Source organism: Enterococcus sp. RTP21361st1_A6_RTP21361_211029, assembly GCF_040910045.1.
GTDB classification, from domain to species: Bacteria; Bacillota; Bacilli; order Lactobacillales; family Enterococcaceae; genus Enterococcus_D; species Enterococcus_D gallinarum.
Window position 1 is genome coordinate 1 of record NZ_JBDGBK010000021.1, and the last position, 45,419, is coordinate 45,419.

Genomic DNA, 45,419 nt, shown 5'->3' on the forward strand with positions numbered 1-45,419 from the left:
TGATTTTTCCACACTGTCTAAGGCTATGGAAGAGGGTACTTTTTAACCCTCTTTCCACACTATTTTCCGATTACCCTTTTTAGATTTGACGAGAGAGTCTTCCTTGGGTGTCTGATACAAACTCATTAATTTATAATAAAATTAGAAATGAGATAGTTGAATAATAGATATACTTGATAAATTTTTCTAAATGAAACTACTTTGGTGGACTTTATACATCTTCTTACAGTTCAAAGTTTTATAGTTAATGTTTACTTTGATTAAAACAGATTATAATATGATTAGAATAAGACGTCTTAGAACAGAGATCACAGGGAGTTTCTTTCTATCCTCTTTTTAGCTAAAGTGTTAAAAAATAGTTTCAATAGAACGTGTTCAAAAAAGCTAAATCTTGAAAGCAGATTTATGAGTGATAAATAAATCTTTGGATATATTTCTTTTGTAATCGTTTACACTCGAGGGCGTTAGGGGTATATTTTAGATGTTGATATGACGTCATAACGACTTGCTAATTCATTATAGAAAGGGGATTTATCATGAAAAATGAAAGGTTAGCCCAGCAGATTCTAGAGTATCTAGGCGGAACAGAAAATATTGAGTCAATTACTCACTGTGCAACAAGATTACGCCCAAGTCTGAAGAAACGTGAGTTAGTTCAAAGTGAAAAAATAGAATTATTGGATGGTGTGACAGGAGTAGTCAATAAAGATTCCGGGTATCAAATAATTATTGGAACGAATGTAGGGGAAGTTTATGAAGACTTCTTAAAAGTATTGAATAGAGAAAATAATGAGACGACCAATGAAAAAAATTCTAAAGTCCAGACAAAAAAGAGCTTAATAAATGAGTTTGTTCAACTCGTAGTGAGTATTTTCTCGCCTTTATTACCTTTATTAGCCGGATCGGGTCTTCTTCGAGGATTTACAATTCTTGCAAATGAGGTCGGAATTTTATCTACGGATAGCTCGACAAATTTGATGTTGACACTTGCTGCAACATCTGTCTTCTACTTCTTACCGTTACTAGTTTCGGTAACTGCAGCAAACCGATTTAAAACGAGTCCTTATATTGCCATTGCAGTCGCTGGTGCATTGATTATGCCAGACTTTATTAATTTGATCCAAGGGGACGGGGGCAATACGATTTCTTTCTTTGGTTTACCAGTTCCAGTCTTTAACTACACTTCGCAGATTCTGCCCGCAATTTTTACAACATGGGTACAATCGAAAATGGAACATTTCATGAAAAAAACAATTCCGAATAGTTTGCATATGATTTTGATACCAACCGTTCTTTTGTTTGTGTTAGTGCCTGTAACTGCCAGTATTTTTGGTCCCTTAGGTAACTATATTAGTATTGGTATTGCTGGATTTGTAAATTATTTAGCAAGAATCAATCAGATTATTACAGGGGCAATTACAGGTGGCATTTGGAATATTTTGATCATGTTTGGTGTTCATTGGGCACCAAATACCATGGTTATTATTCCGGAAATCGCTAGCACAGGTCACTCACCATTCATTGCGTATGGCGCAACTGCAAACTTTGGGATGGCAGGAGCAGCATTTGCAGTTTTCTTACGATCAAAAAATACCAAATTAAGGAACTTTTCTTTGACTGCAATTACTTCTGTCTTTTTGTCTGGAATTGTAGAGCCTGCTATTTACGGTCTAGGAGTAAAATTTAAAACACCGTTGATTGCTGGCTGTCTTGGTGCTGCAATGGGTGGAGCTTTTATGGGTGCATTTAATGTTATTGGTAACGCCTTTGTATTTGGAGGATTAACCACCATTCCAGCTTTTGCGGGTCCTACACTTTGGGCGTACATTGTGGGTTTGGTGATTGCATTTTTTGGTGGAATGATCCTAACAATCATTTTAGGTATAAAAGACCCAGAAGCTGAAATGAAATAAAGAATAAGAGAATGGAGATAGTTTATATGAGTTTACAAATAAAAATTCAAGGTACATTGGGGGCAGCAGCTATTGCAGATGCTATGGGAGCTGCAACAGAAAATCTTACTTTTGATCAAATTAGAACAAAGTTCAATGGCAAAGTTTCTACCTTTTTAAAACCAGAGGAAGGTGCTTTTGCATTAGGGAATGAAGCTGGACAAGTCACAGATGATTTTTCGCAAATTTATACGTTGTGTCACAGTATTATAGAAAATAGAGGAGTAATTGATTCTGAAACAGTGAAGACAGCCATCTTGAAATGGTCAGAAAATACATGGTACTTCGATCGATTTGCAGGTCCAACTACGCGAAGTGCGATTGCAATGTATAAAAATCCTGATCAAAAAATGGCGCCTTTACCGGGAGCTATGGCTGTAGACTATGCTTCAAAAGCTACGAACGGAGCTGCAATGAAAATCGCACCTGCAGGGATATTAAACCCAGGAGATATTGAAAAAGCTATTCAAGAAGCGTTGATTATAACGCAAGTAACTCATGATAATGCACTGGCTATTTCTGGAGCAGCTGCAGTTGCGGCAGCAGTGTCAGCCTCTTTGTGTGACCATGCAACTGTGGACCAATTAGTAGCAATAGGGATTTATGGCGCTTGTCGGGGAGAAGAATTAGGCAAAGTTTATTCCCGAGAAGTTGGCGGTCCCAGCGTTGTTGAACGCATGAAACTAGCGTATACTATAGTTAATGAATCTGGTACCCATGAAGAAAAACTACAGCGACTAGCTCAAATCATCGGTAGTGGGCTCCATATCTCAGAAGCAGTTCCGTGTGCGTTTGGAATTATCGCCCTAAACAAACAAGATCCTTTTAATGCGATCATAGATGCAGTGAATGTAGGATACGACACTGATACGATTGCGACAATTGTAGGATCCATGGTTGGGGCATTGATTGATCCAGATGATGAACGTTTTACGCCACTGTTTCGTGATGTTCAATCAGCGAATAGCTACGATTTAACTAGTTTGGCTGAATCTTTAGCAAATGTGGTGAATGAAAATGATAAGTCCAAAGGTAAAATATCTCTCGATTTATGAAGAGCTGAAAAAAGAAATCAATGAAGGAAAATATCCAGTTGGGCAACCTTTTTTGACTGAACCGGAACTTCAAGAAAAATACGGAGTAAGCCGTATTACAGTTCGTCATGCCTTGCAACTTTTAGTAGATGAAGGTTTTATCAAAAGAATTCATGGTGTAGGTACAATTGTACTCAGTACGAAAGAATTACTGCAATTACAAACCCTTCTAAGTTTTTCGGAAGAAAATAAACTGCAGTCCAATCATTCAGAGTTAATTTCTTTAAATACATCTTTGGAAGCAAATGAGGTGTTGTGTAGTAAGTTAGATTTGCCAAAAGGAGCGGAGGTCAGCAAACACGAACGCCTTCGCTACGTGGATGATCAATGTATTGGATTTCAACGAGTATATTGTCCATCATACATTGATCTAAAAGAAAAAGATCTTGCTGACAAACATGCATCACTTTATCAAATTATGCGTAGTCAAGGTTTTATAGTAACAACAGCACAAGAAACCATTGAGTCAGTTGTGTCTGATGAAGAACTCTCCAACTTATTAAAAATTGAAATGAATACACCACTTTTATATGTCGAGCGTCTGACTAAAGACCACAAAAATCGCTTAGTTGAATATGCTGAAATTTATTATCGTGGGGACCGCTATCGCTATCATGTTCAACTGAAAGTACCATAGAGAGAATACAAAGTTGTACTGATCATTACGAAGTCTAAAATGCATTTAGGGCGGATAGAATGTTTCTATTCGTCTCTTATTTTGTGAAAATGAATTTTCCGATCAACAAACTGAAAAAAAGTATTTGACTTTTTTTCAGTTTGCGTATAAAGTAATAAACAACTTAATGAAACAGACATCGAAAAGAAGAGTAGCAAGGTTTCTTCGTTTTAAGAGAGTCTCTGGCTGGTGAGAAGAGACAACAAGGACTTGTGAACCACATCTTGGAGTCGTTTTTCTGAATCGAGTAGGAAAGACCGGGAGTGCCCGTTATAGCAGCAGTCATTGTTTGATGACTTTCTGAGATCAGTTGCTGTGAAGCACTGATAAACAAAGGTGGAACCGCGTTGATAACGTCCTTTAGCTGTAATGGCTAAAGGACTTTTTTTATTTAATGGCGGTATCAGCAAATCCATCAACTGACTGCATGAGGTTTTTTCTGTGAAGGAAAAACAAATTGAGGTGGAACCACGTATTAAACGTCCTCTGGCATTAGGCCGGAGGGCGTTTTTTGTTGGGCGCCTTTCATTTTAATGATTTTAATCAAGTGGAAACACGGCAAGATGGTGCTTGGTGATTGTAAATCAAGCAAGCAGTCATTGCCGCAAAATCAAGGAGGCAAAAAGAAATGATCGATTATTTAGTAAGTGTGATGCCGCAACTGCTTTCTGGGGCAGGGATCACAATCAAATTGTTTGGATTAACGTTAATAGGATCGATTCCATTAGGGATCATCTTGGCTTTTATTCTTGCTAGTCGACTACGGATCTTGAAAGCAATCGTGCAAGTGTATGTCTGGCTGATGCGAGGAACGCCTTTACTGTTACAACTGATCTTTGTGTTTTATGGTCTGCCGATCCTGAACATTGTCTTTGATCGGTTTGAAGCAGCACTGATTGCCTTTATTATCAATTATGCCGCTTATTATGCCGAGATTTTTCGGGGAGGGATCCAATCAATCCCTGCAGGGCAATACGAAGCAGCAAAAGTTCTGCGCCTAGCACCTTTACAGACGATTCGCAAGATTATCATTCCGCAAGTAGTCAAGATCACGCTTCCTTCAGTAGGGAACGAAGTGATCAATTTAGTAAAAGATACTTCGCTTGTCTATATTTTAGGTTTGTCAGATGTTATGCGTATCGGTAAAATCGCAATGGAACGAGACAGCACGTTGGTACCATTACTGGGCGTTGCGCTGATTTACTTAATGATGACTGGTATTTTTACACTGATTTTGAAACAGTTAGAAACAAAACTCGATTATTACCGTTAGGAGGCGTAGGAACATGTTAGAACTGAGACAAGTATCAAAAGCATTTGGCGACAAGCAGGTTATCGATCGCTTAGACCTGACAATTGAAGAAGGCAGCATCCTAGCGGTAGTCGGACCTTCTGGCGGTGGAAAAACAACCCTGCTGCGTACCCTGGCTGGATTGGAGACCATCGATTCAGGAACTTTTTTACTAGATGGACAACCTTTTGATCCCACGGATACGAAAAAACAAGAACAAGTAGTCGGTGTCGTTTTTCAAGACTTTCAGCTATTTCCGCATTTGTCGGTATTCGATAACATCACACTGGCACCAAAAATGGTATTGAAACATGACAAAGCTAGCTATACCGAAAAAGCTGTTGCTTTGGCTAAACAGTTGGGATTATCTGAACTTTTAACGCAATATCCTTACCAACTTTCAGGAGGGCAACGCCAACGGGTAGCGATTGCGCGGGCGATGGCGATGGATCCGAAAGTATTGGCGTATGATGAACCTACGAGTGCATTAGATCCAGGTCTGCGCCAGCAAGTCGAAAAACTGATCTTAGATTTGAAAAAAGAGGGCGTTACTCAGATCGTGGTTACCCATGATTTGGTTTTTGCAAAAAATATTGCCGATCAATTATTAGAAGTTGAAGGGAACTAAGGAGGAAGAAAAATGAAAAAAATTGGATTAACGTTGTTAGCCGGAGCCAGCTTATTACTTTTTGCTGCATGTGGCAACAGTAGCGAGAAAGCAGAAAGTGCTGCAGACAAAGAGGAAGTCATCGTTGGGTTGGACGATACCTTTGTACCGATGGGCTTTCAAGATGACCAAGGGGACATCGTTGGTTTCGATGTTGACCTAGCAAAAGCCGTTTTTGATTTAACAGGAACCAAAGTCAAATTCCAAGCAATCGACTGGTCGATGAAAGAAACAGAATTAGATAATGGTACAATCGATATGATTTGGAATGGCTACACAAAAACAGAAGCCCGGGAAAAGAAAGTATTATTCAGCGATACTTATATGGAAAACAAGCAGGTTCTAGTAACTGCCAAAGACAGCAACATCACTTCATTTGATGCAATGAAAGACAAAGTTCTAGGGGCACAAGAAGGATCCTCTGGCTATGATACCTTCAACAATCAACCAGAAGTATTGAAAGACATTGTCGCCGATAATGAAGCAACTTTATATGCTAGTTTCAACGAAGCGTTTATCGATTTGGAAAATGGTCGGATCGATGGTCTTTTGATCGATCGGGTCTACGCGGAGTACTATTTGACTCAGACGAAAAAAGCGGACGATTACAATGTTATTGAAAGTCCCTTCAAAGCCGAAAATTTTGCAGTAGGAGTACGAAAAGACGATCAAGCATTGGCGGATAAAATCAATGAGGGATTAAAGAAACTGCAAGAAAATGGCACATTTGCTGAGATTTCCGAAAAATGGTTTGGAGAAGATGTTTCTCCTGAATAAATGAAAAACGATTGACGGCGACATAAGCCACAACAAAAACGATCACAGTAGCTACCTGGCATGAAGCGATTGATGAACAGGTGCAAGGTAGCTTAACTGTAGTCTTACTAAAGAGATTTTTAAGAAGCATTTCTTGTCTTTTCTCCTTTAGATCGTCTTTGTTTGATGGATTTATGGAGCGGTCTTTTTTTCATTAGTGGGATCTTTTATTTCTAGTAGTAAACTTTCTGACAGGAAAACTTTTGTTCGCCTTCTTTTTTCGTTATAATAGGTAGAGACGAAAAGAGGGATAAGAATGGCGCAAAAAAAACGCGCGAAGAAACGCAAAACAAAAAAACAACAAAAACAACAAGAGAAACTGATTCTAGTCGGCATCGGCTTGCTTTTCATCTTGTTTTCGATCTTTGGTTTTTTCCACTTAGGCTTTTTAGGAACGCTGATCGCTAACGGCTTTCGTATCATTGGAGGCAATACGTATCAAGTGCTTTGTCTCGCATTGGCCGTTTACGGGGGATGGTTGGCAATCAAGACCACAGAAGCTCGTTTTACGAGTTTACGTCGAGTGGTTGGCTGTGTGCTGATCTATTTGGGGATCTTAGTGATCCTGCATGCGCATTTATTCAATAATGTCATGAATGAATCGCCGAATGTCTTGCAGACGACTTGGTCGACATTGCTGGATGATATTCGCCGCAGTCAAGTTTCACAAAATGTGGGAGGAGGCATGGTCGGCGCATTCTTCTATCGCGGAACCTATTTCCTTGTATCCCAGATCGGCAGTTACATTTTAGCTGTCTTGATGATCATGATCGGGGGCTTTTTGTTCAGTAAGATGAGCAGTCACGAGTTGTTGGAGCATCTGCAGCACGCTGGTGAAAAGGTTCAGCAATGGTTGGAAGGATCACCTGAAAAACAAGCAGCCCGCGAAGAACGAAAAGCGCAAAAAGCTGCTGAAAAAGCAGCGAAAAAAGAAGCAGAGCGTTCTGCTGTTTTGGCTGAGATCAAAGAAAAGAATCAAGTCCGTCCCTTCACGGAAGAAGAGCGAGCAGCCCAATCAGAACCAGATTTGTCGGAAATCGAACCAGAGCAGTTAAGTTTTGTGCCAATCGATCATTTTCAAGAATTGCCCAAAACACCGCCAGCTGCATCATCCTCTCCGGCTTTGGCACAGGAGAAAAAAGAAAGCGTTGAAGAAATGGAAGATGATGGCGAAGTATTGGAATTTGAAATTTCCGAAGAAGCAGAAAATCGCGACTATGAGTTGCCGTCCGCTGAATTGTTGGACTCGATCCCTGCAACCGATCAAAGCAGCGAGTACAAAAAAATCGAACAAAACATTGGTGTTTTAGAAAAGACTTTCCAAAGCTTTGGCGTCGATGCCAAGGTGGTAAAAGCTAGTTTAGGACCAGCAGTAACTAAATTTGAAGTACAGCCAGCAGTCGGAGTCAAAGTCAGCAAAATCGTTGGCTTAACAGATGACATCGCACTGGCACTAGCTGCTAAAGATGTACGGATGGAAGCACCGATTCCTGGGAAATCACTGATTGGGATCGAGGTGCCTAACAGTGCTGTCAGCATGGTTTCCTTCCGAGAGGTGATTGAAGCACAGCCGGATCATCCCGATAAGTTGTTAGAAGTCCCTTTGGGTAGAGATATTTCTGGCCGTGTCCAAACGGCCGATCTAACGAAAATGCCTCACTTACTGATTGCAGGATCTACTGGTAGTGGGAAATCCGTTGCAATCAACGGTATCATCACAAGTATTTTGATGCGGGCAAAACCCCACGAAGTCAAATTGATGATGATCGATCCGAAAATGGTTGAATTGAATGTCTATAATGGCATTCCTCATCTATTGACTCCGGTAGTGACGAACCCTCGGAAAGCAGCGCAAGCGTTGCAAAAAGTGGTTAAAGAGATGGAAGAACGGTATGAGAAGTTCGCTGCGACAGGAGTTAGAAATATCACAGGATACAATGAACTAGTGATCAATAAAAATTTAGAAGATGGTGAAAACCGACCAATCTTGCCATTCATCGTTGTCATTGTTGATGAATTGGCTGACTTGATGATGGTCGCAAGTAATGAAGTAGAAGATGCGATCATTCGTCTAGCTCAAATGGCGCGGGCTGCAGGGATCCATATGATCTTGGCGACACAACGTCCTAGTGTGGATGTCATCACAGGAATCATCAAAGCCAACGTACCTTCAAGAATGGCGTTCGCCGTTTCCAGCGGGGTCGATTCCCGGACAATCATTGACAGCAACGGCGCGGAAAAACTTCTTGGACGAGGCGATATGTTGTACTTGCCTATGGGTGAGAATAAACCAATCCGGGTGCAAGGAGCCTTTATCTCAGACCACGAAGTAGAACGGGTCGTGTCGTTTGTTACCGAGCAGCAGGGAGCGAATTACGAAGAGAAAATGATGGTTACCGAAGAAGATACGGCAAGTACCAGCAGTGGTCAACCACAGGATGAACTATTTGATGATGCCAAAGCATTGGTGATCGAAATGCAGACGGCAAGTGTCTCTTTATTACAACGCCGCTTTCGGATTGGCTACAATCGGGCAGCCCGTCTTGTTGACGAATTGGAAGACCAAGGGGTCGTAGGTCCTTCAGAAGGCAGTAAGCCTCGGAAGGTGCTGATCGAAGCAGCAGCCGAAGAAGTGCCGGGTTTTGATGAGTAACGTGCAAGTCCTCTTTTTGAGAGAGAATCAATGACTGGAAAGGCGAGGAAAGAAATGAAGCGTAAACATATTTTATATCGTGATGTGGCAGATAAAATCAAAGAAGACATCATGTCCGGACACTATCCTGTTGGTTCTTTTCTACCGACAGAAACCGAATTAGAAGCAGCCTTCAATGTGAGTAAAATCACGGTACGCAAAGCAATCGAGCTATTAGCAGCAGATGAATATGTCGAAAAGCGCAGTGGACGCGGGACCACGGTTTTAAGTAATCGACCTTATAACAAGTTGTCTAAAGGGACAACTTTCAGCCAGTTATTAGAAAAAACCGGCAAAGAATATACCAAGAAAAATCTTGATTTTAACCTAGTCGAGCTCGCAGAAGATCATCCAGCTTCTGCTTTGATGGGCAGAGAAGTCATGCGTTTGCGGCGCATGTACTATTTTGACCATCAACCATTTATTTATTATGAATATCATTTGCCCAAATTGTTAAAAGGCCTTGCCATGGAAGAATTGGAAGAAAAATCACTGTACCGTATTTTAGATGAACATCGGATGGTGATCGATACCTTTGAAGATTCATTTGCAGGACTGACGTTGAATGAGGAACAACAAAAATTTCTGATCACACCAGAGATTTCCGCTTTAAAGCGCGTCCGTCGCTCTTATGATCTGCATGGAGAAGTGGTAGAATATACAGAGGGCATCTATAATACAGCATTGCATCCTTATGTGATCGAGTTTGAAGCCTAATCTCTTGATTAGGCTTTTTTTACAAGAAACAGCGAACATAGGATCATAAATGTTAGAAGGAGTGAGTGTTATGAAAACCATCGCCTTTATCGGGGCCGGAAATATGGCAAAAGCAATTATCAAAGGATTGATCCAATCGGAACTATATCAACCAAAGGAAATTTTAGTCTACAATCATCGGTATGAACCGACACTTAAACAGTTGGAACAAGATTTAGGGATCACCCCTACATTAGAACTTTCTGAAGCCGCAGCTGCTTCCATTTTGATTTTAGCTGTCAAACCGTTTGTGTTTCCTAAATTATTGGAGGATCTAAAAGCGCAATTAAATGAACAACAGTTAGTTGTATCGATCGCAGCAGGCGTTACGATTGCGCAGATGGAAGAAGTTTTGGGTCAGCGCAAGATCGTTCGAGTGATGCCGAATACTCCGGCACTAGTCGGAGAAGGGATGACGTCTATCAGTAACAATCCGCATGTGACCGTAGAGGAAGTTGCAGAAATCCAAAAATTATTTGAAAGCATGGGAAAAGCAGCTCAAGTGCCTGAATCCATGATCGATGCTGTGATTGGGGTCAGCGGTTCTTCCCCAGCATATACCTATCTGTTCATTGAAGCATTGGCCGATGGCGCAGTCGCCGAAGGAATGACCCGCCAAATGGCCTATGAATTTGCTGCTCAGGCAGTTTTAGGCGCTGCGAAGATGGTGCTGGAGACCAAAGAACATCCTGGTGTATTGAAAGACAATGTCAGTTCTCCTGGTGGTACGACCATTCAAGCCGTAAAAACACTGGAAGAAAATGGCTTTCGTGCTGCGGTGATGAAGGCTGTTCATGCAGCTGCCGAAAAGAATCGTCAAATGTCTTGATTAAAATACTTATATTGAAACTGCTTGAGTATGAAGGAGAGAAGGAGTAAAGAGTCTATGAAAGAATTATTGATTTTTGATTTGGACGGATTGCTGCTAGATACGGAAAGAGTCTATCATGAAGGCTGGTTGGCACTTTTTGAAAAGTACCATCTACCGATCACATCAGCAGATATCGTTGCTTGGCGTGGGCAAAGTTGGCAACAGACAGCAACCTTACTAGCGAAAAAAGTTGGTGGTCTTCAACGTGTGGAGGAACTTCGGCAAGAACGAGAAGGGTACATTGAAGACCAATTGCTCAATGGAAACTTGCAGCCAAAACCATTTGCTCGTGAGACATTGGCTCTGGCACGAGAAAAAGGGTTAAAGACAGCATTAGCCACTTCTTCGATGGCTTTTCGAGGTGAAAAACTACTGGATCATTTTGAATTGCAGAATGCATTTGATTTCAAGACATTTGGTGACGATGTCCCAGCACACAAACCAGATCCGGCTCCCTATTTGCTGACATTGAAAAAAGCAGCACGAACCTCTGAATCAGCTTTAGTTATGGAAGACTCATTGCCAGGAGCTACCGCGGCAACTCGGGCAGGAATTCAAGTGGTGTTGATACCGGATCAAAGTTTCACTCACCATTTTTCAGCTGATGAAAAAGCAGGTTTGAACCTTTATGCCGAAACGACTTCTCTTGAGTACGTTTATCAACTATTGGCCACTGAGCAGTTGACAAACTAGAACAGGCACCATTGATCGTATCAAGGGAAACGGTCAATGGTGCTTTTTTTATGATTGCTTTTAGCAAACAAATTGTTCGTCTGCCAAAAGCAGTCGTGTTAAAGTTAAAGAAAAGATTAACAATAAGGGAAATTACGCGAAAAGTAAAGGGGTTTCATTTTGACAAATGGTACTTTTTGTCAAAAGGCTGATATCAAGGGAATCATTCCCATTGGCGGCGTACAAAAAACGTGGTAAATTATCCTTCGACGAAGAAAAGTGGGGGAAAGAAAATGAACAAAATCAAAAACGTGTTTTATTTATACAAATTAGACTGGAAACGAATTTTTAGTAATCCGATTTCCGCTTTTTTGATCATTGCTTTGATGATTTTGCCCTCGCTTTATGCGTGGTTCAATATCAAAGCATTATGGGATCCATATGGAAACACTAGTGAACTGCCCATTGCGGTTTACAGCGCGGATAAAGGCGCAGAATTCCAAGGGAAAGAGCTATCGATTGGGAATGAAGTGATCGACTCTTTACATGAAAATAAACAGTTAGGTTGGCATTTTCTAGATTCTAAAAAAGAATTAGTGGAAGGGGTCAAATCAGGTAAATATTACGCGGGAATTTACTTGCCTGCTGATTTTTCAAAAGATCTGGTCAGTTTTACCAGCGGTACGATCGTTAAACCGAAAATTGAATACTACAGTAACCAAAAAATCAATGCTATCGCACCTAAGATTACTGACAAGGGAGCAAGCAGTCTCCAAGAACAGATCTCAAAGAACTTTATTGAAACTGCTAGTTCTACATTAGTCAAAGTGTTCAACGAAATCGGGTATGATATTGATTCAAATCTAGTTAGTATCAATAAAGTCAAAAATATGATTTTAGAGACCGATGGCAATCTTGACACCATTGATAGTTACACGAAGCAAATTGTTGATTTGCATGACAAGTTCCCGGAAATCAAAGACAAAATCGCCAAAGCCGAAGAATTTACGGATTATATTCCTCAGGTCGATGAAATGGGGGATAAACTGATCGCATTGAATGACAAGCTGCCAGAATTAAAAAAACAAGCTAGTGTCATTCTGACATTGCAGAAAAAGATCCCTGAGATCCAAAATGCCGGCAAGCAATTAAAAATGATCGATGATGATTTTGATTCTATTGCTAGTACAATGACAGATGGTATTGATACAGCTAAACAAGGACTGCAAATCATTGATCAAGTACAAACCGCATTGCCAGAAATCCAACAATTAGGGGACCAAGCAACAGACTTTGCCTCAGCGACGAAAGAAGGTGCCCAACAGTTACAAGATGCGCTACCAAGTATTTCTAATAGTGTTCAAGTAACGATTGATTCCATCAGTCAAGTCGCTACCACGACAGTTAGCTTAACGAATACAATCAAACAAGCAATTGCTGACAATCAATTGACCGACCAAGAACGGGAAAACATCCAAAAGGTCATCAGTGATTTCCAACAAAATATTCAACGGCAACAAGCAGCGCTGGATGGCTTGATTACTTTCTTAACGAATCTTCAAAACTCAGGCAACACATCCGATTTATCAGGGATCATTAATCAATTGACGAATGCAAAAAGTCTCTTGGGGGATCTTTCTTCGCGGCTAGATCATTTAAGCGAATTGGTCAAAAATGGGAATACAGAGGCTATTACCGACTATTTAACTGAAGTCAACACTGCTGCACAAAATGTTACGGATCTTTTAAAAGGCATTAATGTGACGAATATTACCGATACCATCGACAATGTTTTGTCTAAATTGATCACCACCATCACCACAGCTCAAGATGTATTGAAAAAAGCGCAAGCCATTGACTTCAAGTCTTTATTGGCATCAACCAAAAATGTGGTCAGCAATGCTATCAGTATCTTAGAAAAGTATCAAAAAGAATTACCTGCTATTAAGCAAGAGTTGCATGATGCCAATACGATGCTCAATGGTCACATGGATGAGATCGTCGCAGCCATCAACAAAGGGGCCGATCTTTACAACAATGAACTGCCAATCGTTGAAGATAAGTTAGGGATTGCGGCTGGTTTCTTACAAAATGACTGGCCAACCATCAAAGCTGAAATCACTTCGACCATGAACATGGTTGATGAGAAACTGCCAGATGTAGAAAAAGCATTGAATGCGGCAGTTGATTTGATCAATAATGATTGGCCAAATATCAAAACAGGCATTCATAAGGCAGCCAATGCGATTCGCAAAGGTGAAAGTGAAGTTGATCTAGGCGAGATCATCAAGTTGTTGAAGCTTGATGCAACTAAAGAAGCGGATTTCTTCAAACAACCAGTTGAATTGCAAACAAATGACATCTATCCGATTGCCAACAATGGTTCTGCCAGCACTCCATTCTATACAGCGTTGTGTTTATGGGTCGGGGCGTTATTGTTGTCAAGTGTGGCTACAACAGAGTATCATTTAGAGAAGAAAGATAAAGAACGCTTTACGCAACGAGAAACATTCGTTGCTCGAATGCTGACTTTCCTAACTATGGCCATTGCGCAAAGCTTGATCGTTACACTAGGAAATATGTTCTTATTAGGAGTAGATGTTCATAATCCGGTATACAGCGTCTTGTTCGCATTACTCGTTGGACTAGCATTTATGATGATCGTCTACGTCTTAGCCGGACTGTTTGGCAATGTCGGGAAAGGGATCGCGATCATTATCCTTGTTCTATCGATTTCTGGTGGGGGCGGAAATTATCCGATCCAAGTCTCTGGTAAATTTTTCCAATTTATTAATCCGCTGTTACCATTCACCCATGCAGTCAATCTGTTAAGGGAATCAGCCGGCGGGATCTATTGGCCAAATGCCATTCCTCAGTTGATTATTTTGTCACTGTTGTTTATTGTATTTGGCATCATAGGAACATGGGCTTATCCTTATCTAACAGATGTAACTAAGAAACTAAATAATGTCTCGAAAAAGAGTCATTTTTTCCATTAAAAAATCAAGAGCAGATAGGGCACGATGTTCTATCTGCTTTTCTTGAATCTTCTTGCGAATTCTGATAAAAAGAAGAGGGAGTTTGTTCAAATTTTTCATGCCATTTTCATTGACTTTTGTCGGTTTCAGGAGTAGCATACAGTCTTGTTAATTCAGTAATTATCAAAGAAATTTTGTATGTGCAATTATGATCTTTTTCATGAAAAAAGGAGTGTAAGAAAGTGGAATATTTGAAACGTTTGTTGGTCGGACGTCCATTGAAATCCGCGGAGAATGATGAACAAAAATTGACAAGGAAAGCCGCGTTGGCTTTGTTATCTTCGGATGCATTGTCATCGATTGCTTATGGGACCGAACAAATCGTTGTTGTCTTAGTTGCTTTGTCAGCTGCTGCTATCTGGTATTCACTACCGATCGCCGCATTCGTTATTATCTTGTTGATTTCATTGACCTTATCCTATCGTCAAATCATTCATGCGTACCCTCATGGTGGTGGGGCGTATGTCGTTAGTAGTGAGAATTTGGGCAAGAATGCAGGTTTGATTGCTGGCGGCTCTTTATTGATCGACTACATGCTGACTGTTGCCGTTTCGGTATCGGCTGGGGCAGAAGCGATTACTTCTGCCGTACCCGCTCTATATGGGCATCAGGTGGGTATCTCGATCACTATTGTTTTACTGATCATGATGATGAACTTACGGGGGCTACGAGAATCTGCGAGTTTCTTGATGGTTCCTGTATACACCTTTATCGCTGTGATCACGATCTTGATTCTTGTAGGATTATTTAATATTATCACTGGGGTACAGCCATTAAATGCCACAGCCTTACCAGGTGCTGTTGTGCCAGGGGTTTCTGTCGCATTGATCTTACGCGCTTTTTCTTCTGGTTCTTCTTCATTGACAGGGGTAGAAGCAATCAGTAATGCCGTGCCGTTTTTCAAAAAGCCGCGAGCAAAAAATGCAGCTGCAACATTGACGATCATGGCTGCGATCCTAGGTTTCTTCTTTGTGGGGATTACATTCATCAACTATTGGTATGGAATCGTTCCAGAAGCAGAAGTAACGGTCCTTTCGCAAATCGGAGCTGCGATCTTCGGTCACGGATTCATGTATTACGTTCTGCAGTTCGCAACGGCTTTGATTTTAGCAGTTGCAGCGAATACTGGATTCTCCGCATTCCCAGTGTTAGCCTATAACTTAGCGAAAGATAAGTATATGCCTCATATGTATCAAGATCGGGGAGACCGCTTGGGTTATTCTAATGGGATCATTACGCTGGCAGCAGGTTCGATCGTTCTATTGTTCATTTTCCAAGGATCGACGGAACGGTTGATTCCACTTTATTCGATTGGCGTGTTCATTCCCTTTGCGCTCTCACAAACAGGAATGGTAGTTCGATGGAAGAAAGCTGGTAAAGGATGGTTCTTGAAATCATTGGCCAACATCGTCGGAGCGTTGATTTCTTTTGCGATCATTGCGATCTTGTTTGTTTTTCGTCTAGGTGACATCTGGCCATTCTTTATCATCATGCCAATCCTACTGTTTGTCTTTTATAAGATCCATGATCATTATAAGAAAGTCGCTGAGCAGCTACGTTTGGAAAAAGAAGTGGCACTCCACAAATATGATGGCAATACCGTTATTGTATTAGTAGGAAATGTGACCCGTGTAAATATCGGGGCTTTGAATTATGCACAATCCATCGGAGATTATGTAGTTGCAATGCACGTATCTTTAGATGAAGATGTCAAGAAGGAAAAAGAAATCGAACAAGAGTTCAAACAAAATTTCCCGGATGTCCGTTTTTCTGTAGTGCATTCTTCTTATCGTTCAATTGAAAATCCAATCATTCGTTATGTAGATCTAGTCAGCAAAAACGCAACGAAACACAATTATACGACGACAGTTATCATTCCACAGTTCGTGCCACGTCGTCGCTGGCAAAATATTTTACACAACCAAACAAGTCTGCGTCTAAGATTCCGTTTATCATGGCGTGAAAACATTGTCGTAGGAACTTACAGTTATCATTTGAAGAAATAGATTAAGTTTTATAATCAAAAAAGACTATCTAACTCTAATATCGAGCGAGATGGTCTTTTTTGTCTTATTTTCAGCGAAGGAATCTTTTACCGCACATCAAAAATGATGAGAGAGTGTGCCTGTGATTCCTAAAAACGTTTAGCTGTAAAACATTTTGATTTTGATGTCTTGATCGTAATTTCCAAACCCTTTGCCAAACAATGTACAACCGCCCATATTTTCAGCCTCTTCTTTTACCTCGACTCTTAAATGCCAAGTATCTTCATAAGCAGGAATATCCTTGATCGTGACGTCTGATAAAGGTTCTCCTTCCATATAAGTCCCATGATCCATGATTCGAATCGTCTTCAATAACCCATATTGATTTAAGTTATCAGGATACCAATCTGGCGTATACTTGCCGCGAATATCGGCGAAGTCACCGGGACTTGTCCAAGTTCCAAGCTCGATGCCATTTAAGCTAAAGGTAATGTCAGACGGCCAATTATTATTAGAAAAAGGGAATTCAGAAGAAATCTCCATGGAAATCTCCATCATCTCTAGTTTCTCATCTAGAGAAAGAAAATTAGGTGACTGGTACTCAACAAACCCTTTCGTAAACCAGAGGATGCGAGCATCCATTCGATTGGGGTCCATAAAAAATTTAGGTTCATCTACTGGACCGATAAAACCAGCAAGCGTGGCTAATCCACAAGTGGGTTCAACCGAATAATTTGTATAATGACCAATTGGAATTGACGTTTCTCTCGTATCGAATGCATTAAAGATTTTTTCTGGAAAATTGATATCGATATGATCGACTCTCAGACTAGATATCTTTCGCTGACCGACACGTTCTGTCTTGATAATTTTTGCTTCTTCTAGTTTTTTGATATGCATCGTGACGATAGCACTGCTTAATCCTAATTCTTGTGCGATTTCTTTCACATTCATTTTGTTTCTTGCAAGTAGTTGAATGATTTTGATCCGTACATTACTAGCTAACGCCTCATAGACGGGCAATGCTTCTTGATTGATTTCTAATTGCATCATTTCACCCCCATTATAGTTATAAATGATTTACTTGAATGTTAACATATTTGTTAATTTGTGTAAATAGGATTATTTATAGTAGTTTTTATTAATATAAATATTAATTAATAGGTATATTATTTAGTTTTATTTAATTAAAATATTGTTGACAGCGATTACAAATAAAGTTATTATTTAGTTGTAAATTGAAAGTGTTTGCAAACGCTGCTTTTATCATTTGTTTTAAATGAATTATTTTAAATGAGGAGGAAGAACAGTAAAAACAGTTTGTAGCAAAATCACATAGGTATTATTTCCTCAAAAATCTTTGTAGAAAGTGACACTTATCATACTTATCTATAGAGGAAGTTTTTGACGCACTTCATAAATCGATTACAAATAATTTAGAGGTTAAATCTGAAAGGATGAAAAAAATGAAAATCAAAAAGTTGCTTTTTTCTGGCGCATTATTGGGTTTGAGCGGTTTGATCTTAGGAGCATGTGGAAATAGTGGTGGTAATGCGAACAATGACAACGGAAAAAAGGAAATCACTTTTATGTTCCGTGGCGGTGAAGATGAAAAGAAAGCCTATGAAACAGCTATTAAACAATTTGAAGAAGCAAATGACGTAAGCGTTAAAATAATTGCAACAGATGCCGATCAGTATGCTACAAAACTGCAAGCCGCAATTTCAGGTGGTAATATGCCTGATGTTTTTTATGTAGAACAAGGGAATTTAATGGCTTATGTAGATAACGGTGTTTTACTTGATATAACCGATCAAATCGAAAATTCCGACTTTGATTTGTCAAATATTTGGGAATATGGAGTGAATAGTTACCGCTACGATGGTGAGAAGGTAGGTGAAGGTGCACTTTACGGACTACCTAAAGATGTCGGTCCATTTGCTTTGGGATACAACAAGGATATGTTCAAAGAGGCTGGAATTGACTTACCCGACACAGACACTCCGTATACATGGGATGATTTTGTCAATGTTTCGAAACAGCTGACAAAAGATAAAGATGGCGATGGAAAAATGGATCAATGGGCAACTGGCTTTAATGTCAATTGGAGTCTTCAAGCATTTGTATGGAGCAATGGTGGAGATTGGATCAATGAAGACAAAGATACAGTGACTGTGGATACACCAGAATTTGCGGAAGCATTACAATGGTTTGCCGACTTACAAAACGTTCATGAACTAACACCGTCGATCTCTGATGCACAAACCTTGGATACGTATCAACGCTGGATGAATGGCGAAATTGCATTCTTCCCTGTCGGTCCATGGGATATGAGCACCTATGCAGGATTAGATTTCGAATATGATTTGATCCCATGGCCAGCGGGATCAACTGGTAAATCAGCAACATACGTCGGTTCTTTGGGGATTGGTGTAGCGAGTAAGACAGATTATCCAGATGAAGCAGTGAAGCTTGTAGAATACTTAAGTGCTTCAGAAGATGGTCAACAACAATTGGTGGATGCACAGATTCAAATTCCTAACTTGATCGATATGGCAGAAGAATGGGCATCAGATACCGAAAGTGTCCCTACAAATAAGCAAGAATTCTTGGATATTGTTCAAGACTATGGTCGAGCTATGCCAGCAGCAACTACTTATAATGCTGAGTGGTACGATGAGTTTTTCATCAATATTCAACCGGTACTAGATGGCGACCAAACTGCTGCAGATTACGTGAAAGAAGTACAACCGAAGATGCAAGCTAAATTGGATGCCGCACTTCAGCAACAAGAAACGGCAAAATAAGTCACCAGGGCTATGACAGATGTCAAAAGACAGAGAGGTCGAGTACTTGTCAGTTTAAGACACCTCTGTTATAGCCCTAAATATTAGTTGAGAAGGGGCTTTTCGATGGAACAAGTTGAAATAAAGAAAAGAAAATCAAACAAAAGTAGTTTATATGCTAAAGAACATCGGGTTGCTTTTTTATTTGTCCTACTTCCTGTCATTGGGTTTATCTTATTTTCGCTTATTCCGTTAGTTTATTCAGCTTATGCCGCATTTACTGACTGGAATGGGTTGGGACAAATGAACTTTGTTGGATTAGAAAATTTCCGGAAACTATTTAATGACGAATATTTTTATAAAACGATGTACAATACTGTATTTTTGATGTTAGGAATTCCGATTGGCTTGATTCTTTCTTTCATGTTAGCATCTGCATTAAGTCGAGGTATCAAAGGAACGACCATCTTCCGAACAATTTATTATATTCCAGTTATTTCTTCTCTGGCCGCAATTTCTATTTTATGGCAATGGGCTTATAACGGGGATTTTGGATTGGTCAATCAAGTGTTAGCTATTTTTGGGATAAGCGGTCCTAATTGGTTACAAAATCCCTCTACTGTTAAGCCAGCTATCATTATCATGTCTGTTTGGAAAGGATTAGGCTATTCTATGCTTCTGTATTTAGCAGCAATCCAAAGTGTTCCTAAGACATTTTATGAAGCGGCTGAGTTAGATGGTGCTTCATCGTTTCAAAAGTTCCGAAATATTACTTGGCCCATGGTTCGACCTGTTACTTTCTTTTTGGTAGTAACAAATATCATTGGTGGATCTCAAATTTTTACAGAAATCAATATCATGACACCTACAGGTGGACCACAATATAGTAGTGCCACTGTAGTCTGGTATATCTGGCAAAAAGCCTTCAAAAATTGGCAGATGGGCTATGCCAGCAGTATGGCACTGATTTTAGCTATATTAGTATTTGGCATTACAGCATTTCAATTTTATATGAATAATCGTTCAAGCTACAAGTTGGACTAGGAGGAGAAATGATGAAAAAAATTAAACTAAGTAATATGCTCATCGTTTTGATTTTATCCCTTGGAGCTATCATCATGGTGGGACCACTTTTGTGGATGATCTCTACGTCATTAAAAGATAAAGCTGGAGTTTTTCAGTTGCCTCCACAATGGATTCCAAATCCAGTTCGATTTGATGCCTACAAGCGCTTGTCTGAACTAGATACATTATTCTCAGGTATCAAAAACACGGTGATTGTTTCTCTTTCGGTCACCATCATTGGAACATTGACTTCCAGCCTTGCTGCCTTTTCATTTGCAAAATTACGTATGCCTTTCAAGGATGTTTTATTTTTACTTTTGTTAGCAGCGCTTATGATTCCATATCCAGCTGTCATGATTCCACAATTTATGATGTTTTCGAAAATTGGTTGGGTCGATACATTGTTGCCATTGATCATACCAGGCATGTTTGGGAATATTACCATGATCTTTTTCTTGAGGCAGTATCTTTCCAATATTCCTGATTCTATCGTGGAAGCAGCAAAAATCGATGGCGCAGGATACTTACAAACATTTTTTCAGTTAATCTTTCCGTTGATCCGTCCAGCAATTGCTGCACAATTCATTCTCTGGTTTATGGGAGCTTGGAATGACTATTTAGCGCCATTGATTTATCTAAATAGTCCAGAGAAACAGACGTTACAAGTAGTCATTGCTAATTTAAATGCAGCTTATGCGATTCAAACAGATTATCCATTAATCATGGCAGCTTCCGTTGTTTCATTGTTGCCAGTATTAGTCGTATTTATTATTTTCCAGAAGCAAATTATTGAATCCGTAGCGCTTTCTGGTATGAAAGGGTGAAAAAATGTTTATTAAGGCAATGCATTGGATCAATGTGGTCATCCTTTTTATTGAATTGAATATATTATGGCTCCTTGGCTTTATTGCCGGATTTTTCTTTGCTGGCTTAATCCCAAGTACAAGAGCGGTACTTAAGCTTTTAAATAAGCAGGACCTGTTCACTGGTTATTACTCTTACAGTGAAATTTTTCAAAAATATTGGCAAGAATATATCCGCTCCATCAAAATTTTCCAATGGCGAGTGATTGTTTTTCCAATCCTTTTTTCACTTTTTTATGTTGAATTAGTATTCATTCAGCAAAGTAGTATCATGAGAGCTTATTTCCAATGGCCAATCTTGATCATGATGAGTTATCTCTTATTGGTTCTTTTGAATTTGATTTTAGCGACAGAGATGAGTGGAGACAGTTGGTTGAAAAAAATAGCTTTCTCGCTAGTAAGTCCAATAGTTTTGCCCGGTCGTTCACTAATGTGCGTAGTTATGATCCTCTCTTTTGCAGTTTTGAGCTTGGCTTATCACTGGTTCTTTTTTGTGGCTAGTCCATTGTTCTTTTATGTAGCTAGCAAATGTCTGATTTCAGGTTATCAAAAGAAAGGGTTGTTAAGATCTATATGAAAAGATTTTTCCTTGCTGGAGTGATGCTACTGCTTGCTGGTTGTCAGCTGAAAGGAGCGGAGCAAGTGATTGAAAGACCAGAATATGCAGATGTTAGTGTGCATGACCCATCGATCATTAGAGATAAAGACACATATTATATTATTGGTTCTCATATGCAATTCGCAAAATCAGATGATTTGATTCAATGGAAACAACTCTCAAATTCGGTAGCTGATAGTTCGCTTTTCAATAATATTCGTGAAGAACTTGCTGATGAGTTTGACTATGCTCAAACAGATACATTGTGGGCAAGTGACATTCAGCAATTTAAAAATGGTAAATATTACTTGTATTATTGCTTTTGTCAAGGCTCTTCCCCGCTTTCAGTTTTAGGCGTTGCTATATCTGATTCTATCGAAGGACCCTATCAAAAAGTAAAGTCATTTTTGTATTCAGGAACTTCACCTCAATTTGGGAAAGAATACAATGCCGCAGTTCACCCCAATGTGATTGATCCTCACGTCTTTTATGACAATGAAGAGAAACTATGGATGGTTTACGGTTCTTATTCTGGCGGTATTTTCATTTTAGAGATGGATGATGAGACAGGGTTGCCTAAAGAACAAAATACTTATGGAAAACACCTTTTGGGAGGAAATCATAGCCGCATTGAGGCACCCTATATTCAATATAATTCTGAAACTGGCTATTACTATCTTTTCACCTCTTTTGGTGGACTTGATGCAAATGGGGGCTACAACATTCGAGTTGCTCGTTCAAAGCAGCCAGATGGACCCTATGAAGATATTCAAGGAAATGCGATGAGTGAGGTGAAAGGAAAATATGGCACACAATTTGATGACACAAGCATTCAGAGTTTTGGAACCAAGCTCATCGGAAATTTTTTATATGAAGAAGATGACGGATTAACAAATGCCGGTTATATCTCACCTGGGCATAATTCATCCTACTATGATGAAAAAACAGGAGAATATTTTTTGATTTTTCATACGCGTTTTCCAAATAGTGGAGAAAATCATTCGGTAAGAGTACACCAAATGTATTTTACTGAAGATGGATGGCCTGTTGTCTCTCCTTTAAGGTACAGTAACGAAAAAATAGCTGATTACTCGGATGATCAAATTAGCGGAGAATACAGATTGATCCATTTTGATAAGTTGATTACTGATGATGCAAAAGCACCACTAAAAATCAATTTAAGTAAGGATAAAAAAGTTTCCGGGGCTGTTTCTGGATTATGGAAGTTAGCAGAGGATAATATTTCAAAGGATTCACTACTCATCCTTGACGATATTGAATACAAAGGGAAATTTATTTTTTCTTGGGATGAAAACCAAGGAAAACAAGTGATGACATTTACAGGAATTTCTGAAGAAGGTGTTCCGCTATTTATTGTAGAGAATGAGGGATAAGATATGCTGAAAAAAACAACGAATGATTTGATAAATCCAATTGTGTATGAACGAGCCGACCCTTGGGTCTACCATCATAGTGATGGGTATTATTATTTTACTGGTTCAGTACCAGGTTATCAATCGATTGAAATTAGGCGAGCAAAATCATTGAATGACTTAGAGAAAGCTGAAACAAAAAATGTTTGGCGGGCACATAAAGATGGTCCCATGAGCCAACTCATCTGGGCACCAGAAATTCATTTCATTCAGGGGAAATGGTATATCTACTTTGCTGCTAGTGATCATGGTACGATTCGCAATGAAGTCCATCACCATCGAATGTTTGTTATTGAAAATGAACATGATGATCCATTTGAAGGAAGCTGGACTGAAAAAGGGCAGATTAAGACCCAGTTTGAAAGTTTTAGTTTGGATGGCACGGTATTTTCGCATCGCGAAAGACTTTATTATGTTTGGGCACAACAAGATCCGCGAATCCCAGGGAACTCAAATCTTTATTTGTCAGAAATGAAAACACCTTGGACTCTAACTGGGAAACAGTTATTACTCTCTGTTCCAGAATTTGAATGGGAAAAGATTGGTTTTATGGTTAATGAAGGTCCAGCAGTGATTACTAGAAATGGGAAGATATTCATTACTTATTCAGGAAGTGCTACCGATGAAAACTATGCGATGGGTTTGCTTTGGGCAGATGAAGATAGTGATTTATTAAATGGTTTTTCTTGGCATAAAAAAGCAGAGCCTGTTTTCAAATCATCTGAGAAAAATAGTCAATATGGTCCTGGGCACAATTCTTTTACTACAGGCTTAGAGGGTGAAGATATTTTAGTCTATCATGCACGACCAGAAAAAAATCAGTCTGGAGATCCTTTGGCAAATCCTAATCGACATGCGATGGCACAGAGCTTCACTTGGGATAAAGATGGCTTTCCTATATTTGGAGAGCCAGTAGCGATAACAAAATCTGAAGAGATGGTGAGTTAGATGACAATCAAAATTCTAAATACAAAATCAGGAACAACGATCAGCAAATATATTTACGGACACTTTTCAGAACATCTCGGCCGTTGTATCTATGAAGGATTATACGTAGGAGAAGATTCTCCTATTCCAAACAAGAATGGGATGCGTACGGATGTTGTGGAAGCTTTGAAGAATATCAAGATTCCAGTTTTACGCTGGCCAGGTGGCTGTTTTGCCGATGAATACCATTGGAAAGACGGTATTGGACCAAAAGAAAATCGAAAAACGATCGTCAATACTCACTGGGGGGGTGTGACTGAAAATAATCATTTTGGGACACATGAATTCTTTGAATTGGTCAAACAACTGGAATGTGAAGCATATGTCAATGGAAATGTCGGCAGTGGGACAGTCCAAGAAATGTCTGAATGGGTCGAGTACATTACCATGAACGGAATTTCTCCAATGGCAGATTGGCGTCGAGAAAATGGTCATGAAGAAGCTTGGAGCATGAAATTTTTCGGTGTAGGAAATGAAAATTGGGGCTGCGGTGGAAATATGCGTCCAGAATATTATGCTGATCTTTATCGTCGGTATCAGACTTACGTTCGTCAATACGGTGATCAAAAAATATACAAAGTGGCTGGCGGAGCAAATGTTGATGACTACCACTGGACAAAAACGTTGATGAAGAATGCCCATTGGCTGATGGATGGATTGAGCTTACATTATTATGTCCATCCCCAAGGGTGGGAGAAAAAAGGTAGTGCGTTAGCATTCGATGAAGCAGAATGGATTATTACCTGTCAAAAAGCTGCGCATATGGATGAATTGATTACGCGTCACAGTGCGATCATGGATCAATATGATCCTGAAAAACGGGTGGGCATCATTGTTGATGAGTGGGGAACTTGGTTTTCTGCTGAACCCGGAACGAATCCAGGATTCTTATATCAGCAAAACACGATTCGTGATGCAATGGTAGCTGCTATCACCTTAAACATTTTTCATAAGCATGCAGAACGAGTGCACATGGCAAACATTGCCCAGACAGTGAATGTTTTGCAGGCAATGATTTTGACTGATGGCGAAAAGATGGTCAAAACACCAAGCTATCATGTATTTGATTTGTACAAAGTCCATCAAGATGCCGAACGCATCGAGAGTCATGGAGCAGCAAGTGAAACGATCACCTACACGGTCTCGAAACAAGCAGATACCCTCCACCTGTCGATCTGCAATTTCGCAGTATCTGGCTCGGAAGCAATTAGTTTTGACTTTGAAACTGCCATTCAAGGAATCAAAGAAGCTTGCTATATTGTGGGGGATAAAATGAATGCACACAATGATTTTGATCATCCGGAAGACGTAGTGATCCAATCATTTGAAGACTACACAACAAATAATAGCCAATTAACGATCAATATACCCGCTATGAGTGTATTGACAATATCTTTGGCGGTGTAATTCAATGACGTGTAAAGGTTGCGATGTCAAGGAAACAGCAGCAACGGTAGATGTAGAAGCGTTGATTGAAGAACAGCTAGCCATCGAGAACGACCTTGCTGCACTTGAAGTCGTTCAGTCCCGTATAAAAATTTGTGAAGCCTGCCCATTTCGGTCCAATCACACCTGTACTAAGTGTGGCTGCTTTTATAAATTTCGGGCAAACCTATCAAAAAAATACTGTCCTGCAGGAATGTGGGCACAAACAGGGCAGAGCATTCAATGACTGTCCTGTTTGTTACGCCATAAGCAGTTATAGAAACTCTAGCCTGGGGTAATCTTAGAGGTAGCAAAGATCAAGAGCAGATAGATTGTTTTTAATGAAAGTGGCGTAATAAGTAAGAAAGAACTAAATAAATATAGAAAAGAATCGATTCTGCTTTCGTTCACTGAAGTCAAACTAAAGTGAATCGATTACTGAGAGGAAGAATCTATGAACTGGAAAAATGGTGTTCATGATCCAACGATCATTGAACGAGACAGCGTTTATTACTTATTTTCAACAGATACGCAACAACCTAAAACGGCAGGAATACCGATCCGGACATCATTGGATCTCATACACTGGCAGTTTGAAAAGCAGGCCTTTCCTCAATTGCCACAATCTGCAAGAGAATGGAGTCAAGCAGAAGGGTTGTGGGCACCTGAAGTGATAGAGTACCAAGGGGAATATCGAATGTACTATTCCGCTTCTACATTTGGCAGTACCACTTCATTTATTGGTCTTGGAACAGCACCGCATCCTTTGGGACCTTGGGTAGATCAAGGAGAAGTTGTGAAAACGCATCGAGGCATCGCCGATCATAATGCCATTGACGCAAATCTTGCTCTAGATCGTATGGGACACCATTGGCTGATCTACGGATCATTTTTTGGCGGGATTTATATTGCACCTATAGATCAAAGCACTGGAAAGTTAGCTGAGAAGGGATACGGAAAAAAAATAGCGCAACGACCTGCTTCTGTTGATACTGCGATTGAGGGTCCTTTTGTTTATTATCATCCAGAAACGGATATGTATTACTTATTTGTCTCTTTTGATTCTTTGAATGAAACCTATAATATCCGGGTTGCAAGAGCGAAAGAGATTACCGGTCCCTATACGGATTGGAACGGCCTGTCTCTGTCGGAACAAGAGGCGGTACCGGAGAAAATTGGTGTTAAATTACTAGGGAGTTATCAATTCGAAGAACAGTCTGCAGTCTATGCACCTGGCCACAATTCTATATTCAAACGTTCAGATAATGAATTATTTATTATTCATCATGCACGGAGACAACCTTTTAGTGATGATTTCTTTTTAGATGTCAGAAAAATTTATTGGTTAGATAGTGGTTGGCCGGTCATATCAGCAATTAGTTATGCGAAATCAATTCCTGAAATCCCTATGAAAGAGGACCTCATAGGAACGTGGGAGATTATTCAGTTTACAGCAGAGTCCAGTCTCATTTCTTCAGAATTTGTCATGCTTACAGACATTCAGCAAATGGAGAAGAGCTATTTTTGGCAGGGGCATGAATTTACAGCTTATTATGAGACAGATTCTGAAGAACGTGTCTTGTGTTTATCAGGAATGGACCCGAACGGCATGGGGTTCATCGGAAAAAAAGTCCCAAAAGAAAGTAGGGGGAAGACGAAGCGTACAACTTAAAAGCGACCAAACTTCAGAATGATCTTTGGAGTAGCGATCAGAGCAGTGTTCGAGAAAAAACGACCCCATATCAGTATCAAGTATGGAATGATGGCATACCAGTCGCCCCTCAAGCAAAACGATGGGCGCCAATCCATTTGTATGGATCGAGCCTTGAAACAACCACCTCTAGGATATGATGCGTGATTCCCGATCATCTCAGGGAAAATCGAGAAGCGCATTCACCTGCTTTGAGTGAATTAGTTAATAAATATAGAAAAACAAGCATCCTTCTTGTATGTAAGGATGCTTGTTTTTCTATATTTATAAAAGCGCTAAGAAATGGCCTTTATTTCGACGAGCGGCTTGCTGGATCTAACCGACGTTCAATAAAGCCTAATCCTAGGTCGGTGATGATTGCCATCAATGCAGTGGGTAAAGCTCCGGCAAGAATGATTGAAGCGCCATTGGTTGCATTTGTCCCACGGATGATGATATCACCTAGGCCACCAGCACCTACGAAGGCGCCAATGGCAGTGATTCCAATTGCAACGACTAATGCATTACGAATACCTGCCATGATCACGGAGACGGATAAAGGCAATTCGATCATATACAGTCGTTGCCAACTTGTCATGCCCATTCCTTTACCAACATCTAGTGTATTACGGTCTACCTGGCGCATGCCGGTATAGGTGTTTTTGATGATCGGTAAGAGCGAGTAGAGAAAAATCGTCAGAATAACGACATTGACACCTAATCCCATTCCAATCATCAAAATCGAGATCATTGCTAGCGAAGGGATCGTTTGGATGATATTGGCGATGCGGATCACCCAATCGGCCATACGCATCTTTTTAGAAATCCAGATTCCTAGTGGAATACCAACGATTGCAGCGAATAAAACGCCATAGATAGAGATCAGGAAGTGACGAACAAACTGTGCAAAGACATAACCGCCATTTTCCTGAAAATAGGCAATAAATTGTTGAAATAGATTCATGTCATTCATTTCGTCACTCTCCTTCAAAATAATTATTTTCTTGTAAGAAACGTTCTGCGACCACTGTCGGTTCCAACAGGTCATTATCAACTTGATAATTTAGTTGCTGCATTTTTTCAGTGGAGATTGTATCAGCAAGTTTGTTCAAGGCGTCCGCTACTTCTGGTGTGTCTTTGATTAATTTGTCATCGACTACTGGAGCTGCATCATAAGGTGGGAAGAAATTCAAATCATCTTCCAACATTACGAGGTCATAACTAGCGATCCGTCCATCCGTTGAATACCCGAGTACGATATCCATTTTTCCGTTGTCAACAGCATCGTAAACGAGACCGATCTGCATAGGCAAAATGTTTTTGAAAGAAAAGCCATATGCTTCTTGAAAGCCATCATACCCGTCACCTTCACGGGTGATCCAAGCTGTATCGACACCAGCAACCAACTGATCGGCAACGCCTTTTAAATCACTGACTTTTTTCAGATTATATTTTTCTGCAGTGTCTTTTCTGACTAGAAAAACATATGTGTTATCAAAGCCGTAGGAAGGAAACCAGGTCTGATGGTAACGTTTCTCAAATTCTTTTTTTACGGTATTAAAGGCAGCAGTTGGATCAGATTCTGGCTCTAAGCCAAGTGTTGTTGTCAAATCTGTTCCGGTATAACGAGCGGCAGAGATAGACGCATCGCCATTCATCATTGCTTGATGATTGATTGTCGTTGTTGCTAAGTTATTAATGACAGTGGTATTTTTGTCCGTATAATGTTCTACCATTCCTGCTACAATAGCGCCAAGAATCTGAGCTTCAGAAGTGATTCCTCCTGTGATAGCTACGGTGTCTTCATTAGATGTAGAAGCAAGTCCTGGAAAGGAGCAGCCTGAGAGTAAAATAATGATCATGGATAACAAAAGACCAAATTTCGCTTTGATTTTCATTTAGGCATCCCCCTTTAATGCAGCTGGTGTTAGTTTATTCTCAAGTAATCCGAGTAACCAGTCTGCTAAAAGTGCAAAAATTGTCACTGGGATTGTGCCGGCAAAAATCAATGCCGGTTGATAGTTATTCAATCCACTAAAGATCAAGTCTCCAAGCCCCCCTGCACCAATGTACGAAGCCAAGGTTGCCCAAGCTAAGACATAGACTGCTGACAAGCGGATACCTGCCATGATCGTTGGGATCGCTAACGGCAGTTCCACACTAATGATCGATTGAAAGTTAGTCATTCCCATTCCTTTAGCGACATCTCGATAATTCCAATCGACTTTCTTCATGCCAATATAGGTGTTTCGCAAAATAGGCAGCAAAGAATAGATAAAGAGTGCAACAATAGCTGGGACCTTACCGACCCCTAAAATCGGGATCATCAATGCCAACAGTGCCAATGAGGGAACAGTTTGCAAGGCACTAGTCACACCGATCACGATAGAAGCGGCTTTGGGAAAGCGTGTCAATAGAACGCCCAAAGGGACTGCAACGACAATGCCTAGAAATAGTGCGGCAAAGGAGATGTATAAATGCTCAATGCTTTTCGTGACCAATTGGCCGCCATATTCATTAAAGAAGCTTTGCATGGCTAGACCTCCTCTGGTTTTGCGGATTCGATCGCTTCAAGAAGGGAGGATTCCTCGCCCCAAATAACGTCATAAACAATGTCGACTAATGAAGCACGCGTCAAAATTCCTACCAAATGATTCTCAGCATCCACGACTGGCACATATTTCAAACCGCGTTTAAGGATTCGTTGCAACGTATCTCGCAGTAAGGCGGTTTCTTTTACATAGAAAACATCTTTATTAAGAATATCCCCGACACTAGTTACTTTGCCTCGATTGCGGTCGATCGATTCTACATCGATATACCCTTTTAAGACATTGCTATTATCCGTCACTAATAATGTATCTACCCGTTTTTCTCTCATCAGGCGAATCGCTTCTTGTAAAGATTTTTCAGGAGTGATGGCGATTGGTGTTTTGAGCATGACTTCTTTAACTGGTGTGGTGTCTGGTTTTGCTTGCAGAAGGCGGTCTTCACCGATCAATTCTTCAACAAAGGTAGTAGCAGGATTTCGCAGAATATTTTGTGGTGTATCGAATTGGATAACGCGTCCTTCGCTCATGATCACGATGCGGCTAGCTAACTTTAATGCTTCATCCATATCATGGGTAACGAAGACGACGGTTTTACCTAAACGTTCCTGCAAATCTTTGATCAAATCTTGCAGTGAATCGCGAGTGATGGGGTCCAAAGCACCGAAAGGTTCATCCATCAAAATGATATCTTGGTCGGCTGCCAGGGCCCGAACAACACCGATCCGCTGTTGCTGTCCACCAGATAATTCGTGAGGGTAACGATCCAGCATTTCACGAGGAAGTTCCACCAGATCGATCATTTTCTCTGCTGTCTTATTTCGTTCTTCTTGACTGACCTTCAAAAGTTTTTGTACTAATGTAATATTTTCTCGAATCGTCATATGAGGCATCAAGCCGATGCTTTGGATCACGTAACCGATTTGGCGTCGTAATTCTACTGGATTGATATCGGTCACACTTTTGCCATCAATCAGAATTTTTCCTTTGGAGGGGTCTGTCATACGGTTGATCATTCGCATACAAGTAGTTTTACCACTACCACTGGTACCAATGAAACAAATAAATTCTCCCTTTTCAAAGGATAGATTGACATCTTCGACAGCCACTTTGCCGCCTTTATAGATTTTGGATACATGCTGAAATTCAATCATGATTTCACCTCTAGTTTTATTTAGGCGCAGCTTATTTACGCCTAGGGTCTGTAATTAGTATGCCCAAAAGTTTGCTGTTATTCAAATATTCTGCCTTTTTTATTCATATTTGCATATTATAAGCAAAATGTTTGAAACAAATCCAATCGAAATGAAAATCCAATAGGGAATATATGCATTATTCTTCATTTTGATTGTTATTTTTAAATGGGGATGAGTAGACTTTCTTCTTCACTAAAAGTGATATACAACATTTTAATATTAAATTAAAAGCGAACATTGCTGCTACAAGCGAGCATGTATCGAGTCACCAAATACTAAATCGATACATTTCAGATACATTTTTCCTTTAATTTAGCAGCAGGAGGTGTTCCGATGCGGAAAATAATTCTTATTTTGCTTTTTGTTTCAGTAGTCCTTGTTGGTGGTATTACTGGCTGGGCAGTCTATTCTGCAAATAAAATAAATACAAAAGTGTACGAAAAATTGAATCCTTCAGATGAGCAGTATGACTTAGATTACGACCAATTGAAACAAGAACCTTTTAATGTTTTGCTACTTGGCGTTGATACTGGAGAGTTTGGGCGAACGGATTCTGGTCGAAGTGACAGTATGATAGTCGCTCATATCAATTTAAAAAAGAAAGAATACACATTAATGGGAGTTGAACGCGATCTTTTAGTTGATATCGCAGACCAAGGAATGCAGGATAAATTAAATGCGGCGTATGCTTATGGAGGTGCAAGCTGTTCCGTTAAAACAGTAGAAAAAATGTTGGATATTCAAATTCCTTATTTTGTTTCTATTGATATGGGAGATTTTCAAAAGATTCTCAAAGAAGTAGGAGCTGTTCAAGTAGAAAATGAATTTGAGTTTAGTTCTGATGGATTCGATTTTCCTAAAGGTAAACTAACGTTATCTCCAGAAGAAGCACTTTCTTGGGCGAGAATGAGGTATGAGGATCCACGAGGGGACTATGGCAGACAAATGCGGCAACAGTTGTTACTGAAAGGTGTTTTGGAAAATATGGCGCAATTGAACCAAGTCACAAAATGGAATGCATTTATCGATATCTTGACAGATAACATCAAAACCAATCTACCCATTACCAATCTTGTTCTTCATGCGAAGAAACTGATGAAAGAGCCAACAATTATTCATGACCAAGTGATCGGAGAGGAATTGATTCAGAATGGAATCTCTTATCAAACAGTTTCGACAGAAGAGATAGCAAGAGTTCATGATGTATTGACAACAAATAAGGAGGAAAAGCAATGAAAAAGATCCGTTTACTCATAACTGGCTTTATCTTTTTGTTAGTACTTTGCGGCTGTGCACGAATCAGTGAGGAATTTGCTAGAGGAAAAACAGAGAACAATCTGTCCCAGTCCTCCGAGTTAACAAGCAACAGTAGTTCTTCAAGAACAGTGACAAGTAACAATAAGGCTACTACAGAGACTAGTTTGGAAAATATACTAGAAAGCACTACAGAGACAGAGGAGATTCCTTCAAATAAAAAAAGGTCGCTTTGACATTTGACGATGGGCCAGATCCCAGCAATACACCTAAATTATTGGAACTATTGAAAAAAGAAAAAGTGCCAGCTACTTTCTTTTTAGTAGGACAGAACGTAGAGATGTATCCCGAGGTGGTGAAAGCCATCGCAAAGGATGGCCAAACTATCGGTAGCCATACCTATGATCATCAAGACCTCAGCACATTGAACGAATCTGGAATGACTAATGAGATCACGAAGACCGATCAATCTATCAAGAAACTCACAGGCAAAAAACCAGCCTATTTTCGCCGCCATATGGTTCTGTCAATGCAAAAGCTGCAGAATTGATCAATCGTCCCATCATCCAATGGTCTGTTGATTCAGAAGATTGGAAATCTAAAGATGCCCAAATGATCATTGATAAAGTAACGAGTTCTGTCTATGATGGTTCGATTATTTTGTTGCATGACATTCATCCGGAAACCATTGCTGCAGTCCCTGAGATTATTCGTGATTTAAAAAAAGAAGATTATCAATTTGTGTCTTTAGCTACTCTTTTGAATAATCCTTCCAGCAATGAGACTTATTACGGAGAAAATGATCATCGGCCAGCCGGAGGTTAAACATGGATAAACACTATTCAGCAGGCATCGATTTTCTTAGGGCATTTGCGGTTATTGCTGTTATTCTCTACCATTTGCCTCAATATTCTTTTCAAGGAGGAAATCAAGGCGTAACGATTTTCTTTGTTATTTCGGGTTACTTGATGGCAAAGAATGCTTCCTATGCGTATCAAAAAAAACAGTTCTCCTGGATTGGCTTTTATAAGAAACGGATCAAACGGATTTATCCGTTTCTTTTATTCTCCTTACTTATCTTTATTCTGATAGCTGGGAGTATTCAAATCCGAATGCTAGGAAACATCAAAAGTGAACTTCCAAGTTTACTCTTTGGATATAACAACTGGTGGCAGATCCACGAAAAAGTCTCTTATTTTGATCGCTTCGCAAATTCGTCCCTATTTAAACATTACTGGTCTTTGGCGGTGGAATTACAATTTTATCTAGTTTTTCCACTCTTCTTTCTAACAGTCATGCGTTTGTCTAGAAAAAGAGGCTATCAGCTTATGTATCTTCTTACCATTATTTCGATTCTCACCAGTCTGTTATCGCCGTTTTCTATCGCTTATTACAATACCTTTGCTCGACTTTATCCGTTTATAGTTGGCATGTTTGGTTTTTTCAATAGAAAGAACATTAATGATGTCATTTCTTCAAAAAAAGTAACGAAGTTTTGGCTCATCATGAGTTGTTTGACTCTGGCTGTCTTTATTCCGCTGCCTTCGTTTACAGGTAGCTCATTGCTTGTCAGTGTATTAACAATGCTATTACTCGTTTTGATAAATGACAAAGAAGTGGAAAAAAGAACCAAAATCGCCAAATTCCGTCTTCAATATATAGGCAAAATTAGTTATGAATTATATTTGGTTCACTATTCGGTGTTTATTCTCCTAGTGAATATAGCACCTAAGATGAATCCTCTAATTGAATTGGTAGTGGTTCTGATCATGACGGTTCTGATGATTGCTGGCTTTCATTCTTTCATGCATTTAAAAAGAAAAGCAGGACGTTACCTTGGAGCAGGTCTTGTTGCTGTTGCAATCGGAATGATCATTTTTGCACCGACTAACCGTCTGACTGCGGATCAAAACGAATTGAAACAAGAGTTAAGCAGTAATCTGAAAAAGATAGAGAATCAACCCAATCAAAAAGGAAATATCTTATTTATAGGGGATTCTGTGATGCTTGGAGCATATCAAGAATTGGAAGATACGTTTAGTGGGCAAGCAACCGTTGATGCGAAAGAATCACGGCAAATATCTAGTTTGGCAACGATTCTTCAAGGGTATCCCAATTTAGCTGATTATTCGACGGTAGTAATCGGACTGGGTACAAATGGTATTATTTCGGATGAGTCAATCGATGAAATCCTTACTCAATTAAAGGATAAACAGATATACTGGATAACTATCAAATGTCCGGAAGGCTGTCAAGAATCTGTGAATCAAAAATTAGCAGAGCTTCCTAGTCGCTACAAGAATGTCAATATCATCGACTGGTTTAGCCACAGCAAAGACTACCCAGAATACTTTTATGATGATGAAACTCATTTGAATGGGGAAGGACGCAGTGTTTATGCCCAATTAATGAAGTCTGTTCTTTCTAAATAGTGGGACAATGGCTAGGAGAGCGCGTTAAGACAGGAGGAACCATGTATTTACTAAATAAAACAATGAATGGGATTCGGTTATATTATTTGATTTTACTGGGAATCTTATATCTTTCATTTTATCAATCAAGTGTCTATTTTCTTTTCTTTACTAATACTATTTTGGCATATATTCCAATAGAATTAACCTTTCTTGCAATGTATTGTAAAAAAAAGTACATTATAGTGGTAGTTGTGTGTCTCTGGCTTGTTTTTTTACCAAATAATTTTTATCTCATGACAGATCTATTTCATCTTTCTTTATTGACACCTTATGATGAAGTAACATTGTTGATAAGTAAGGATTTAATGAATTGGATCAAACTTTTTCTGATTTTGTTGGCAGTGATGCCTTCAACAATTTTGGGCTGCTGGAGCATTGACAAGATTGCAAGAATATTAGTAGAGAAATTAACCATTGGTGTCTACCCAGCGCTTTTGATTGCGTGTCTTTTATTTATGGATTCTATTGGGATTTATATTGGGCGATTTACCCGTCTTAATAGTACAGATATTTTTGTGCGTCACAATCAAGCGCTTCAAAAAATTTTCGCTGATTTTGAAGATATTGACAATCGATCGATCGTACTTTTACTTTTGCTCTATCTTTTTTTGTGCGGTATCATGATCGGCTATCAGCTTATAAAACAGCTTCTTTACAAAAATTGGGAAGAAAGTGTGAAATCAAATGGATGTACTCATAGTAGAAGACAATCAAGCCATAAATAACCTGCTAGTAAAAAGCCTCGCAAAAAAAGGCTATCGAACGATCCCGATTTTTGATGGCAAAAGTGCCGCAGATTACATTGAAAATCATGAGGTGGATCTGATTCTTTTAGATATCATGTTACCAGAAATAAGTGGGGATGAATTAATAGACTATTTTGTCGAATTTGATATCCCAGTTATCTTTTTAACTGCCAAGAATACCTTGCATGATAAAGTGCGAGGATTAAAGTTAGGTGCAGAAGATTACATTACGAAACCTTTTGAACTAGAAGAATTATTTGCTCGAGTTGAAACAGTACTTCGCAGAAGGAAAAAGAGTTCTGTTTCTGAGATAAATTGGCACAACATCCGTATTGAAGACGAGAAGAGAAGTGTATTTTTTAACAATGAGTTGATTGCATTGACGCCTAAAGAATATCAATTGTTCATTTATCTCGTTCAAAATCGCGGAATTATTTTAGAGCGAGAAACGATTTATCAACGAATTTGGGAATCGCCAAGTGAGCCAGATAGCAGAACTCTTGATTTACACATTCAGCGGATCAGAAAGAAACTGCATTTGGAAAACGAGCTGCGAACGATTTATGGTGTAGGGTACTTATTGGAGGAATAAGATGAAATATGCGACAAAAGCATTCTATTGGCTGCTATTCTTTTTTTTACTTTTGTATTTAGGGATCAGCACCATCAGTTTGCGGATCATCGCTCAACATGCAATCAATCAGGAATATGATCAAGCACTAGCTACCCAAAAAAGTGCTGCGATACTATTTGCAGCCAAAATTGAAGATCAAGAACCTACGAAAGAGCAGTTACGGAATCTAAGTGATATAGTCAAGAGCACGGTAAAGAATGATTTTGAAATTTTGGATAAAGAAGGAAAGAGTGTGTATGCCAGTACAACTGACTTTCCAAGCATAACAGAGGTTGTTGATTACGATTCAATTAAGAAGAACACAATCAACATTAGCCCAATCATCACAATCAAACAAGAGAAGTTTTTATTTACAAGCTCGACAATTGGAACGACAGACTATTATTTGGTGTCTAAGCAGAATCTAATCACTTATCAAAGTATTCTGAAGAAAGCAAGTCATTATTTTCGAATGATTTTATTTCTTTTGCAGATCGTTTTGATTCCAATGTCGTGGTTTTTATCAACCCTCATCACTAAACCGATTCAAAAATTGATTGATCGCGCAACAGAGATTGCAAAAGGGCAAACAACAAAGCCTTTCGTTGTTGAAAAACGTGGAGATGAAGTTGAAAAGCTTGCCAACAGCCTAAACGACATGGCCAATAAATTAAATCAAGACATAGAACAAATCAGTCAGGAAAAAGAAAAGCAAGAATTATTTGTCTCAAGTTTATCCCATGAAATTTCTACCCCGCTAACGTCGATCATCGGCTATGCGCAAATGTTGCAGTGGGAGGATCTAAAGGAACCTTCTTCGGAATTTGTCGATTATATTTTAGAAGAAAGTTTCCGCTTGAAAAGCCTATCAGAAGATGTTTTGCGTTTATTGTACTCGAAGAAAAATGAAATGAATCTCGAAGCAATATCGACAGACCAGATTGACTCTTATATTACTCAATTTGTCTCTGGATTAGATGAGCGGATCCTTTTGCAGATGACTCTTCAAAAGGCCACCATACGAATGGACTTTAACCTATTTAAATTAGTCATTGCAAATATATTTTCTAACGCATTAGATGCGATGAAGGATAGGAAAGAGATGTGCATCACTGGCTACAGTAATGAAGGACGATATTATTTTATACTGAAAGATACTGGTCAGGGAATTCCCGAAGAGATTATTGATCAAGTCACTGATGAATTTTTTACGGGGGATGTCACTAGAAATTCTGGGCATTTAGGCTTAGGGCTTTCATTAGTGAAGAATATTATCTCACTTCATGAAGGGCAAGTGACGATCACTAGTGAGAAAGGTGAAGGAACGTTTATTACGATCGACTTTCCTTTAGATGAGGACTGAAGATGAGGAAAAGAATAAAGATAAGTCTGATCCTCCTATGGGTCGGTTTCAACGTATTTCTACTATTTTTACCAAATATGCTGTTTACAGATTCATTGTCAAAGCCAGTCGTATTTGAAGAATCCTTGGAGCTGCCTTCAAATAAAAGTACATTAGAAGAAGTGCTCACGAACGCCGGGAAAGTAACGCAATATAATAATACGGGAGAAGGAAGCCAGTATGTCAATACATATGCGGTGGAAATAGAGAAGCTGCTAAAAGAAATGGGAATCTCTTCAGAATACTTGGTTACGTTATCCCAGAATCTAAAGATTGATTCGGAAACTGTTTATTGGCAAATCAATTATTCTTCGATCGAAGGTTATGGGGAAGCCCTGATTGAGGAATCGACTAATAAAATCGTCCAATTTAAATATTACCCAGAGCAATCATTTCAAGAGATAGATCCTGAGAAAATTTTAGGGGCATATTTTAAGTATCTAAACATTGAAATTTCCTCAATAAAAAAAGATAGTCCACTATTTGAAGTATCTTTTGCTGACGGCCAAAACATCAAAGCGGTTATTGATAATTATCGTATTATTCTTAATTATCCCAGTGTTGAATAGGACAAGTAATGGAACAAGTAGCATTTTTTGAATATAGTTCTCCTTGGAGCGATTAAGAAAGGAATGAAAGGATGGCTTTATGAATTTTCGATAGAAGTGAATCGATAGAGACGAAGTGATTCGTAAAGCATAGGTTAGCAGTTCAACCTAAATGTCTTTCGTGGTTAGTTTGAATAATGGAAAAAGAATACTGGAAACGAATTTGCTTGCTTACTGCAATTCCCGATTGGAATAAAGATTCAGAGATTGTTACAGAAGTTGAACGATTAAGAAAGAAATATGAAGGCTATCGCAAAGAAATTGACTCGAAAAAAGTCATGGTTTTTTATAAAAACAACAGCAGTTATGTTTATGACACATTGAAAAAATGTGCTCAGCAAGAAAAAATCCCACGTGAAAAAATTTTGTTTTATTCACAAAACGATAAAGCAGATAAAAAAGGCAGAAGATTCCGTGTTATCGGTTAAAATTCTCTAATAGATTAGGAGCACCGTGAAAAGGTTCTAGTCTCTCTAGCGCTCTTTTTATTTAAAGCTATGCCTAGTTTCCTAATTGGCGAGTAATCTCTAAACATGATAGAATAGACGGGCATATGAAAGAAAGAGAGTGACGACATGCTTACAACAGAAGATTTTGACTTTGAGTTACCGGAAGAATTGATCGCTCAAACGCCGCTTAGCGATCGCTCCAGTTCCCGCCTATTGGTCGTGGACCGAGAAAGCGGTGCAATGGAAGACAAACATTTTTATGACATTATTGATGAATTAGCTCCTGGCGATGCCCTTGTGATGAATGATACTCGCGTTTTGCCCGCTCGTATCTATGGCGAGAAAATCGAGACCGGCGCTCATCTAGAGATTTTATTGTTAAACAATATCGAAGGGGACAGTTGGGAAACATTAATCAAACCTGCCAAGCGAGCAAAAGTCGGTACGAAGATCACCTTTGGCGACGGTCGCTTAGAAGCGGTCGTTGAAAAAGAACTCGAACATGGTGGCCGAATTATTCGATTCAGCTATGATGGGATTTTCTTAGAGATTTTAGAATCTTTGGGTGAAATGCCATTGCCGCCATACATCAAGGAACGATTGGAAGATCCAGATCGTTACCAAACCGTTTATGCTAAAGAGAATGGATCTGCAGCGGCACCAACGGCCGGTTTGCACTTTACGCCAGAATTATTGAAGAAAATCGCTGATAAAGGGGTCAAATTAGTTTATTTGACCTTACACGTGGGTCTAGGAACTTTCCGCCCAGTTAGCGTCGATAATATTGCGGATCACGAAATGCACAGTGAATTTTATCGATTGACGGAAGAAGCGGCGGCTCAATTAAACGATGTGCGGGCAAATGGTGGGAAAATCGTTGCGGTCGGAACGACTTCGATCCGTACATTAGAGACGATTGGTACCAAATTTGATGGCGATATCAAAGCCGACAGCGGCTGGACGAGTATTTTCATTACCCCCGGCTATCAGTTCAAAGTTGTCCAAGCCTTCTCAACGAATTTCCATTTACCGAAATCGACATTGGTAATGTTGGTCAGTGCCTTTGCCGGACGCGATCTAACATTAGAAGCTTATCAGCATGCCATCGATGAACGTTATCGCTTCTTTAGTTTTGGCGATGCCATGTTCTTAAAATAAAAAACTGAACGACAAGAGCGGCTCGTTAAGTTGGGATACTTCTCAACTTTTTGAACTGCTTTTTTGTCGTCCAGCTTATAACTAAGGGAAGGTATAAGTGGTGGTCGCTGATGGTTGGTTCATGCAAAGCAATTGTTTCTCAAAATTTGTTTTCTTTTACAAACTTACACATGTTTCGTGTGTACTGATACAACGTAATAGACGTATCCTTTTTTCGAAAAGATTCTCGATTTTGTGTTACGCTTTTCTGTTACTTTACACGCTTGATACTAGGTGAAACTTGTACGTTCAACAACTTTTAGTAGATTGAGTTTGCGATATTTACAAGACCACCAACAGAGTTGCTACCTTCCTTACACCTATACTATAGCATATTTAGGAAGCGTTTGCAAATAGGTAGGGTATACAAAGTACAACGATCAATTCACAATTTAAAATCTAAAAAGCTGACTTACTAAAACATCGTTTATTCAATAATCAGCAAATCAGCAATCACTCGTTGACGTTCCTAGAGAGAGTCCACTAATTGTTAGGATCGTTGGTAAACTTTATAAGGGCGTCCGATTTTGGTATAGATAATCTGACTGGTAACATAGTTATTTTTTTCTAAGTAAAGCATGTATTTACGGACTGAGACATGAGAAAATCCGCTGATCTCTACCAAGTCTGGGATCGTGAAAGTGTCTGGAAATGTTTGGATAGCCGCTTTGATGCGATCCATGGTATCAGGAGAGAGTCCTTTATCCAGTTCTGTAAGGGATGACTCGGGACTCTTCTTTGCAACCATTATTTGATCAATGGTTTCTTGGGCAAGACTGTCTTGTTCCAAAGCTTCTTGCCGTTTTAGAAATAGTTCGATGCTTTGCCGGAAACGTTCATAGGTAAAGGGCTTGACGAGATAGTCCAGAACACCTAAATGTAGTCCATGCTGAATAGTTTGTGTCTCATTGGCTGCTGTGATCAAGATCACTTCGATGGCTTGCTGAGAGTTCCGGATCTCTTTGAGCAAGTCTAAGCCGTTGCCATTTTTCAAATGGACATCTAGCAGCACTAAATCAACTTGTTTGTTTTGTAGTAAGTATTCAGCATCTGTCACAGCATCTGCCGAATAGATTTCTTGAAATCTGCCGATTTTTTCTAAATAATTCCGATGGATAAATTCCACCATTGGGTCATCTTCGACAATTAATCCATGTAATGGTTTCATTTTATCACCCCATGATAATGCGTTTGTAATTGGAGAACGACAAAGTTAGGTTGTTCTTCTATCAAAAACTCTGCCTGGTAATCTTTTAACATTTGTTGGAAATAGTTGCTGTGAAAACTATCCTGCAATTGCTGCTGATCCGTTGTGGTCAGCTGAATGGTATAGGTCGTTGTCAGCAGGCCTGTTTCATGATGGATCTCGATCCGCAAATCTTCTATGGTGTTTAGTTGCAACAAAACATGATGAATATACCGGTAAAGATCGATCAACGATTTTGTTTCAACTTCTTGCGAATTGGCGGGAATTTCTGGTGAAATCTCGATCATCAAGTGGATTTTACGCTCAAAGAACTTTTGACGTTCGCCAATCAAAAATCCAGCAACTTGCGGATTCTGAACTAAAAAAGACAAGCGATGAGAGAACTCTTTTTCTGGAGTCAAAATATCATCCAGATAAATTTTCAATTCATCATAGGCTTTTAAATCAGCGAGCCCATAGATCACATGCAGTTTATTCATAAACTCATGGGACTGAGACTGCAGCGCACTGGCGTAAGCAGTAGTATTGGCTAACTGATCCATGACGAATAACGATTCTGTCGCATTGCGCAAAAACACGATCCAACCGATCCGTTTCTGATCCACATTGATCGGTGCAGAGGAAAAAAGAAAATCCTGTCCATTTTGCCGATAGAGCTGTTCAATATTTCGCTCCAAGTCTACAGCATCGGTCTGCAAGATCAAATCCTGCAAATGTTTGCCGACCAAGGAGTCATTGTGTCCACTGTTCTTTTGGTAAAGCTCGTTGGCGGCGATATTTGCCAAATTGATTTGTTGGTTCAAATCCAATACAATGACCGCATCTTTAGTTTCTTCCAACATGGCATTGCGTTCTTCAAAGAGACGTGAGATTTCTTTTGGTTCTAAATTATGAAGTTGCCGTTTCAAATAATAGGCAAGTCCAGTTGCTGCAAAGGCGGCGATTGTGATACTTAATGCTAAGGCAAGTAGATACCCTTCCCGAGAACTCTTTACTAAAGCACTCAAGGACTGCATACGGATCCCTAAAGCTACTACACCGATTTGTTTTTGCGATTCAGTGAGGGAATAGACGGGAACGAATCCCCGCAACGAGCGACCCAATGTTCCTTCACTGACAGAAACATGTTCTTTTCCTTCCAATGCAGTGACTTCATCACCGCCTTCGAAGTGTTTGCCGATTTGGGTCTCATCTGGATGAGTCAAACGAATGGCTTGCATATCCATAACTACCACGAAATCCAACCCGTGTATGTGTGTCACTTCATTTGTGTAAGCTTCCAATTGATCGTTGGAACGTCCTTCTTCCAAAGCGGTAGTCACTTGTGGATCGATCGCCAGCTGTTTACCGACGGACAAGAGCAGGTGTTCTTCGTTGGAGCGAATAAATGTGGAATTTTGAATAAGGACTAAACCATAAAGAATGGGAGTGACAATGAGTAAGACGATTGTAAAGACTAAAGTCAATACCCCCCATAACCGTAACCCTTTTTTCACTACATTTCCCCCTTTATTCGTAAATTATAACATAGCGGCGGAATCCCTAAAGACGCTTTAATTAATTTAAATACTTAAAATAATTAAATAAACTACGAAAAAGAAAACGCTTGCTTTAATCTGTGTGTAACGAGGTACTCGTAGAACTAGTAGATCAATTTAGGAGGAAAGCAAAATGGAAAAGCATATCGAACCCCATGTGGCGAGAGAACAGGTTGAATCTAAAGCAAAAGAAGAGAAGCTAATTGATCGGTGGATGAAAATCAAAATTGGATCAGTTCCGCTGCCAGTATACATTGTTTTATCAACAGTCATCGTAGTCACGGGTCTGTTACAACAATTACCCGTAAATATGCTAGGTGGTTTTGCGGTCATTTTGACTTTAGGGTGGTTATTAGGAACGATTGGTGCCACTATTCCTTTTATCAAGAATTTCGGTGGTCCGGCAATTTTATCTTTATTGGTTCCATCTATTTTGGTTTTCTTCAACTTAGTCAATCCGAATATTCTTGAGTCTGCCGATATTTTGATGAAGCAAGCCAACTTCTTATATTTTTATATTGCTTGTTTAGTTTGCGGCAGTATTTTAGGGATGAATCGCAAAATCTTAGTCCAAGGTTTGATGCGGATGATTATTCCCATGATGATTGGGATGATCTGCGCCATGGGTGTTGGTACGCTAGTTGGTGTATTATTAGGTTTAGAATGGCAACATACGTTGTTTTTCATCGTTACTCCAGTGTTAGCTGGCGGGATCGGTGAAGGAATCTTGCCTTTATCACTAGGCTACAGTGCCATTACTGGTATGGGGAGTGAACAGCTGGTCGCACAACTGATTCCAGCAACGATCATTGGTAATTTCTTCGCGATCATGTGTACCGCATTGCTCTCTCGCTGGGGAGAAAAACGACCAGATCTTTCTGGGGGTGGACAATTGGTCAAAATGAAAAATGATGATGACATGGCAGATGCGTTAAAAGATGATTCCGGCGCTTTTGATATCAAGAAAATGGGCGCTGGTGTGCTGACCGCTTGTACACTGTTCATTGCTGGTAGTTTACTGCAGCATTTGACTGGGTTTCCTGGTCCTGTATTGATGATTGTCTTAGCCGCTTTTTTGAAATACTTGAATGTGGTGCCGGCAGAAACACAACATGGCTCCAAACAATTGTATAAATTTATTTCCGGCAACTTTACTTTCCCATTGATGGCTGGTTTAGGATTGTTGTATATTCCATTGAAAGACGTTGTGGGAACACTGAGTGTCTCTTATTTCTTAGTCGTCATCAGTGTAGTGTTCACGGTAATTGCCACCGGGTTCGTCGTATCACGTTTCATGAACATGTATCCCATCGAAGCCGCAATTATTTCTGCTTGTCAAAGCGGTATGGGAGGCACAGGAGACGTAGCGATCTTAAGTACCGCTGACCGTATGAACTTGATGCCTTTTGCCCAAGTAGCTACCCGTTTAGGCGGCGCCATCACAGTGATTGCCATGACCGCAATCTTGCGAATGATTTTTTAATAAAAAATAGAAAAAACGATCAACTATTGGAGGAACGAATCATGTCAGAAGATGTAAAAGAAATCGCTTTGCGACAAGCCAAAGAACATGGCGGTAAATTGGAAGTAGTATCAAAAGCGGCGATTGAAAATCGAAGAGACTTAAGCATTGCCTACACTCCGGGTGTCGCTGCCGTATCTTCCGCGATTGCAGAAGATAAACAGCTGGCCTATTCATTGACAACAAAGAAAAACACAGTCGCTGTTGTAAGCGATGGTTCTGCTGTGTTAGGTCTTGGTAATATTGGAGCAGAAGCAGCAATGCCGGTCATGGAAGGGAAAGCCGCTTTGTTCAAGCGATTTGCAGATGTAGATGCTATTCCTATCGTTTTAGATACTCAAGAGACAGAAGAGATTATTGCGATCGTCAAAGCAATTGCACCGACCTTTGGTGGAATCAACTTAGAAGATATCAGTGCGCCGCGTTGCTTCGAAATCGAACAGCGGCTGATCGAAGAGTGTGCGATCCCGATTTTCCACGATGACCAGCATGGGACGGCAATAGTTGTCTTAGCGGCTGCTTTCAACAGCCTGAAATTGATTGGCAAATCACTAGCAGAAGCCAAAATCGTTGTCAATGGCGGTGGTTCTGCTGGACTTTCTATTACTCGTAAGTTTTTGGCAGCTGGTGCAAAAAATGTCATTGTCGTAGACAAGGTGGGGATCTTGAATGAAGAAAATGATCAGTTACCACCTCATCACGCAGAGATTGCTAAAGTGACAAACCGTGACCATCTTTCTGGTGATTTGCAGACAGCGTTGAAAGGTGCTGATATCTTCATTGGTGTTTCTGCTCCAGGAGCACTGAAGAAGGAATGGATCGCTGAGATGGGAGATAAGCCTGTGATTTTTGCTATGGCTAATCCAGTACCGGAAATCTTCCCAGACGAAGCCTTAGCAGGAGGTGCCTATATCATTGGTACTGGACGCAGTGATTTTCCTAATCAAATCAACAATGTGTTGGCTTTTCCTGGTATTTTCCGTGGAGCTTTAGATGCTCAAGCCCGCAAAATCACGGTTGAGATGCAGATTGCCGCAGCAAAAGGAATTGCTAGCTTGATTCCAGACGAGGAGCTGTCACCAACAAACATTATTCCGGATGCTTTCCAAGAAGGAGTAGCCAAAATCGTTGCGAATTCAGTCAAAGATGCTGTGGAAGCAAAACGTGTCAATTAACGGAAGAAACATTACGTTGAGAACAATTTTTCATTCAATCAAAAAGGACCTTACTTTGAAGCGACCCCCAAAAGTTAGACCAAAAAATCTAACTTTTGGGGGTCGTTATTTGTATGGCAAAATATCCTTTTG

42 protein-coding genes and 1 other annotated feature are annotated in these 45,419 nt (G+C 39.7%); of the genes, 35 read left to right on the forward strand and 7 right to left on the reverse strand.

Annotated elements, in window-relative coordinates; translation table 11 throughout:
* The first annotated feature begins 536 nt into the window (after positions 1–536).
* From AB5Z52_RS05635 to AB5Z52_RS05690, 12 genes are all read left to right on the forward strand, one after another.
* Positions 537–1,913: a PTS transporter subunit EIIC gene (locus tag AB5Z52_RS05635; protein ID WP_137264614.1), complete on the forward strand. Its 1,377-nt coding sequence runs from the start codon at positions 537–539 to the stop codon at positions 1,911–1,913.
* Between the two features lie 26 nt (positions 1,914–1,939).
* Positions 1,940–3,007: an ADP-ribosylglycohydrolase family protein gene (locus AB5Z52_RS05640; protein WP_029486318.1), complete on the forward strand. Its 1,068-nt coding sequence runs from the start codon at positions 1,940–1,942 to the stop codon at positions 3,005–3,007.
* The gene (locus tag AB5Z52_RS05645; RefSeq protein WP_005470159.1) at positions 2,970–3,683 is read left to right on the forward strand and encodes a GntR family transcriptional regulator; all 714 of its coding nucleotides are present in this window, start codon (positions 2,970–2,972) and stop codon (positions 3,681–3,683) included. The genes AB5Z52_RS05640 and AB5Z52_RS05645 overlap by 38 nt, the downstream gene beginning before the upstream one ends.
* Before the next feature lie 169 nt (positions 3,684–3,852).
* Positions 3,853–4,212 (forward strand) — a binding site (T-box leader).
* A 138-nt stretch (positions 4,213–4,350) separates the two neighbouring features.
* Positions 4,351–4,995: an amino acid ABC transporter permease gene (locus tag AB5Z52_RS05650; RefSeq protein ID WP_003128216.1), complete on the forward strand. Its 645-nt coding sequence runs from the start codon at positions 4,351–4,353 to the stop codon at positions 4,993–4,995.
* Between the two features lie 13 nt (positions 4,996–5,008).
* Positions 5,009–5,641 (forward strand): amino acid ABC transporter ATP-binding protein, encoded by a 633-nt coding sequence (locus tag AB5Z52_RS05655; protein ID WP_003128217.1) that lies wholly within the window; start codon positions 5,009–5,011, stop codon positions 5,639–5,641.
* A gap of 12 nt (positions 5,642–5,653) precedes the next feature.
* Entirely contained in the window at positions 5,654–6,457 is an 804-nt protein-coding gene (locus tag AB5Z52_RS05660; RefSeq protein ID WP_003128218.1) for an amino acid ABC transporter substrate-binding protein, read from the forward strand.
* A gap of 295 nt (positions 6,458–6,752) precedes the next feature.
* Positions 6,753–9,149: a DNA translocase FtsK gene (locus AB5Z52_RS05665; protein ID WP_368243595.1), complete on the forward strand. Its 2,397-nt coding sequence runs from the start codon at positions 6,753–6,755 to the stop codon at positions 9,147–9,149.
* 54 nt (positions 9,150–9,203) lie between these two features.
* Positions 9,204–9,905 carry a GntR family transcriptional regulator gene (locus tag AB5Z52_RS05670; protein WP_003128220.1) on the forward strand — a complete coding sequence of 234 codons (702 nt, stop codon included), beginning with the start codon at positions 9,204–9,206 and terminating at the stop codon, positions 9,903–9,905.
* A 70-nt stretch (positions 9,906–9,975) separates the two neighbouring features.
* Complete coding sequence (gene proC / locus AB5Z52_RS05675; protein WP_029486320.1) at positions 9,976–10,773, forward strand: pyrroline-5-carboxylate reductase; 798 nt, start codon at positions 9,976–9,978, stop codon at positions 10,771–10,773.
* Positions 10,774–10,830: 57 nt separating this feature from the next.
* Positions 10,831–11,508 carry an HAD family phosphatase gene (locus tag AB5Z52_RS05680; protein WP_029486321.1) on the forward strand — a complete coding sequence of 226 codons (678 nt, stop codon included), beginning with the start codon at positions 10,831–10,833 and terminating at the stop codon, positions 11,506–11,508.
* A 272-nt stretch (positions 11,509–11,780) separates the two neighbouring features.
* Complete coding sequence (locus AB5Z52_RS05685; RefSeq protein WP_137264612.1) at positions 11,781–14,486, forward strand: YhgE/Pip domain-containing protein; 2,706 nt, start codon at positions 11,781–11,783, stop codon at positions 14,484–14,486.
* Positions 14,487–14,707: 221 nt separating this feature from the next.
* Entirely contained in the window at positions 14,708–16,531 is a 1,824-nt protein-coding gene (locus tag AB5Z52_RS05690; RefSeq protein WP_003128226.1) for an APC family permease, read from the forward strand.
* A 138-nt stretch (positions 16,532–16,669) separates the two neighbouring features.
* Here the strand turns inward: AB5Z52_RS05690 and AB5Z52_RS05695 are convergent, their stop codons facing one another.
* Positions 16,670–17,560, reverse strand: a complete 891-nt coding sequence (locus AB5Z52_RS05695) for a transcriptional regulator (protein ID WP_003128227.1) — start codon at positions 17,558–17,560, stop codon at positions 16,670–16,672.
* A 416-nt stretch (positions 17,561–17,976) separates the two neighbouring features.
* Here AB5Z52_RS05695 and AB5Z52_RS05700 point away from each other — a divergent pair, with 416 nt between their 5' ends.
* From AB5Z52_RS05700 to AB5Z52_RS05745, 10 genes are all read left to right on the forward strand, one after another.
* Positions 17,977–19,317: a sugar ABC transporter substrate-binding protein gene (locus AB5Z52_RS05700; protein ID WP_005470172.1), complete on the forward strand. Its 1,341-nt coding sequence runs from the start codon at positions 17,977–17,979 to the stop codon at positions 19,315–19,317.
* 105 nt (positions 19,318–19,422) lie between these two features.
* Positions 19,423–20,340, forward strand: a complete 918-nt coding sequence (locus AB5Z52_RS05705) for a carbohydrate ABC transporter permease (protein WP_005470174.1) — start codon at positions 19,423–19,425, stop codon at positions 20,338–20,340.
* A gap of 11 nt (positions 20,341–20,351) precedes the next feature.
* Positions 20,352–21,185 (forward strand): carbohydrate ABC transporter permease, encoded by an 834-nt coding sequence (locus AB5Z52_RS05710; RefSeq protein ID WP_005470175.1) that lies wholly within the window; start codon positions 20,352–20,354, stop codon positions 21,183–21,185.
* A gap of 4 nt (positions 21,186–21,189) precedes the next feature.
* Positions 21,190–21,801, forward strand: coding sequence for a hypothetical protein (locus tag AB5Z52_RS05715; protein WP_368243592.1), 612 nt, complete (start codon positions 21,190–21,192; stop codon positions 21,799–21,801).
* A complete protein-coding gene (locus AB5Z52_RS05720; RefSeq protein WP_229073635.1) occupies positions 21,753–23,216 on the forward strand; it encodes a glycoside hydrolase family 43 protein in 1,464 nt (487 codons plus the stop codon). Before AB5Z52_RS05715 ends, AB5Z52_RS05720 begins: the two co-directional genes overlap by 49 nt.
* Before the next feature lie 3 nt (positions 23,217–23,219).
* Positions 23,220–24,203, forward strand: a complete 984-nt coding sequence (locus AB5Z52_RS05725; protein WP_005470178.1) for a family 43 glycosylhydrolase — start codon at positions 23,220–23,222, stop codon at positions 24,201–24,203.
* A complete protein-coding gene (locus AB5Z52_RS05730; RefSeq protein ID WP_137264610.1) occupies positions 24,204–25,649 on the forward strand; it encodes an alpha-N-arabinofuranosidase in 1,446 nt (481 codons plus the stop codon).
* 4 nt (positions 25,650–25,653) lie between these two features.
* Entirely contained in the window at positions 25,654–25,914 is a 261-nt protein-coding gene (locus tag AB5Z52_RS05735; protein ID WP_003128237.1) for a DUF6171 family protein, read from the forward strand.
* A 207-nt stretch (positions 25,915–26,121) separates the two neighbouring features.
* A complete protein-coding gene (locus AB5Z52_RS05740) occupies positions 26,122–27,339 on the forward strand; it encodes an arabinan endo-1,5-alpha-L-arabinosidase (protein WP_096710909.1) in 1,218 nt (405 codons plus the stop codon).
* A gap of 45 nt (positions 27,340–27,384) precedes the next feature.
* Positions 27,385–27,525 carry a hypothetical protein gene (locus AB5Z52_RS05745; protein ID WP_155988572.1) on the forward strand — a complete coding sequence of 47 codons (141 nt, stop codon included), beginning with the start codon at positions 27,385–27,387 and terminating at the stop codon, positions 27,523–27,525.
* 142 nt (positions 27,526–27,667) lie between these two features.
* Here AB5Z52_RS05745 and AB5Z52_RS05750 read toward each other — a convergent pair whose 3' ends face one another.
* Genes AB5Z52_RS05750 through AB5Z52_RS05765 form a run of 4 tightly spaced genes read right to left on the reverse strand, consistent with a single transcriptional unit; the run spans position 27,668 to position 31,060 of the window.
* The gene (locus AB5Z52_RS05750; protein ID WP_003128239.1) at positions 27,668–28,330 is read right to left on the reverse strand and encodes an ABC transporter permease; all 663 of its coding nucleotides are present in this window, start codon (positions 28,328–28,330) and stop codon (positions 27,668–27,670) included.
* A 4-nt stretch (positions 28,331–28,334) separates the two neighbouring features.
* Positions 28,335–29,255, reverse strand: coding sequence for an osmoprotectant ABC transporter substrate-binding protein (locus AB5Z52_RS05755; protein WP_003128240.1), 921 nt, complete (start codon positions 29,253–29,255; stop codon positions 28,335–28,337).
* The gene (locus AB5Z52_RS05760) at positions 29,256–29,891 is read right to left on the reverse strand and encodes an ABC transporter permease (RefSeq protein WP_003128241.1); all 636 of its coding nucleotides are present in this window, start codon (positions 29,889–29,891) and stop codon (positions 29,256–29,258) included.
* Positions 29,892–29,893: 2 nt separating this feature from the next.
* On the reverse strand, positions 29,894–31,060 hold the full coding sequence (locus tag AB5Z52_RS05765) for a betaine/proline/choline family ABC transporter ATP-binding protein (protein WP_005470181.1): 1,167 nt from the start codon (positions 31,058–31,060) through the stop codon (positions 29,894–29,896).
* A gap of 375 nt (positions 31,061–31,435) precedes the next feature.
* Between AB5Z52_RS05765 and AB5Z52_RS05770 the strand changes: the two genes are divergently transcribed.
* From AB5Z52_RS05770 to queA, 11 genes are all read left to right on the forward strand, one after another.
* Positions 31,436–32,338 (forward strand): LCP family protein, encoded by a 903-nt coding sequence (locus AB5Z52_RS05770; protein ID WP_003128244.1) that lies wholly within the window; start codon positions 31,436–31,438, stop codon positions 32,336–32,338.
* Complete coding sequence (locus tag AB5Z52_RS05775) at positions 32,335–32,592, forward strand: hypothetical protein (RefSeq protein WP_225585882.1); 258 nt, start codon at positions 32,335–32,337, stop codon at positions 32,590–32,592. Before AB5Z52_RS05770 ends, AB5Z52_RS05775 begins: the two co-directional genes overlap by 4 nt.
* Entirely contained in the window at positions 32,589–32,906 is a 318-nt protein-coding gene (locus AB5Z52_RS05780) for a polysaccharide deacetylase family protein (protein ID WP_227173574.1), read from the forward strand. The genes AB5Z52_RS05775 and AB5Z52_RS05780 overlap by 4 nt, the downstream gene beginning before the upstream one ends.
* On the forward strand, positions 32,903–33,181 hold the full coding sequence (locus AB5Z52_RS05785; RefSeq protein ID WP_005470187.1) for a hypothetical protein: 279 nt from the start codon (positions 32,903–32,905) through the stop codon (positions 33,179–33,181). Before AB5Z52_RS05780 ends, AB5Z52_RS05785 begins: the two co-directional genes overlap by 4 nt.
* 2 nt (positions 33,182–33,183) lie before the next feature.
* Complete coding sequence (locus tag AB5Z52_RS05790; RefSeq protein ID WP_288551613.1) at positions 33,184–34,788, forward strand: acyltransferase family protein; 1,605 nt, start codon at positions 33,184–33,186, stop codon at positions 34,786–34,788.
* 41 nt (positions 34,789–34,829) lie between these two features.
* Positions 34,830–35,555: a DUF1361 domain-containing protein gene (locus tag AB5Z52_RS05795; RefSeq protein ID WP_117474742.1), complete on the forward strand. Its 726-nt coding sequence runs from the start codon at positions 34,830–34,832 to the stop codon at positions 35,553–35,555.
* Positions 35,515–36,168 (forward strand): response regulator transcription factor, encoded by a 654-nt coding sequence (locus AB5Z52_RS05800; RefSeq protein WP_003128251.1) that lies wholly within the window; start codon positions 35,515–35,517, stop codon positions 36,166–36,168. The genes AB5Z52_RS05795 and AB5Z52_RS05800 overlap by 41 nt, the downstream gene beginning before the upstream one ends.
* Position 36,169: 1 nt before the next feature.
* On the forward strand, positions 36,170–37,552 hold the full coding sequence (locus AB5Z52_RS05805) for a HAMP domain-containing sensor histidine kinase (protein ID WP_003128252.1): 1,383 nt from the start codon (positions 36,170–36,172) through the stop codon (positions 37,550–37,552).
* Positions 37,553–37,554: 2 nt separating this feature from the next.
* Positions 37,555–38,160, forward strand: coding sequence for a hypothetical protein (locus AB5Z52_RS05810; protein ID WP_003128253.1), 606 nt, complete (start codon positions 37,555–37,557; stop codon positions 38,158–38,160).
* Between the two features lie 176 nt (positions 38,161–38,336).
* Entirely contained in the window at positions 38,337–38,627 is a 291-nt protein-coding gene (locus AB5Z52_RS05815; protein WP_086268973.1) for a hypothetical protein, read from the forward strand.
* A 147-nt stretch (positions 38,628–38,774) separates the two neighbouring features.
* Entirely contained in the window at positions 38,775–39,806 is a 1,032-nt protein-coding gene (queA, locus tag AB5Z52_RS05820) for a tRNA preQ1(34) S-adenosylmethionine ribosyltransferase-isomerase QueA (RefSeq protein WP_005470202.1), read from the forward strand.
* Positions 39,807–40,335: 529 nt separating this feature from the next.
* Here queA and AB5Z52_RS05825 read toward each other — a convergent pair.
* Positions 40,336–41,013 carry a response regulator gene (locus AB5Z52_RS05825; RefSeq protein WP_005470204.1) on the reverse strand — a complete coding sequence of 226 codons (678 nt, stop codon included), beginning with the start codon at positions 41,011–41,013 and terminating at the stop codon, positions 40,336–40,338.
* Positions 41,010–42,548, reverse strand: coding sequence for a Spo0B domain-containing protein (locus AB5Z52_RS05830; protein WP_368243590.1), 1,539 nt, complete (start codon positions 42,546–42,548; stop codon positions 41,010–41,012). The genes AB5Z52_RS05825 and AB5Z52_RS05830 overlap by 4 nt, the downstream gene beginning before the upstream one ends.
* Positions 42,549–42,804: 256 nt before the next feature.
* Here AB5Z52_RS05830 and AB5Z52_RS05835 point away from each other — a divergent pair, with 256 nt between their 5' ends.
* Both AB5Z52_RS05835 and AB5Z52_RS05840 read left to right on the forward strand, forming a co-directional pair.
* Entirely contained in the window at positions 42,805–44,073 is a 1,269-nt protein-coding gene (locus AB5Z52_RS05835; protein WP_225585976.1) for a 2-hydroxycarboxylate transporter family protein, read from the forward strand.
* Positions 44,074–44,111: 38 nt separating this feature from the next.
* On the forward strand, positions 44,112–45,287 hold the full coding sequence (locus AB5Z52_RS05840; RefSeq protein WP_029486340.1) for an NADP-dependent malic enzyme: 1,176 nt from the start codon (positions 44,112–44,114) through the stop codon (positions 45,285–45,287).
* Positions 45,288–45,419: the final 132 nt, after the last annotated feature.

Excerpts from the sequence above, each read along its gene's own strand:
- AB5Z52_RS05635 (WP_137264614.1), top strand. The coding sequence starts at position 537 with ATGAAAAATGAAAGGTTAGCCCAGCAGATTCTAGAGTATCTAGGCGGA.
- AB5Z52_RS05640 (WP_029486318.1), top strand. The coding sequence starts at position 1,940 with ATGAGTTTACAAATAAAAATTCAAGGTACATTGGGGGCAGCAGCTATT.
- AB5Z52_RS05645 (WP_005470159.1), top strand. The coding sequence starts at position 2,970 with ATGATAAGTCCAAAGGTAAAATATCTCTCGATTTATGAAGAGCTGAAA.
- AB5Z52_RS05650 (WP_003128216.1), top strand. The coding sequence starts at position 4,351 with ATGATCGATTATTTAGTAAGTGTGATGCCGCAACTGCTTTCTGGGGCA.
- AB5Z52_RS05655 (WP_003128217.1), top strand. The coding sequence starts at position 5,009 with ATGTTAGAACTGAGACAAGTATCAAAAGCATTTGGCGACAAGCAGGTT.
- AB5Z52_RS05660 (WP_003128218.1), top strand. The coding sequence starts at position 5,654 with ATGAAAAAAATTGGATTAACGTTGTTAGCCGGAGCCAGCTTATTACTT.
- AB5Z52_RS05665 (WP_368243595.1), top strand. The coding sequence starts at position 6,753 with ATGGCGCAAAAAAAACGCGCGAAGAAACGCAAAACAAAAAAACAACAA.
- AB5Z52_RS05670 (WP_003128220.1), top strand. The coding sequence starts at position 9,204 with ATGAAGCGTAAACATATTTTATATCGTGATGTGGCAGATAAAATCAAA.
- proC (WP_029486320.1), top strand. The coding sequence starts at position 9,976 with ATGAAAACCATCGCCTTTATCGGGGCCGGAAATATGGCAAAAGCAATT.
- AB5Z52_RS05680 (WP_029486321.1), top strand. The coding sequence starts at position 10,831 with ATGAAAGAATTATTGATTTTTGATTTGGACGGATTGCTGCTAGATACG.
- AB5Z52_RS05685 (WP_137264612.1), top strand. The coding sequence starts at position 11,781 with ATGAACAAAATCAAAAACGTGTTTTATTTATACAAATTAGACTGGAAA.
- AB5Z52_RS05695 (WP_003128227.1), bottom strand. The coding sequence starts at position 17,560 with ATGCAATTAGAAATCAATCAAGAAGCATTGCCCGTCTATGAGGCGTTA.
- AB5Z52_RS05700 (WP_005470172.1), top strand. The coding sequence starts at position 17,977 with ATGAAAATCAAAAAGTTGCTTTTTTCTGGCGCATTATTGGGTTTGAGC.
- AB5Z52_RS05705 (WP_005470174.1), top strand. The coding sequence starts at position 19,423 with ATGGAACAAGTTGAAATAAAGAAAAGAAAATCAAACAAAAGTAGTTTA.
- AB5Z52_RS05710 (WP_005470175.1), top strand. The coding sequence starts at position 20,352 with ATGAAAAAAATTAAACTAAGTAATATGCTCATCGTTTTGATTTTATCC.
- AB5Z52_RS05715 (WP_368243592.1), top strand. The coding sequence starts at position 21,190 with ATGTTTATTAAGGCAATGCATTGGATCAATGTGGTCATCCTTTTTATT.
- AB5Z52_RS05720 (WP_229073635.1), top strand. The coding sequence starts at position 21,753 with ATGTCTGATTTCAGGTTATCAAAAGAAAGGGTTGTTAAGATCTATATG.
- AB5Z52_RS05725 (WP_005470178.1), top strand. The coding sequence starts at position 23,220 with ATGCTGAAAAAAACAACGAATGATTTGATAAATCCAATTGTGTATGAA.
- AB5Z52_RS05730 (WP_137264610.1), top strand. The coding sequence starts at position 24,204 with ATGACAATCAAAATTCTAAATACAAAATCAGGAACAACGATCAGCAAA.
- AB5Z52_RS05735 (WP_003128237.1), top strand. The coding sequence starts at position 25,654 with ATGACGTGTAAAGGTTGCGATGTCAAGGAAACAGCAGCAACGGTAGAT.
- AB5Z52_RS05740 (WP_096710909.1), top strand. The coding sequence starts at position 26,122 with ATGAACTGGAAAAATGGTGTTCATGATCCAACGATCATTGAACGAGAC.
- AB5Z52_RS05750 (WP_003128239.1), bottom strand. The coding sequence starts at position 28,330 with ATGAATGACATGAATCTATTTCAACAATTTATTGCCTATTTTCAGGAA.
- AB5Z52_RS05755 (WP_003128240.1), bottom strand. The coding sequence starts at position 29,255 with ATGAAAATCAAAGCGAAATTTGGTCTTTTGTTATCCATGATCATTATT.
- AB5Z52_RS05760 (WP_003128241.1), bottom strand. The coding sequence starts at position 29,891 with ATGCAAAGCTTCTTTAATGAATATGGCGGCCAATTGGTCACGAAAAGC.
- AB5Z52_RS05765 (WP_005470181.1), bottom strand. The coding sequence starts at position 31,060 with ATGATTGAATTTCAGCATGTATCCAAAATCTATAAAGGCGGCAAAGTG.
- AB5Z52_RS05770 (WP_003128244.1), top strand. The coding sequence starts at position 31,436 with ATGCGGAAAATAATTCTTATTTTGCTTTTTGTTTCAGTAGTCCTTGTT.
- AB5Z52_RS05775 (WP_225585882.1), top strand. The coding sequence starts at position 32,335 with ATGAAAAAGATCCGTTTACTCATAACTGGCTTTATCTTTTTGTTAGTA.
- AB5Z52_RS05790 (WP_288551613.1), top strand. The coding sequence starts at position 33,184 with ATGGATAAACACTATTCAGCAGGCATCGATTTTCTTAGGGCATTTGCG.
- AB5Z52_RS05795 (WP_117474742.1), top strand. The coding sequence starts at position 34,830 with ATGTATTTACTAAATAAAACAATGAATGGGATTCGGTTATATTATTTG.
- AB5Z52_RS05800 (WP_003128251.1), top strand. The coding sequence starts at position 35,515 with ATGGATGTACTCATAGTAGAAGACAATCAAGCCATAAATAACCTGCTA.
- AB5Z52_RS05805 (WP_003128252.1), top strand. The coding sequence starts at position 36,170 with ATGAAATATGCGACAAAAGCATTCTATTGGCTGCTATTCTTTTTTTTA.
- AB5Z52_RS05810 (WP_003128253.1), top strand. The coding sequence starts at position 37,555 with ATGAGGAAAAGAATAAAGATAAGTCTGATCCTCCTATGGGTCGGTTTC.
- AB5Z52_RS05815 (WP_086268973.1), top strand. The coding sequence starts at position 38,337 with ATGGAAAAAGAATACTGGAAACGAATTTGCTTGCTTACTGCAATTCCC.
- queA (WP_005470202.1), top strand. The coding sequence starts at position 38,775 with ATGCTTACAACAGAAGATTTTGACTTTGAGTTACCGGAAGAATTGATC.
- AB5Z52_RS05825 (WP_005470204.1), bottom strand. The coding sequence starts at position 41,013 with ATGAAACCATTACATGGATTAATTGTCGAAGATGACCCAATGGTGGAA.
- AB5Z52_RS05835 (WP_225585976.1), top strand. The coding sequence starts at position 42,805 with ATGAAAATCAAAATTGGATCAGTTCCGCTGCCAGTATACATTGTTTTA.